Raw genomic sequence first — 57,671 nt, 5'->3', positions numbered from 1 at the left:
CGTGGGCACACGTGTAGATCGCCCCGTACTCGGCCGGGATGTGCCAGGGCCACACCCGCTGCACCACCCCCACCAGCGCCCCCAACGGCAGCATCGCCCGCGCCGGCAGGTGCACCGCGGGCAGCGCCCGCCCGGTCACCTCCCGCAGCACCCCCACGAACCGCCGCATGCTCAAGTACTCCCCCGGCCCGAAGTGCCGGTCCCCCACCAACCCCCCACCCAGCAATCGCGCGTGCAACGCCGCGGTGTCCCGGACATCGCCCACCGGCAGCCCTCCGGTCGGCCAGATCGGCATCAACCCCCGCAACGCGTTGCGCACCCGCGTCACCTGGTCCCCCAGCTTGGGGTCGTGCGGCCCCAGCAGCGCGGGCGGGTACGAGATGGTCACCGGCGCGCCCGCCGCCTGGTGCTCCCGCGCCACCGACTCCGCCGCGGCCTTGGCCGCCAGGTAGGTCTCCCGCGGCCGACCGACCGGGGAGTCCACGCCGAGCGCCCGCCCCCGGGACGGCAGCAGGGCGCCGAACGTGGACACGTACACGGTCCGCCCCACCCCGGCGCGACGGGCGGCGTCCAGCACCAGCTCGGTGCCCTCCACCGCGGTCCGGGCCATCCCGCGGTGGTTCCGGCTGTCGAACGAGAAGACGGCGGCGGCGTGCACGACCGCGTCCGCGCCGCGCACCAGACCCTCCACGCCGGCGCGGTCCAGCACGTCCCCCCGCACCACCTCCACCGCGCCCACGTCCACGCCCAGCGGCCGCAACGCGCGCTCCACGGTGGACTCATCCCTAACCAGCAGTCGGACGCGGTGCCCGGCCCGCAGCACCGCGTCGACGGTGTGCGAGCCGACGTAACCGGTGCCGCCGGTGATGCTGACCAGCAAGGCAACCTCCCAGTACGGGAAGGGGCCGTTGCCGGCGGCAACGGCCCCTTCGGGTCCACGAAGAATTTCGGCTCAGGCCGCGTCGGCGTCCGTGAGGTAGCGCGGCGAGTTCTGGTAGGCGGCCAGCTTCCACTCGCCGTCGCGGCGGACGGCGAGCCACGAGGCGCGGATGGCGTTCGCCTCGGTCACCTCGGTCTCACCGGGGTGCAGGACGCCGCCCAGGCTCAGCAGCAGGATCACGTCCGGGCCCAGCGGCCGGATGCTGATCGGCTTGCCGGTCACCTGCGTGCCCTTCCACCGGCCCGCCCACTCCTTGGCCATCTGCTCGCGGATCTCGTCCCGGCCGGTGGCCAGCGACCCGGGCAGGATCATCGTGCCGTCCTCCACGAACACGCTCGCGAACGTGTCCGCGTCGTGGTACGCCCACGCCGCGAGGACCTTCTGGGTCAGGGCGGCGATCGCGGCCTGGTCCGCTTGGTTGCTCATACCGGGGATTCCTCCTGGTCTCGGCGTGACCGTGCTAGATGTAGAGCGTGTTGGGCTCCAGGCCGCACAGGATGCGGCCGTAGAGCTCCAGGTTGGTGTTCGGGTGCATCAGCGCGTGCAGGTTGACCGCCTGGATGTCGCGGTTGATGCGCTGGATCGGGATGCCGCTGTAGATCGAGGACCCGCCGCTCGCGGTGTTGAGCACGTCGATGGCGTCCTTCGCCAGGCGGATCACGCTGCCCACGTCGGCGCGGGTCTTCGCGCGCTCCTCCAGCTTCCACTCGGTGCCCTCGGCGCACTTGCCGTCCACCAGGTTCGCGGTGCGCCACGCGTGGAACTCGGCCTCGTCGATCTTCAGCGCCGCCTCGGCCACCTGGAAGTGGGTGATCGGCGCTTCGCGCTGGCTGTCGTAACCGGTGTAGGTGATCTTGCGGTCGGGCAGGCGCTCCAGGAAGACGTCCATCGCGCCCTTCGCCATGCCGACGATCGCGCCCGTGGAGGAGGCCGCCGCGACCGGCATCAGCGGCGCGCGGTAGATCGGCGTGTCGCCGTTGCGCTGGGAGGCGGTCTGGCCGGACAGCAGCACCGGCAGCGGGAGCACCCGCGCCGCCGGGACGAACAGGTCCTTGGCCACGGTGCTGACGCTGCCCGTGCCGCGCAGGCCGGAGGTGTCCCAGTCGTCCACGACCAGCAGGTCCGACATGGGCACCAGCGCCATCACCGGGTACGGCTCGCCGCCGGGCGGCACCAGGATCGCGATGATCTCCTGCCACTGGGCGTGGTGGGCGCCGCTGATGAAGCCCCACTTGCCGTTGACGACGATGCCGCCCTCGACCGGCGCGGCCATCGCGGAGGGGCTCAGCGTGCCGCACACCCGCGCGTCGGGGGTGGCGAACACCTCCTCCTGCACCTCGTCCGGGAACTGGCACGCCATCCAGGTCGGGATCCAGTACACCGAGGTCACCCACGCGGTGGAGCTGCACCCCCGGCCGAGCGCGGTGGCGACCTCGGTGAGCGTGCGGGTGTCGGCCTCGTAGCCGCCGAAGTGCTTGGGGCGGCGCAGCTTGAACACGCCGGCGTCGGTGAGCGCCTCGATCACCTCGTCGTGCAGCCTGCGGTTCTTCTCCGCCCACGGGGCGTGCTTGCGCAGCAGCGGGATCAGGTCCGTCGCCTTGCGCACGAGTTCGTCGCGCGTTGGGACCGTGGTGGCCAAGATGTCCTCCAAGCGAAGAAGCGGGCGCACCGGGCCCGCGAACGGCTCGTGCTCAGGCTCGACTCTCCACCGCGGCGGGGTCGGGCCGCATCTCCACTCGTGCCGTTCCCGCCGGACCGCCGCCGGGAGCGGGTTCGAGCGTGATCACCTTGCCGGGGTTGAGGATGCCCGCCGGGTCGAGCGCGGCCTTGACCGCGCGGTGCACGCGCAGGCCCACCGGGCCCAGCTCGCGGGCCAGCCAGTCGCGCTTGAGCACCCCCACGCCGTGCTCGCCGGTGCAGGTGCCGCCCAACGCCAGCCCCAGGGCCATGATCGCGTCGAACACGGCCCGGCCGCGCGCCACGTCGGCCGGGTCGGCCTGGTCCACGACGATCACCGGGTGCAGGTTCCCGTCCCCGGCGTGCCCGACCACGCCCACCAGCACGTCGTGGCGCGCCGCGATCTCCTCGACGCCGACGACCAGGTCCACGATGCGCGACCGCGGCACGGCCACGTCGTCCACGACCAGACCACCGCGCCCGTTCGGGTACCGCGTGACGGCCAGGTGCTCCATCGCGGGGTGGGCCAGTCGGCGGGCGGCGGTCAGCGCCTCGGCCTCGGCGGCGTCGGTGGCCACGTACAGCTCGCTCGCGCCCGGCCGGCAGCACTCGGCGATGGCGGCCAGTTCCTCCCCGGCGTGGTCGCCGGTGTCGGTCGCGACCAGCAGCATGGCCGCCGCCCCGGTGTCCAGGCCCATCGGCCGGTACGCCTCGATCGCCCGCAGGTGGGTGCGGTCGAGCAATTCGAGCATGCTCGGCACGTGCCCCGCCGCGGTCACCGCCGCCACCGCCGCGCCGGCCGCGGCGACCGTCGGGTAGACCGCCACCAGGGTCCGGGCCTCCCGCGCCTCGGGCCGCAGCCGCACGGTGATCTCGGTGATGATCCCCAGCGTGCCCTCGGACCCGACGAACAGGCTGGTCAGGTCGTACCCGGCGACGCCCTTGACGGTGCGCCGCCCGCACCGCAGCACCTCGCCGTCGGCGAGCACGACCTCCAGCCCCAGCACGTACTCGCCGGTGACGCCGTACTTGACGCAGCACATCCCGCCGGCGTCGGTGGCGACGTTCCCGCCGATCGTGGCCGACTCCCAGGACCCCGGGTCCGGTGGGTAGGACAGGCCCTCCTTGGCCGCCGCCCGGCGCAGGTCCGCGTTGACCACCCCGGGCTGCACCACGGCGATCCGCTCGGCCGGGTCGATCGCCACGATCCGGTCGAGCCCGGCCATCGACACGACCACCGCGCCGTCCACGGCGTTCGCCGCGCCCGCCAACCCCGTCCGCGCGCCCTGCGGCACCACCGGAACCCCGTGCGCCGCGGCGACTTTCACCGCGGCGGACACCTCGGCGGCGCTGCGCGGGCGCACCACCACCAACGGCACCCCGGCGTCGCACAGGTCGGCCTTGTCGCGCCGGTGGTACTCCAGCAGGGCAGGGTCGGTCAGCACCCGGTCCGACGGCAGCACCGCGCGCAGGTCCTCGACGACGGAACCCATCCGCTCAGGCCGTTTCGGTGATCAGCCGGGAGAGCCGGCGCACGCCCTCGCGGATCCGGTCCGGTTCGAGGTAGCTGCACGACAGCCGCAACGCGTGGTGGCCGCCGTCCTGGTAGAAGAAGCTCATCGGGGTCCACAACACCCCGTGGCGTTCCGCGGAGACCTGGAGCAGCTTCTCGTCCGCCGGGAACGGCACCTCGACCACCACGAAGAACCCGCCGCTGGGCACGTTCCAGCGCACGCCGTGCCGTTCGCGCTCGGCCGGCGGGAAGTGCTCCTCCAGCGCGGTGAGCAGGGTGCGCAGGTTGTGGCGGTAGAACTCGATCTTGTCCCGGTTCGCCGCCCGCAGGCTGCACCCCGACTCGACCAGCACGCCGCCGATCACGGCCTGCGCGATCGGCGAGGTGTTCACCGTGAGCATGCTTTTGATCGCCGACATCTCCTCGGCCAGCAGCGTCCGCCGGCCGGCGTCGTCCACGACGACCTGGTCCGCCACCAGGAAGCCGACCCGGGCCCCTGGGAAGCACGACTTGGCGAACGAGCCGAGGTAGACCACGGACCCGTTGACGTCCAGGGATTTCAGCGTCGGGTGTGGCTCGTCGTCCAGGCCGAACAGCCCGTACGGGTCGTCCTCGAACACCAGGAGGTCCTGCTCGGCGGCGACCTCCAGCAACCGGCGGCGCGTGGGCACCGGCATCGACACGCCCGACGGGTTGGCGAAGTTCGGCACGACGTAGAGCGCTCGCGGGCGCTTCCCGGCGGCACGCACCCGCCGCGCCACCGCGGTCACGGTCGCCGGGTCGAGCCCGTCCGCGCCCTCGGGCACCGGGACGACCTCGACGCCGAGGATGCGGGCCGCGCCGGTCATCCCGACGTAGCACGGCTCGACCGCCAGCAGGACGTCGTCGGGCCCGGCGCACAGCGCGCGCAACGCGATGACCATCGCCTCCTGGCAGCCCGCGGTGACCATCACCGACTCGGCGGGCACCTGGACGCCGTGGTCGACGTCGAGCATGCGGGCGATCAGCGCGCCGAGCTGGCCGTTGGTGCGCCCGTACTGCAACAGCATCCCGCGCACCTGCTCTTCAGTGCGGCCTTCCGCGCGCAGGTGGTCGAGGTAGATCCGCAGGTACCGCTCGACGTCGTCCACGGAGTAGAACCCGTCGTAGGGCCGGCCCGCGGCCAGGGAGATCGCGTCCGGGTACCGGCCGGCGACCTCGTTGAGGAAGTTCATCGACGTGGCGACCGGGTCCCACACGGAGACGTGCAGGTCGGCGCGGGACAGCTCAACCACGGCCCACCGGTCCCGCGGTCGTGGCCAGCGCCTGCTCGGTCAGCTCGACCAGCCGGGTGCCGACGTCGATGACGGGCAGCGCGGACACGGCGGTCACGAACGGCAGGACGGCGGTGAAGTGGGTGCAGGCCAACGCGACGGCCTCCAGCCCGAGCCGGTCGGCCAGGCGCAGCGTGGTCGGCAGGTGGGAGGCGTGGAACGCCGCTTCCGGGTCGCCCGCCTCGATCCCCCGCACCAGCGCCGGGTCCGACACGCCCAGCAGGCGGTGGTCCGGGTTGGCCGCCCGGACGGCGCGCTCGACACCGACGAGCGCGTGCGCGTTCCCGGTGACGGCCAACGAGGAGCGCAGCGAAGTCAGTTCACTGTAGACGGTCACGGGCGAGATCACCGGCAGCGCGCCGCCGGAGCCGTCCACGACCGCCGACAGCGAGTTGCAGAACAGCATCGCCAACCGGGTCCCCGACTCGCGCAGCGCGTCGAGCTTGGCGTGGAAGGCGGCCGCGAGCCCGGCGGGGTCCTCGTACTGCAACGCGTCCTGCTCGTCCGGGGTGCTCGCCATGGCGTGCGCGGAGGCGCTGATCCCCCTGGCGCGCAACAGTTCCGCGCCGAGGCCGGAATCGTAGGGGGTACCCGCTATGACGGCCACCAACGGTGTCTCGTCGTCCGCCACCATCACGTCTCCATCCGCGGGGAAGAGGCTCGGCCACCAGCTTCCCACCACCGCCCGGAACGCCTTTTATCCCATCGTGCGGAGTTCGTTTCTCCCGGGTTGCCGAATGCGCCGGGACGTTTCCACGACGCCTTCCTCGCAGTTCCGCGCCGGGTTACCTTGTGGCCGTGTCGTGAATTCCTCCGACTCTGACGGGTTTTTCCGGGAGACAGCTATGAGCGAAGGCCGTCCATTCACCTTGGACCCCACGGGTCGGGACATCCACGCCGAAGCGGACCACCTGCGGGCCCAGGGCCCCGCCACCCGGGTGGAACTGCCCGGCGGGGTCGTGGCGTGGTCCGTCACCAGCTACGAGGTCAGCAAGAAGCTGCTCGGCGACCCGAACGTCAGCAAGAGCGCCCGCCTGCACTGGCCGGCCTTCGTCAACGGCGAGGTCCCGCCCGACTGGGAGATGATCAGCTGGGTGGCGATGGACAACATCTCCACCACCTACGGCAAGGACCACCGCAGGCTGCGCCGGCTGACCACCAAGGCGTTCATGGCGCGCAAGCCCGAAGAGGTCCGCCCCAAGGCGCAGGCCATGATCGACGCGCTGCTCGACCGCCTGGCCGACGCCGCCGCCGCGGGCGAGGTCGTCGACCTGAAGTCGCAGTTCGCCTACCCGCTGCCGGGCATGCTGGTGGCCGAGCTGATCGGCATGTCCGACGAGGCGCGGGTCGCGGCGGCGAAGATGATCGACCTGATGGTCGCCACGGACGTGACCCCCGAGCAGGCCCAGGACACCCTGCTGGGCTGGCGCACCGCCATCGCCGACCTCATCGCGCAGAAGCGCCGCGAGCCCGGACCCGACATCACCAGCGACCTCATCGCCGCCCGTGACGAGGACGGCTCGCAGATGTCCGAGCAGGAGATGACCGACACGGTCTTCGCGATCCTCGGCGCGGGCTCCGAGACCACGATCAACTTCATCGACAACGCGGTCACCGCGCTGGTCACCCACCCCGAGCAGCTGGAACTGGTCAAGACCGGCCAGGTGTCGTGGGACGAGGTCATCGAGGAGGTCCTGCGGCTGCACGCGCCGCTGGCGAGCCTGCCGCTGCGCTTCGCGGTCGAGGACGTGGAGCTGGACGGCGTGACCATCCCCAAGGGCGACCCGATCCTGATCAACTACGCGGCGCTGGGCCGGGACCCCGCGCTGCACGGCGAGTCCGCGGCCACGTTCGACATCACCCGCGCGGACAAGGAGCACCTGTCCTTCGGCCACGGCCCGCACTACTGCCTGGGCGCGGGCATCGCCCGCATGCTGGCCAAGGCCGCGCTGTCCGCGCTGTTCGAGCGCTTCCCGGACCTGGCGCTGGCCGTGGACGTCAAGGACCTGGTCCCCTACCCGACCTTCATCATGAACGGCCACCGCTCGCTCCCCGTGCGCCTGACGAAGGCGGCCACCGCGGCGGCGTGACACCCCGCTCGTCCCCTGCCGCCCCGGGCACTCACCGCCCGGGGCGGCATTTCGCGTGCTTGGCACGGTGGGCCCGGCACGGTGGGCCCGGCACGGTGGGCCCGGCGCACGAAAATGGCCCGCGACGGTGGTCGCGGGCCGGTCTTCGGGTTGTGGCGTCAGGACTTCAGGACTTCCGCCAGGACTTCGTCGATGGCGGCGGCGTCGGTCGGCATCAGGCCGAACATGGCGAAGTGGCCCATCGGGCTGTCGATCACGCGCAGCTCGGCGCCGGGGATCAGCGCCACGTCGGCGGCCACGTCCGCGACCGGCATGAAGAAGTCGTCGCTGAACGCCACCGCGACGACCTTCCCGGTGATCCGGCCCAGCGCCGCGGCCAGGTCCCCGCCGGCGTTGCGGCCCACGTCCCCGGCGCGCCACTTCGCCAGCTGGCGGAGGAGGTTGTTCGGGTCCAGCGCCTGGTAGTAGCCGCGGGTGAAGCCGTGGCCGTAGTCGTCGGCCGAGGCGAAGCCCATCGCGCGCCACACCTCGTCGCGGAAGAACCGCGTGCTGGTGCTGGTCAGGGTGAACGCCATCGCGTGCCGCTTGAGGCCCACGTGGACGTCGGCGGCGTCGGCGTAGAACCCGTCGGCGAACGCGGGGTCCGAGCGCAGCAGTTCGCCGGCCATGTCGATGAACAGCTTGTTGTGCGCGGGGGTCCGGGCGGTCGCGGCGAAGATCGCCGCCCGGGGCACCACCTCCGGGTGGCGCACGGCCCACTCGTAGGCCTGCTGGCCGCCCATCGACCAGCCGACCACCGCGTGCAGGGCGGTGATGCCGAAGTGCTCGGTGACCAGCCGGTGCTGGGCGCGCACGTCGTCGGCGATCGACACCACCGGGAACTGGCCGCGGTCGAACGGCGGCGGGGTGTTGCTCGGCGAGGACGACAGGCCGTTGCCGAACTGGTCGGGCAGGATGATGAAGTAGCGGGACGGGTCCAGCGCGCGGCCCTCGCCGATCAGGGCCTCCAGCGAGGAGGAGTTGCCCGAGTACATGTGCGGGAAGAGCACGGCGTTGTCCCTGGCCGCGTTCAGCTCGCCGAACGTCCGGTACGCCAGTCGCGCGCCCGGCAGCGTGTAGCCGCTGTCGAACGCGAAGGGGCCGAGTTCGAAGTGCTGCGGCGCGGCGGTGTCGTCGCCACTCATCGTGACCTCCCAGGGGACAATGCCGCATCGGTTTTCCGCGGTGCGATCCGCCGATCATCGTCGGCGCGCGGCGCCCGGCGGCTCAACTCCCGCGTTGCCTTTCTCCACTCGTGCGCTGTTCCGCACCGACCGCACAGGAAAAGAAGGAAGACGCTTCGGCGTGGTTAACCTCATGGGCATTGCCGCCTGTTCAAGCGGTCAACACGTACCCGACGGTGGGGAGGTTCATTCCCATGGACAGTGTGGCCGGGGAAATCGACGCAGTGGTGGTCGGAGCCGGCTTCGCCGGACTCTACGCGCTGCACAAGCTCCGCGCGCAGGGCCTGTCGGTCAAGGTCTTCGAGGCGGCCGACGACGTCGGCGGGACGTGGTACTGGAACAAGTACCCCGGCGCCCGGTGCGACGTGGAGAGCATGCACTACTCGTACTCGTTCGACCCCGCGCTGGAACAAGAGTGGGAGTGGACCGAGAAGTACGCCTCCCAGCCGGAGATCCTCGCCTACCTCCGGCACGTCGCCGACCGCTACGACCTGCGCCGCGACGTCGTGTTCGAGACCCGGGTGACCCGGGCGGCCTACGACGAGGCCGCCGGTCGGTGGCGCGTGAGCACCGACCGCGGCCACGAGCTGTCCGCGCGGTACTGCGTGATGGCCGTCGGCTGCCTGTCGGTGCCGAAGTTCCCGGAGGTGCCGGGCCTGGACGAGTTCACCGGCCCGTGGTACCACACCGCGCGGTGGCCGGAGGGCGGCGTGGACCTCACCGGGCAGCGGGTGGGCGTGATCGGCACCGGGTCGTCGGGCATCCAGGCCATCCCGTTGCTGGCCGAGCAGGCGCGCGAGCTGACGGTGTTCCAGCGCACGCCGAACTACAGCCTCGCGGCGTTCAACCGCCCCCTCGACCCGGCGCGGGTCGCCGAGATCAAGGCGGACTACCGGGCGGTGCGCGACGCCGACCGCAACTCCATCTTCGGCATCGCGGTCGAGTGGCCCACGCAGTCGGCGCTGGAGGTGAGCGACGACGAGCGGCGCGCCATGTACGAGGAGCGGTGGAACCGCGGGCACCTGAACGGGCTCGTGCAGTCCTACACCGACCTGATCTTCAACGAGGAAGCCAACGAGACGGCCGCCGAGTTCATCCGCGAGCAGGTGCGCAGCAAGGTCGCCGACCCGGAGACCGCGCGCAAGCTGGAGCCGCGCGGCTACCCGTTCTCGACCAAGCGGCCCTGCCTGGACACCGGTTACTACGAGACGTTCAACCACGAGCACGTGCACCTGGTGGACCTGCGCGAGGAGGACCTGGTCGAGATCACGGCGACCGGGGTGCGGACGACGGCGGGCGAGTACGAGTTCGACAGCCTGGTCCTCGCGACCGGGTTCGACGCGATGACCGGCGCCCTGCTGGCGGTGGACATCACGGGGCGGGACGGCGTGACGCTGCGGGACAAGTGGCGGGACGGCCCGCAGTCCTACCTGGGGATCGCGGTGTCGGGGTTCCCGAACCTGTTCACCATCACCGGTCCGGGGAGCCCGTCGGTGCTGAGCAACATGGTCGTGTCGATCGAGCAGCACGTGGACTGGATCAGCGACCTGGTCGCGCACATGGACCGCCACGGGAGCGCGGTCGTGGAGGCGACCGAGACCGCGGAGAAGGAGTGGACGGCGCACGTGCGGGAGGTCAGCGAGATGACGCTGTTCCCGAAGGCGGATTCGTACTACCTCGGTGCGAACGTGCCGGGGAAGGCGCGGGTGTTCATGCCGTACGTGGGCGGGGTGGCGCCTTACCGGCAGAAGTGCGACTCGGTGGCGGAGGCCGGGTACACCGGGTTCGACCTGCGCTGAGACCTGCGCTGAGACCTGCGCTGAGCCGACGCGTGCCGCGCTGGCCGGGCACCGGGCGACCCCACCGCCACGGACCCGGCCCACGCTCGGCGCGGCCTCCGGCCCCCGGCACCATTATCCCACGCACCACCGACAAATCCGGCCGCAGCGCCCCGCCGAGCCGCCCCGCCCGCCCCGCCGAGCCGCCCCGCCCGCCCCGCCGAGCCGCGCCGCCCCACCGAGCCGCGCCGCCGAGCCGCCCCGCCTGCGCCGCCCTGACCGAGCCGCCCAGCCGCCAGCCGAACCACCCCACCCGCACCCGCCCGCGCCGGCCACAGCGCCCCGCCCGACACGCGCCCGGCGTGCCCACCCCCACAGCGAAAGGCCCATCCGGGGTCCCGGATGGGCCTGCCTCCCCCACTGCGGATGGGGTTACTCGAACCGGTCCAGGTGGCGTTGCAGTTCCACCGCCTCGTACAGCGCCTTGATGTTGCCGCTGCCGAACGACTTCGCGCCCAGCCGTTCGATCAGCTCGAAGAAGATCGTGTTGCGCGGGTGCACGGACATCGTGAAGATCTGGTACAGCTGCCCGCCGTGGTCCTCGTCCACCAGGATGTTGCGGCGGCGCAGGTCGTCGATGGCGTACCTGATCGGCTCCACCCGGCCGGCCAGCATCTGGTAGTAGCTGCCGGGCGCGTCGAGGAACGCGACTCCCCGCGACGCCAGTGAGTCCAAAGTGGACACGATGCTGCCGGTCGCGAACGCCATGTGCTGGACGCCGGCGCCGCCGTGGTCGCGCAGGAAGCTGTCGATGTGGCCCGGTTCGCAGGTCAGGTCCGGCTCGATCAGCGTCAGGGTCACCGCACCGGACGTGCTCTCCACCACCCGGGTCGTCATGGCCTGCCGCCCGACCGCGATCCGCTCCTCGAAGATCAGCTCGAAGTCCAGCACGTCGCGGTAGAACTCGATGTACCCGTCCAGCTCCCCCGACTCGACGCAGACGGCGAAGTGGTCCACCTCCCCCAGCTGCACCGTGGCGTCGCCGGTGGGCGTCGCGGTCGGGCGCATGCGGGGCAGGGCGCGCGGCGCGGTCCCGGTGTCGCGCTGGATGAACGTGTGCGCCACGTCGCCGAAGCCGATGATCGACGCCGTGGTCACGCCGTCCACCTTGGCCGGCTGGGACAGCGGTCGGGCGCCGCGCCGGACGGCCTCGTCGAACGCCGCCGTCGCGTCGGCGACGCCCAGGCCGATGTTGCCCACCCCGTCGCCGTGCTTCTTGACGTACTCGGCGGCGGGGTGGTCGGCGTCGTCGGCCTCGGTGAGCACGAGGTCCACCTGGCTGTGGCTGAGCACCATCGACCGGGCCGGTGCCTCGTCGTCGGAGGCCGCGCTGATGGCGAACCCGTAGCTGTTGAGCCACCAGGCCGCCTTCGACGCGAGGTCGGTGACGTAGAACTCGACGTGGTCGACGGTCATGTTGCTGAATGGGCCGGTCATCGTGGTGCTCTCTCCTTCTGTTCGTGGGACCGCGCCGACGTGGGACGGCCTACCGGGAGTGGTTCACACCACGTCGCCGTTCTCGGGAGATTTCGGCATCGTCCATCCTGGGGAATTTCCGGCGTGAATGGATGTCGTGCACGACCATCCCACCGGGCACCACCGCTGTCTTATCCGCGCGTGCGCACTCCGGCACGTTCCACACACCGGCTGCGCCGACCCTGTGCGCAGGCGGTTCGCCCTGGTCAAGCGCGGTTCGGCGGGAGCCGGTGAGAACGGTCCCGCAAGCGCGGAGATGCCGCGCGCGGACGCGGCGTGTGAAGGTTCCCGTAGCTCGTGCCCGTCGTGAGCGCCCATTCGGGAATTGCCACAAAGAATACAAGGAGGTGACCGCGGTGAGCGAGGATGCCGGTACGCGCGCGGTGGTGCTGGGCGGCAGCATTGCCGGGCTCTTTGCGGCCAGGGTGCTCGCGGACGCCTACGACCAGGTGCTGATCGTGGACCGCGACAAGCTCGTCGGCGTCAAGGGGGTGCGGCGGTTCTGCCCGCAGAGCCACCAGGCCAACGGGTTGCTCGCCCGCGGGGTGCAGGTCATGGAGGAACTGTTCCCGGGCCTCACCCAGGAGATGATCGACAACGGCGTCCCCACCGGCGACCTCTCCGGCACGTGCCGCTGGTACGCGCGGGGGTTCCGGCTCAAGCAGCAGCACGCCGGGCTGACCACCCTCGGTGTCGTCCGGCCGCTGTTCGAGTACTTCATCCGCGAGCGGGTGCAGAAGATCCCGAACGTGACCTTCCTGGAGGAGCACGACATCCTCGGCCTCACCACGACCGCGGACAAGAGCCGCGTCACCGGTGTGCGGGTGCAGGCCCGCAACGGCGACGTGGACCAGGTGATCGAGGGCGACCTGGTGGTCGACGCCACCGGCCGCGGCTCGCGCACGCCGGTGTGGCTGGAGCAGCTGGGCTACGAGAAGCCGGTCGAGGAGCGCAAGAAGATCGACCTCGGTTACGTCACGCAGCACTTCCGGCTGCGCCCCGGCGCCAACGGGTTCGGCAAGGACGTGGCCATCAACCAGATCGCGCACGCCGGCGCGCCGCGCGGCAACGTCTTCTTCCTGGTCGAGGACGGCAAGGTCGAGCTGACCACCTACGGCATCCTGGGCGACCACCCGCCGACCGACCGCGCGGGCCTGATGGAGTGGCTGAAGTCGTTGCCCGCCAAGGACGTCTACGAGACGCTGCGCTACGCGGACCCGGTGGACAAGGCGATGCCGTTCAAGTTCCCGACGACGCTGCGCCGCCACTACGAGGACCTGCGCCGCTTCCCGGACGGCCTGTTGGTCACCGGTGACGCGATCACCTGCTTCAACCCCGTGTACGCGCAGGGCATGAGCGTCGCCGCGCTGTGCGCGCTGGTCATGCGCCGGCACCTGCACAGCGGTGTGGCGCCGGTGCCGCTGGACTACTTCCGCGACATCGCCAAGGACGCGGTGGACGCCGCGTGGGAGATGACCAACACCATCGACCTGAGCCTGCCGGGCGTCGAGGGCGAGCGCACGTTCAAGGTGCGCATGGCCAACTGGTACCTCAGGCGGGTGCAGATCGCCGCGACCCGCGACGGCGCGATCACCGCCGCGTACTTCCGGACCGCGGGCCTGGTCGCGCCGCCGGAGTCGTTGATGCGGCCCGGTTTCGCCCTGCGCGTGCTGTGGAAGTCGATGTTCGGCCCGTCCAAGGAGAGCCGGCAGCCGTACGTGTACCAGGTGCCCTCGGACGTGGAGCCGGCGTTCCGCGAGACCGCCGAGCTGACCGCGTCGGCATGACCCGGCCACCCGCCCCACCGGCGACCGGTCCCGGCGCGACGCCCGGGGCCGGCGCCCGTGCCGCCGACCCCGCCACCGGAGGGCCGATGACCACCGCGCACCGGACGTGCCCCATCTGCGACTCCGTCTGCGGCTTGAAGATCGAGCTGAACGCCGCCGGTCGGGTCACCAGGGTGACCGGGGACGAGCGTGACCCGTTCACCGGCGGCTACATCTGCCCCAAGGGCGCGGGCCTCGGCCAGCTGGACGAGGACCCGGACCGCCTGCGCCACCCGCTGATCCGCGAGGGCGACGGGTTCCGCGAGGCCTCCTGGGAGGAGGCGTTCGAGGCCGTCGAGCGCGGCCTGGGCGAGGTGGTCGAGAAGCACGGCCGCGACGCCGTCGCCGTCTTCTTCGGCAACCCGACCTACCACACCATGGCGGGCTTCCTGTACCGCGTGCCGCTGATCCAGGCGTTGGCGTCCAAGAACGTCTACTCCTCCGGCACCATCGACCACATGCCCAAGCACGTCGCGTGCGGGCACCTCTACGGCGACCCGTTCGCGATCGCCGTGCCGGACGTCGACCGCACCGACTACCTGTTGGTCATCGGCGCGAACCCGATGGAGTCGCACGGTTCGCTGTTCTGCGCCCCCAACATGCCCGCCCGCCTGCGGGCGCTGCGCAAGCGCGGCGGCAAGCTGGTCGTGGTGGACCCGCGCCGCACCCGCACCGCCGACGCCGCCGACGAGCACTTCTTCGTCCGGCCCGGCACGGACCCGTTCCTGCTGCTGGGCATCGTCCACACGCTGTTCGCCGAGGGGCTCACCGCGGTCACCCACGAGGTGGCCGGGCTGGACGAGCTGCGCGAATTGGTGGCGGAGTTCCCGCCGGCGGTCGCCGAACGGGTGTGCGGCGTGCCCGCCGACGACGTCGTGCGGCTGGCTCGCGAGCTGGCCGCCGCGCCGACCGCCGCGGTGTACTCGCGGATGGGCGGGTCGGTGGTGGAGTTCGGCACGATCACCCAGTGGCTGGTGGACGTGGTCAACGTCCTGACCGGCAACCTGGACCGGCCGGGCGGGACGATGTTCACCAAGACCGCCGCGCTGGAGGTCTTCCGCACCGGGCAGCCCTTCGAGTGGGGCCGCTGGCGCAGCCGCGTCAAGGGCCTGCCCGAAGTGCTCGGCGAGCTGCCGACCGCCACCCTGGCCGACGAGATCGAGACCCCCGGCGACGGCCAGGTCCGCGCGCTGATCAACATCGGGGCCAACCAGGTCGTCGCCGCGCCCAACGGACCCCGGCTCGGCCGCGCGTTCGGCGGGCTGGACTTCATGGTCTGCGTCGACCCGTACCTCAACGAGACCACCAAGCACGCCAGCGTGATCCTGCCGCCGCCGCGCATCCTCCAGTCGCCGCACTACGACTTCCTGATGCAGATCGTCATGGTGCGCAACTACACCCGGTACTCGCCACCGGCCCTGCCGCTGGACGACGACCAGCGCTCCGAGGCGGAGATCCTCGCCCGGCTGACGCTGATCGCGGCGGGCGCGGGCGCGGCGGCCGACCCCTCCGGCGTGGACGAGATGTTCATCGGCCAACTGCTCACCGGGGCCACCCAGATGCCCGGCTCGCCGGTCGAGGGCGCGGACGTCGCCGCGCTGCGCGCCGGCATCGAGGGCGACGACGGCACCGAGCAGGTCCTGGACACGCTGCTCAAGTTCGGCCCCTACGGGCTGTCGCTGGCCCGGCTCAAGCAGGAGCCGCACGGCATCGACCTCGGCCCGCTCGAACCGCGGCTCAAGGAGCTGCTGCGCACGCCGTCCGGGAAGGTGGAGCTGGCCCCCGCGCCGATCGTCGCCGACTTCGACCGGCTGCGGGCCCGGCTCGCCGCCCCGACGCCGGACGTCGTGCTGATCGGCCGGCGGCAGCTGCGGTCCAACAACAGCTGGCTGCACAACGTCGCGTCGCTGGTCGGCGGCAGCAACCGGTGCACGCTGCACGTCAACCCGGTCGACGTCGCCCGGCTGGGGTTGGGCGAGCGGGCGGTGGTGCGGTCGGCGGCGGGCGAGGTCGTCGTCCCGGTCGAGCCGAACGACGCGATCATGCCCGGCGTGGTCAGCCTCCCCCACGGCTGGGGGCACGAGGGCAGCCCGCAGCGGGTCGCGGCCCGCAACCCGGGGGTGAACGCCAACGCGCTCACCGACGACCTGGTGATCGACGTGCCGTCCGGCAACGCGGTGTTCAACGGCGTGCCGGTCACGGTCGGCCCGCACGAGGACTAGCCAACCCGCACCCCGCACCGATGGGAGCACCCACTGCCATGGCCCTTTTCGACGGACCTCCCCAGTACCTCGGGACGGGCTTCCTCCGCGAGGAAGACCCCGCCTACCCGCGCACGACCCCCACGACCAACCTCGCGCCGGGGATCGTGTGGGCCGACGTCCTCGCCGCCATCGCCGCCGACGAGGAGGCCCGCCGGGCCGGGGAGCTGACCGAGGTCGCGTGAGGCGGAACCCAGGGGGCGCGTGCGGGAGAGCGGTTCGTCCCGCACGCGCTTCTTCGTTCTTGCTATTCGCCGTGACGGGCCCTACACCACGAACGCCGGTTTGTGGTGACGAATGTCGAGCACTCGCGGCGCACCCGGCGATCACCGCCGCGAAAAAGTCGCGGAAGTCGGTCGGGAACGCGCAACCGGACCAGGGCGCGGGCGGCGGGGCGCGCGGCCATCGGCTCGACGGGTCAAGCCGCCGTGGCCGATCAGCCGCGAGCCGCCGGGCATTCGCGGGATTGTGGCCGACAACACCGGAACGGCTCTTGCGGGACGCGCGGGAAAAGGTTCAATCACGCGATGTCACCCGGCGGCCCGGACCGGCGTCGAGGGCCTCGCGGAGCAGCGGCGACCGCCCCGGAGTGCCGGCGGGCGGACCCGTTCCGCCGCCCGCCGGCCATGGTTGAACCAGTCCATTCTTCGCGCCCCGGCCGCGGACCGGACCAGCGCGTCGAGCGGTTCGGTCCGGGTGGCGAGCGGGCGTTCCGGGTCCCTCCCGCGCTTGCGCCGGGCAACGGGTGACCGCTTCTCCACTCTTGCTGTTTTTCGCCGGGCCGATGGATGCGCCAACCGGGTGGCGGACGGCATTCAAGGCGCTTGTCGGACGAGTCGCGATCTTGATTTCGGGCCGGCGCGCGGACCGATGTGAACATCCGTGCGCGGCCACCCTTCGGACATTGTGTTGAGTCGACGGGGTTTTGTGGGCTAGCGTCGAACCGTCCGCACCATGCGCAAGGAGGCAGCTACTGCGAGTAACGACGCGCTACCGCGGGGACTGAAGGTGCGTTCTTCTCGCGCGTCAACGATTCCTGAGCCCCTGGGGGAACCACGTGCTGCGACTCCTCGGCCCCATCAGCCTGACCAGCGATGGGCGCGAACACGACCTCGGCGGGCCACGGCAGCGGGTCGTGCTGGCCATGCTCGCGCTCAACGCCAACCGGGTCGTCCCGGTCGAGCGGCTCATCGACGCCGTGTGGAACACCACGCCCCCGACGACGGCGCGAACACAGGTGCAGATCTGCGTCTCCGCCCTGCGCAAGATCTTCCTGGACGCGAAGGTGGCGCTGCGGATCAGGACCCGCCGACCCGGCTACCAGCTGGAGGTCGATCCCGACGACCTCGACACCGAGCGGTTCACCTCGCTGGTCGAGACCGCGCGCCGGCACGCCCGCGCCTCCCGCACCTCCGCGGCGGTGGCGACGCTGCGCATGGCGCTCAACCTGTGGCGCGGCAACCGGGCGCTGGCCGACCTGCACAGCGAGCTGCTGCGCCGCTTCGCCGACCAGCTCGAACACACCCGGCTGACCGCGGTCGTCGAACGCGTCCAGCTCGACCTCGCGCTGGGCCGGCACGAGGAGGTGGTCGGCGAGCTGACCGTCCTGGTCGAGGAACACCCCCTGTGGGAGCGGCTCTACGAATTCCTCATGCTCGCCCTGTACCGCTCCGGGCGGCAGGCCGAGGCGCTCAAGGTGTGCCGGCGCGCCCGAGCGATCCTGGTCGCCGAACTCGGCATCGAGCCGGGGATGCGCCTGCAACGGCTGGAAGCGTCCATCCTCAACCGCGAGCCGGAATTGGAGCTGCCCACCGCCGGGCTGGAGCGGTTTCCGGTGAGCGCGGGCGGGCCGGCGCCGCAGGAGTGGTGGGTTCCCGGCGTCGGTGCGGCGCCGGTGGTGGACTTGTTGCCGCGCGGCGCGTAGCGCGGAGGTCGACCGGGCCCCGGCGCGAGTCCGGTGTGGACGGTCACCCCTTCCCGAAGGGCCCGGCGAACGGCAACTGTGGAGATGTTCCGGGGACATCCGCCGGAGGAGACTGGTGAGCGGGCCGCCTGCCGTGGCGCGGGCGGCGGTGCGCGACTTGTCGCCGGCTGGATCGTCCCAAGTGGAATGAGGTTGCCGTGTCTAATCCGTTCGAGGACGCCGACGCCCTGTACCTGGTCCTGGTGAACGACGAGGGGCAGCACAGCCTGTGGCCCGCGGGCACCGCCGTCCCGGCCGGCTGGACCACGGCGCACGGCGCGGACTCCCGCTCGAACTGCCTGGACTACGTCGAAGCGCACTGGACGGACATGCGGCCCACCAGCCTTGTCCAGGCCGAACGGGCGTGACCGGCATGGAGGACCTCCAGCGGGAGCTGGTCGTCTCGGTGTGGAACGACACGGCGCGCGACGTCCCGGTGACGGTGCTGCCCGAGTTGTTCGCGGCGCAGGCGGCGCGCACGCCGGACGCGGTCGCGGTGGAATCCGGCGGCGTGTCCTGGTCCTACGCGGAGCTGGACGAGCGGTCCAACCGGCTGGCGCGGCACCTGGTCGGGCTGGGCATCGGCCCGGAGCGGCTGGTGGCGGTGGCGCTGCCGCGGTCGCTGCACATGGTGGCCGCGGTCCTGGCGGTGTCCAAGGCCGGCGCGGCGTACCTGCCGATCGACCCCGGGTACCCGGCGGACCGCATCCGGTTCATGCTCACCGACGCCACCCCCAGCCTGCTGATCACCGACCGGGCCACCTCGGCGCGACTGCCCGAGGCCGCGGGCACGACCGTGCTCGACCTGGACGACGACGCCGTGGGCGCGGCCGTGGCGGGCCGGTCCGGTGCGGCGGTCACCGATCGGGAACGCACCCGGCCGTTGCTGGCCGCGCACCCCGCTTACGTGATCTACACGTCCGGGTCCACCGGGCGGCCCAAGGGCGTGGTGGTCAGCCACCAGGGCCTGGCGAGCCTGTCGGCGTACCTCGTCGAGACCTTCGAGATCGGGCCCGCGTCCCGGGTCGCCCAGGTCGCCTCGCTGAGCTTCGACGCGGCCGTCATGGAACTGCTGATGTCGTTGCCGGCCGGCGCGGCGCTGGTGCTGCCCGAGTCGCGGCAGCTGGCCGGCGAGGTGCTGGCCGAGGCGCTGCACGGGCTGCGCGCCAGCCACGCCCTGGTGGGGCCGGCGTCCCTGGCCGGCGCGTCCCCGGCGCAACTGCCGCTGCTGGAGTGCCTGATGGTCGGCGGCGAGGCGTGTCCGGGCGAGGTGGCGGCCGAGTGGTCACCGGGTCGGCGGATGTTCAACGCCTACGGCCCCACCGAGGCGACGGTGGCCGTGACGATGAGCGGGCCGCTGTCCGGAGTGGACGCTCCGCCGATCGGCAAACCCATCCACAACGCCCGCGTCTACGTGCTGGACGAGCGCTTGGAAGCCGTGCCGCCGGGTGTGCCGGGTGAGCTGTACCTGGCCGGCCCCGGGCTGGCGCGCGGGTACCTCAACCAGCCCGGGTTGACCGCGCAGCGGTTCGTGGCCTGCCCCTTCGGCTCCGGCGAGCGGATGTACCGGACCGGCGACCTGGCGCGGTGGCGCGAGGACGGCGAACTGGAGTACCTGGGCCGGGTGGACCACCAGGTCCAGGTGCGCGGGTTCCGCATCGAGCCCGGCGAGATCGAGGCCGTGCTGGCCGCGCAGCCGGGCGTGGCGCAGGCCGTCGTGGTGGCCCGCGAGGACCGGCCGGGCGACCAGCGCCTGGCGGGCTACGTCGTGCCCGCGCCGGGCAGCCGGGTGGACCCGGCCGAGGTCCGCGCCGCCGCCGCCGAGGTGCTGCCGGTCTACATGGTGCCCGCCGCGATCGTCGTGCTGGACTCGTTGCCGCTGACGGTCAACGGGAAGCTCGACCGCGCGGCGCTGCCCGCGCCGACCTACGCCGCCGGCACCGGGCGGGGGCCGGCCACGCCGGCCGAGGAGATCCTGTGCGAGCTGTTCGCCGAGGTCCTGGGCGTGGACCGGGTCGGCGTGGACGACGGGTTCTTCGAGCTGGGCGGCCACTCGCTGCTGGTGGCCCGGCTGATCAGCCGGGTGCGGTCGGTGCTGGGCGTGGAGCTGGAGATCCGCACGGTGTTCGACCACCCGACGGTCGAGCTGCTGGCCAAGTCGCTGGACGCGGCCGGGAAGGCGTGGCCGGCGCTGGAGCCGGCCGACCGGCCCGAGCGGCTGCCGCTGTCGTTCGCCCAGCAGCGGTTGTGGTTCCTGGACCAGCTCGAAGGGCCGAGCACCACCTACAACGTGCCGTTCGCGTGGCGGCTGCACGGTTCCGTGAACGCCGACGCCCTCGCCGCGGCGCTGCGTGACGTGGTCGGGCGGCACGAGTCGCTGCGGACGGTGTTCCCCGTCGTGGACGGCCAGCCGTACCAGCGCGTGGTGCCGGCCGACGAGGCGACGCCCGAGTTCACGTTGGTGCGCACCGACGAAGCCGGCCTGCCCGAGCTGACCGAGCGGGCGGCGCGGCACGTGTTCGACCTGGCCGGCGAGCTGCCGGTGCGGGGGTGGCTGTTCGAGCTGGGCGCCGACGAGTCCGTGCTGGTGCTGCTGATGCACCACATCGCGAGCGACGGCTGGTCGCTCGGCGTGCTGCTGCGCGACCTGGGCCAGGCCTACGAGGCGCGGCTGGCGGGCCGCTCCCCCGGCTGGGCGGACCTGCCGGTGCAGTACGCGGACTACACGCTCTGGCAGCGCGGGCTGCTCGGCGGCGACCAGGACCACGACAGCGTGCTGGCCCGGCAGGTCGCGTACTGGGAGGCGGCGCTGGCCGACCTGCCCGAGCAGCTCGACCTGCCGTTCGACCGGTCCCGCCCGGCGCTGCCCACCTACCGGGGCGGGCACATCACCGTCGAGGTGGACGCCGAGCTGCACCGCGGGCTGGTGGAGCTGGCGCGCAAGCACCAGGTCACGATGTTCATGGTGCTCCAGGCCGGGCTCGCGGTCCTGCTGTCCCGCTCCGGGGCCGGCACCGACATCCCGATCGGCGTGCCGGTGGCCGGCCGCGGCGGCGACGAGGGGCTGCACCACCTGGTGGGGTTCTTCGTCAACACGCTCGTGCTGCGGGCGGACCTGTCGGGCGACCCGAGCTTCACCGAGCTGCTGCGCCGCGTCCGCGACACCGACCTGGCGGCCTACGCCCACCAGGACGTGCCGTTCGAGCGGCTGGTGGAGGTGCTCAACCCGGTCCGCTCGACCGCGCACCACCCGCTGTTCCAGGTGATGCTGGCCTCCGACGAGGACACCAGCCGCGAGTGGGCGGCCGAGGGGCTGCGGGCGCAGGGCCTGCCGCTGGCCGGGGACTCGGCGAAGTTCGACCTGTCGCTGACCTTCCGGTCGCGGCACGAGCCGGACGGCACGCCCGGCGGGATCGGCATCGCCCTGGAGTACGCGGCGGACCTGTTCGACCACGACACCGTCGAGGCGCTCATCGGGCGGCTGCTCGCGCTGCTGGGCCAGTTCACCGCCGACCCCGGGCTGCGGGTCGGCGACGTCGAGCTGCTGACGGCGGCCGAGCGGGACCTGGTCGTGTCGCGGTGGAACGACACCACGCGGGACGTCCCCATGACGGTGCTGCCGGAACTGGTCGCCGCGCAGGCGGCGCGCACGCCGGACGCGGTCGCGCTGGAGTCCGGCGGCGTGGCGTGGACCTACGCGGAGCTGGACGCGCGGTCCAACCGGTTGGCCCGGCACCTGATCGGACTCGGCGTCGGGCCGGAGCGGGTGGTGGCGGTGGCGCTGCCGCGCTCGCCGGACCTGATCGCCGCGATCCTCGCGGTGTCCAAGGCCGGCGCCGCCCACCTGCCGATCGACCCCGGCTACCCGGCGGACCGCATCGGGTACATGCTCACCGACGCGAACCCCGTGGCGGTGCTCACGAACCGCGCGGCCAGTGCCAACCTGCCCGAGGAAAGCCCGATCGTGCTGCTGGACGACCCGGCGGTGACCGCCGCCGTGGCGCAGCGGCCCGGCCACCCGGTCACCGACGACGACCGGACCGCGCCGCTGCTGGCCGCGCACCGGGCGTACGTGATCTACACGTCCGGGTCCACCGGGCGGCCCAAGGGCGTGGTGGTCAGCCACCAGGGCCTGGCCAACCTGGCGGCGTTCATGGTGCACACCCTGGCCATCACGCCGGAGTCCAGGATGGCCCAGCTGCTCTCGCTCAGCTTCGACATGTCCCTGCTGGAGGTGCTGTCGGCGCTGACCTCCGGGGCCACGCTGGTGCTGCCGCCGCCGGGTCAGCTGGCCGGCGAGGAACTGGCCGACACGTTGCGGGAGCTGCGGATCACCCACGCGGTGGTGGCCCCGGCCGCCCTCGCCGGCGCGGCGCCCGAACGCCTGCCCGGACTGGAGTGCCTGGTCGTGGGCGGCGAGGCGCTGCCGGCCGAGATGGTCGCCGAGTGGTCGACCGGCCGACGGATGTTCAACGCCTACGGCCCGACCGAGACGACCGTGTGCACGACGATCAGCGGGCCGCTGACCGCCGGCGGCGCGCCGCCCATCGGCCCGCCGAACTGGAACGTGCGCAGCTACGTGCTGGACAGCCGGTTGACGCCGGTGCCGCCGGGCGTGGCGGGCGAGCTGTACCTGGCCGGGCCGGGCCTGGCGCGCGGGTACCTCAACCAGCCGGGGCTGACCGCGCTGCGGTTCGTGGCCTGCCCCTTCGAACCCGGGCAGCGGATGTACCGGACCGGGGACCTGGTGCGCTGGCGCGACGACGGCGAGCTGGAGTACCTGGGCCGGGTGGACCAGCAGGTCAAGATCCGCGGGTTCCGCATCGAGCCCGGCGAGGTCGAGGCGGTGCTGGCCGCGCAGCCGGGCGTGGAGCACGCCGTGGTCGTGGTCCGCGAGGACCGGCCGGGCGACCGGCGCCTGGTGGGGTACGTGCAGCCGGAGGCGGGGGCCGTGCCGGACCCGGCGGGGCTGCGGGCCGCCGCCGCGCGGGTCCTGCCCGCGCACATGGTGCCCAACGCGGTGATGGTGCTGGACGCGCTCCCGTTGTCCATCAACGGCAAGCTCGACCGCAAGGCCCTGCCCGCGCCGACGTTCGCCACCGGGGCCGGGCGCGAACCCGCCACGCCCCTGGAGGAACAGCTGTGCGGGCTGTTCGCCGAGGTGCTCGGGGTCGAGCGGGTCGGCGTGGACGACAGCTTCTTCGAGCTGGGCGGGCACTCGCTGCTCTCGGCCGTGCTGGTCGCCCGGCTGGAGGAGCAGTTCGGCATCGCGATCAGCCTGCGGGACTTCCTGGGCGACCCGTCCGTCAGCGGCATCACCGGCAGGGAGGCGCAACGATGATGGACCTCGCCGCGAGCGGTGTCACCGTCTACACGACCTGCCGCTCCAGCATCGGGTACAACGAGCAGTCGCACCTGCGCCGGCTGCTGGAGATCGCCCGGTGGGCCGACGAGGCCGGCTACCGCGGCGGCCTGATCTACAGCGACAACACCTCGATCGACTCGTTGATGGCCGCCCAGGCGGCCATCGCCGGGACCGAGGCCTTCGTGCCGCTGGTGGCCATCCAGCCGGTCGACCGCAGCCCGTTCACGCTGGCGCGGGCGGTGTCGTCGCTGGCGCACCTGTACGGCCGGCGCGTGGACATCAACTTCGTCAGCGGCGGCTACAGCCGCGACCTGACCGTCCAGGGCGACACCGTGGCGCACGACGCCCGCTACGACCGGCTCACCGAGTACGCGACGATCGTCAAGGAGCTGCTCACCGGCGGCATGGTCAACTTCGCGGGCGAGTACTACAAGTTCCGCCGCGCGCGGCTCACCTCGCCGGTCCCGCCGGAGCTTTTCCCGCTGTCGTACGTGTCCGGCTCGTCGCCGGCGAGCCTGTCGGCGGGCGAGGCGCTGGGGTTGAGCCAGCTGTCGTTCCCGCTGGTGCCCGAGGATTTCGTCAGCCCCGACATCCGCAAGAACAGGTTCGGCTCGGGCATCAGCGTCGGGATCATCGCGCGCGAGGACTCCGCGGAGGCGTGGCGCATCGCGCACAAGCGGTTCCCGGCCACCCAGGAGGGCGCGGAGCGGATGAAGCTGCTGCTGTCCGCCGCCGTGTCGTCCTGGCAACCCCAGCTCGCCGCCGTGCCCATCCCCGACGAGGCGCCGGGCCAGACCTACTGGCTGGTCCCGTTCCGCTACCACCACACCTTCTGCCCCTACCTGGTCGGCAACTACGACGAGGTGGCCCAGGCGGTCAAGACCTACCTCGACGGGGGCATCCGCACGTTCGTGCTCGACATCCCGGAGGAGCCGGACGACCTGTGGCACGCGCGCACGGCGGTCGAACGCGCCGTCGCGGCCATGGACCGGTAGCAGTGCCAGTTCCGCTGAGCGAAGGATGATTGATGACAGAGACCATTGAGACCGACGTCGTGGTCGTCGGCGGCGGACCGTGCGGTTCGACTGTGGCGACGCTGGTGGCCGGGCAGGGGCACCGCGTCGTCCTGCTGGAGAAGGAGCGGTTCCCCCGCTACCAGATCGGCGAGTCGCTGCTGCCGTCCACCGTGCAGGGCATCTGCCGGCTGCTCGGCGTGTCCGACGAGCTGGAGGCGGCCGGGTTCCCGCTCAAGCGCGGCGGGACGTTCCGGTGGGGCGTCAACCCCGAGCCGTGGACGTTCGCCTTCGGAATCTCCCCCAAGTTCGCCGGGACGGCGTCCACCGCCTACCAGGTGGAGCGGATGAAGTTCGACCAGATCCTGCTGGACAACGCCCGGCGCAAGGGCGTGGACGTGCGCGAGGAGCACGCCGTCAACGACGTCCTGGAGGAGGACGGCCGGGTCTGCGGCGTCACGTGCACCGACGCCTCCGGCGTGCGCCGCGAGATCCGCGCCAAGTACGTGGTGGACGCCTCGGGCAACACCAGCCGCATCCACGTCAAGGTCGGCGGCAAGCGGCAGTACTCGGAGTTCTTCCGCAACATCGCCCTGTTCGGCTACTTCCTGGGCGGCAAGCGGATGCCGGAACCGGTCTCGGGCAACATCCTGGCGGTCGCGTTCGAGCACGGCTGGTTCTGGTACATCCCGCTGTCCGACGAGCTGACCAGCGTGGGCGTGGTGCTGCACCCGGACGCGCTGGAGCGCATCCGCGGCGACCGCGAGCGCGCGCTGATGGAACTGATCGCCGAGTGCCCGATGATCGCGGACTACCTGTCCGACGCGAAGCGGGTCACCGAGGGCCCGTACGGCGAGATCCGGGTGCGCAAGGACTACTCCTACATCCAGGAGAAGTTCTGGCGGCCGGGCCTGGTGCTCGCCGGTGACGCGGCCTGCTTCATCGACCCGGTGTTCTCCTCCGGCGTGCACCTGGCCACCTACAGCGCCCTGCTGGCCGCCCGCTCGATCAACACCGCGCTGCGCGGGGTGGGCACGGCGGAGGAGACCACGCTGTTCGAAGAGTTCGAGCTGCGCTACCGGCAGGAGTACTCGCGGTTCCACGACTTCCTGGTGGCGTTCTACGACAAGCACTCCGACGAGCAGTCGTACTTCTGGAAGGCCAAGAAGGTCACCGGCAGCGCGGCCTCGGAGGTCCAGTCGTTCGTGGACCTGGTCGGCGGCGGGTCGTCCGACGAGCGCGCCCTGGTCGACGCGGGCTCCTACCTCGACCGGCGCGACGGCGACATCGACGACATGATCTGGCAGGTCGCCGAGGCCGGCGCCCGCATCCAGGTGCAGGCGGCGACGGGCAGCACGGAGGACGAGCAGGTCCCGATCCGCTCCGGCGGCCTGGTGCCCTCGCCCGACGGGCTGCACTGGTCGGTGCCGACGCAGGTCTGAGTGGGGGGAGGGGCCGGTGCCGCCACACGGCGGCACCGGCCCCTTTCGCACGCTCGGGAGCGCAGCCGCGGCAAGGTCGGGCGGGGCTGGGGCAAGGTCGGGCGGGGCTGCGGCTGGGCGGGCGGGGCTGCGGCTCGGCCAGGCGGGACTGCGGTTCGGCCGGGCGGGGTGAGGCGGGGGCTATGGCTTGGTCGGGCGGCCCCGGCGGCGAGCACCACCCCACCGGCGGGGATCCCCGGGCATGCGACAACGCCCGTGACCGGTGTCGGTCACGGGCGCTTCGCGGTCGCGGCGCCTAGCCGCGGTTCCAGGTCTGGTTCGGGTCGTCGGTCATCGCCAGGACCAGGTCGAGCCACTCGGCGCCCCAGCGCTCGACCGTCTCGGCGTCGACCGCGCTGGGCTCGTACTCCACCACGCACCGGAAGTCCTCCCCCGCCACGAGGAAGGTCCAGATGAACGCGCCCCGCCGGAACGACGCGGGCTCCTCCTCCGGCGCGGTCACCGGTTCGACGCTGGTGGTGAAGCCGGTGTCCTCGTGCTCGGCCGGCGAGCTGATGTAGTTGAACCCCACCGGCAGGGCGCGCGGGTCGCCGGACGGGTGCATCAGCGTCGGGTACATCTCCAGGACCGACTCGGTGGGCAGCTGGTGCTGCTGCGCGTCGGCACTGGCCTTGCGCGCGCACCGCATCAGGTCGAGGTAGGACTTGCAGCCGTCGAACTGCAACCGCACCGGCACCAGGTTGGCGAAGAACCCGATGGTGTCGTAGAACTCCCGCGCCGGCCGGCCGCTGTTCACGGTCAGGATCGTGATGTCGGACTGCCCGGTGACCTTCTCCACCAGCACCATGTAGGCGGCCAGGAACACGTGCCACACGCTGCACCGCTGCTGCGCCGCGCCCGCGGTGATCCGGGCCATGGTGTCGGGGTCGATGGTGAAGTTGCGCACCGCGCTGCGCGGCGCCTGCTGCTCCGGGTCGAACGGCCGGTCGGTCGGCATCGAGTGCATCCGCGCGCCGGCCAGCTTGTCCTTCCAGTACCGGCGGGCCGCCGCCGCGCGCTCGCTGCTCAGGAACTCCTGCTCCCAGGACGCGAACTCGCTGTACGGGGCCGGGCGCGGCAGCGCGTGCGGCACGCCGGTCACCCTGGCCCGGTAGCAGGCGGCGATCTCGCGGCGCAGCACGCCGACCGACCAGCCGTCGTTGAACAGGTGGTGGCTGAGGATGGTGAGCACGGCGTCGTGGTCGTCGAACCGGTGCAGGGTGGCCCGCAGCGACGGCGTGTCCAGGTAGGACATGGACTCCTGGTTCAACGCGGCGAGCAGGTCCAGGGCGATCTCGTCGCGCGACCGGCCGGGCGTCTCGGGGACGTCGTGCACCGCCAGCGGGACCGGCAGCGGCGGCAGCACCTCCAGGAAGCCGCGGGTGCCGTCCGCCTCGTCGTAGTTGACCCGGGTGCGCAGCGCCTCCTGCCGTTCCACCACCTCGTCGAGCGCGCCCTTGAGCGCGTCGAGGCGCAGCTCACCCTTGATGCGCAGCGCGAGCGCGACGACGTGCCTGGGCGAGCGCGCCAGGCCGAACGGGTCTTTCTGCCGAGAACTCAGCGGGTACACGTCCACAGTGCAGCTCCATGATCTATCCGGCGAGGTCGGGTGCTAGCCATCCGTCCAGGTCGTACTCGGCGAGGCAGCGGTCGACGAACTCGCGGTACCCGTCGAGCTTCCCGTCGCCCACCTGGCCGCGCAGCAGCTCGGTCCTGGTGTTCTCGTGGTTCCCGGTGTAGTTGCGCTCGTACAGCTCGTGCCGGCCGCCGAACTCGGTGCCGACCGCGTCCCAGAGCAGCTTGAGCACCTTCACCCGCTCGACGGCGTCCACGCCGTGCGAGCCGCGCAGGTAGGTGTCCAGGTACGGCCGGGTGTCGTCGTTGTGGAAGTCCCGCGCGCTGGAGGGCAGGTAGATCAGCCCGCTCGCGACGTCCTGTAACACGATCTCCCGGACCCGGGCGTAGCCGACCTGGGAGAACCACCGGTAGGCCATCACGTAGTCCGGGTTGGGCAGCACCGCGCCGTCGCGCCAGGGCACCGGGTTGCGCGCGGCGGCGTCGGACAGCCCCCAGAACAGGTTGCGCCAGGCGAGCACCTCGCCCAGCCGGGCCTGCACCCCGCGGAACTCGGCGACGCCGGTGATGTCCAGGGCCTTGGCCAGCAGCCCGGCGAGGAACTCCAGCTTCACCGCGAGCCGGGTGCAGCCGTGGAACATGGCCCGCTCGACGAACCCGGACTGCCCGCTGAACATGCCCACCTTGGCGGCGTCGCCGTAGATGAACACGTTCTCCCACGGGATGAGCACCTTGTCCAGCACCAGGATCGCGTCGTTCTCGTCCATCCGGGACGACAGCGGGTAGTCGAACGGGCTGCCGGTCGCCTCCGCCGCCGCGGAGTAGGACTGGCGGCAGATCAGCTTCAGGCCGGGCGCGTTCATCGGCACGGTGGCCACGACGGCGAACCTGCGGTCCTTGATCGGCACGCCGGTGTGGGCGATGAAGTTGTAGTGCGTGAGCGCCGACCCGGTGGCCACGACCTTGGCCCCGCTGAGCACCAGGCCGCTGTCGGTCTCCCGCTCGACGTGCACGAACACGTCGCCCACCCGGTCGGGCGGCAGGTGCCGGTCCACCGGCGGGTTGACGATGGCGTGGTTCCAGTACAGGACCTTCTCCTGCGACTCCCGGTACCAGCGGCGGGCGTTGTCGGCGAACGGGTTGTAGAACTCGGCGTTCGCGCCGAGCGTGCCCAGCAGCGAGGCCTTGTAGTCCGGGCTGCGGCCCATCCAGCCGTAGGTCAGCCGGGACCACGCCGCGATGGCCTGCTGGTCGGCGACCAGGTCCTCGGCGCTGCGCGGCGTGGTGAAGAAGCGGTGGGTGTAGCCGCCGGGGCCGCCGGCGTCGGTGGCCGTGGTGAGCACGTCCCGGTGCGCGGGGTCGTGCAGCGCGTCGTAGAGCCGGGCGATCATCCGGGCCGGGTTGCGGAACGCCGGGTGCTCGGTGACGTCGTCCACCCGCTTGCCGTGCAGCTGGACCTCGCGGTCGTCGCGGATGCTCGCGAGGTACTCGGCGCCGGTCAGCGGCCGGGTCGGCCCGGTCATCAGGCCGTCCGGCTCTCGTACGCGGCGCGCTTGGCCTCGATGTGGGCGGCCAGCTCGGCCACGGTGGGGGTGTCGAACAGCGTGTTGACCGAGACGCCGACGCCGATGGTCGCCCCGATCCGGCTGCACAGCCGCATGGCCTGCAACGACTGGCCGCCCAGTTCGAAGAAGCTGTCGTCGATGCCCACCTCGGGCACCTCGAGCAGGGCGCTGAACAGCGCGCACAGCTCCTTCTGCAACGGGGTCTCCGGCGCGCGGGAGGCCAGGACCTGGTTGAAGTCCGGTTCCGGCATCGCGTCGCGGTCCAGCTTGCCGTTCGCGGTCAGCGGCAGCGCGTCGAGCCGGACGAACACCTCCGGGGCCATGTACCCGGGCAGCTTCGCCTTGGCGTGGGCGCGCACCGCGGCCAGGCTCAGCTCCTCGGACTCCGGCACGACGTAGCCGACGAGCTGCTTGTTGCCGTCCTCCCGCTCGCGGGCCAGGACGACGACCTGGGCCAGGCCCGGGTGGTCGGCCAGGGCGGCCTCCACCTCGGCCAGGTCGACCAGGAAGCCCAGGACCTTGACCTGGCTGTCCTCGCGGCCGACGAACTCGATGGCGCCGTCGGCGGTGCGGCGGGCCAGGTCGCCGGTGCGGTACATCCGCGACCCCGGCCGGCCGAACGGGTCGGCCACGAACCGCTCGGCGGTCAGGCCGGGCTGGCCGAGGTAACCGCGCGCGACGCCCTCGCCGGCGAGGTGGATCTCGCCGACGGCGTCGGCGGGCGCGGGCTGGAGGTTCTCGTCCAGGACGTGGACGGTGATCCCGGTGAACGGCTCGCCGATCGGGACGACCTTGCCCAGCCCCGAGTCGCGGGTCAGCACGTGGTGGGTGGAGAAGACGGTGCCCTCGGTGGCGCCGTACAGGGCGCGGATCACCAGGTCGGGGCAGGTGTCGAGGACCTTGCGCACCGCCGTGGGCGCGATGACGTCGCCGCCGGTGAGGACTTCGTCCACCCCTTGCAACGTCTCCGGCGCCTCCTCGGCGAGCACGCGGAACAGGCCCGCGGTCAGGTGCAGCCCGGTGATGCGGTGCGTCGTGATCAGCTCGCGCAGGGCCTTGGGCTCCAGCCGTCCGGGCGGCGCGACGACGACCTGGCCGCCGTGCAGCAGCGGCATCCAGATCTCGTACGCGGACACGTCGAAGGCGTACGGCGCGACCAGCAGGACCCGCGCGTGCCGTTCGACGGTCCACTGTGGATCGGTGAACAACCTGACGACCTCGCCCTGGGTCACCGCGACGCCCTTGGGCCGGCCGGTGGACCCGGACGTGTGGATCACGTACGCGAGCTGGTCGGGGTCGATCGGCACGCGCGGGTCGTCATCGGACTCCGCGGCGATGGCCGGGTCGGTCACGGCCACCACCGGCACGCCGGTCGGGATGCCCGCCGCGCGCATGGCGTCGTCCACGAGCAGCACGGCGGGCCGCGAACGGTCCACGATGGACTGCCGCCGGTCGGCCGGGTCGGCCTCGTGGACCGGCAGGTACGCCCCGCCCGCCTTGAGGATCCCGAGGAGCACCACCACCAGCTCGGCGGAGCGCTCCACGAGCACCGCGACCCGGTCCTCGCGGCCGATCCCGAGCCCGACCAGGTGGTGGGCCAGGCGGTTGGCGCGCCGGTCCAGCTCCCGGTAGGTCAACGACGTGCCGCTCGCGGCGTCTGACACGGCGGTCGCTTCCGGTGTCCGCGCGACTTGCTCAGCAAACCGGGCGGGAATGGAAAAGGCTGTCATGTCATTCTCCGTTTAGCTCGGCACGTGCGTGGTGACATCATGAAAAACCCGCCGGCCGCGGTCATCTCCAAGGTTGCTCGGGCGTGGTCGTCGCCGCGGAGGCCTCGCAACCCGGAAGACGCCTCCCGCCGCCCCCGCCGGTCATCATGGGTGGCAGCCACGTCGGCCGCGCGAGGAGGAACCGGTGCTCGTTCATCTGGTGCTGGACGATGAGATCCAGCGGTACGTGCAGGACGTGTCGCTGCGCGAGGACGAGATCGCCCGCGGGTTGCGCGAGGCGACCGCCGCGCAGGTGTTCGAGCACCGGATGGCGGTCTCGCCGGAGCAGGGGCAGCTGCTCGGCTTCCTGGTCGGGCTCATGGCGGCCAAGACCGTGGTCGAGGTCGGCGTGTTCACCGGGTACAGCACGCTGGCGATGGCGCGGGCGCTGCCGCCCGGCGGCCGGATCATCGCCTGCGACTTCAACGAGGAGTGGGCCGAGATCGGGCGGCCGTTCTGGGAGCGGGCCGGGGTCGCCGACCGCATCCAGCTCGAACTGCGCCCCGCGGTCCGGACCCTGGACCGGCTGCTGGCCGACGGCGCGGCCGGCACCGTCGACTTCGCGTTCATCGACGCCGACAAGGAGGGCTACCCCCTCTACTTCGAGCGGTGCCTCGAACTGCTCCGACCGGGCGGGCTGATGGCCATCGACAACGTCCTCCTGACCGGCAACGTCGCGCGACCGGGCGTCAGCGACCCGGAGACGGACTCGATGCGCGCGCTCAACGCCGCGCTGCGCGACGACGACCGGGTCGAGCTGAGCCTGCTCCCGGTGTTCGACGGCGTCACGCTGGCGTACAAGCGCGCCCGCGACTGACCACCCAAGCCGTTGCGCTCTCACGTCAGGAGTCACGCATGACCTACGACGACAACCGGACGGCGCCCGGCCGACTGTCCGTGGCGGTGCTCGGCGCGGGCCTGATCGGCATCGACCTGATGACCAAGGTGCTGCGCTCGGACCGCCTGGACCTGGGGCTCGTCGCGGGCCGGGACGAGGCCACCTCGGGCCTGCGGCAGGCGGCCCAGCTCGGCGTGCCGGTCGCCACCGGCGGCATCGGGTCCATCGTGGCCGCCGAGCGCCCGTTCGACGTCGTGTTCGACGCCACCAGCGCGTCCGCCCACGCCGAGCACGTGGCGAGGCTCGCGCCGCTGGGCACCATGCTCATCGACCTCACGCCCAGCAAGCAGGGGCGCATGATCTTCCCGACCGTCAACCGCGCCGACATCGCCACGCACCGCGACCTGAGCATGGTCAGCTGCGGCGGGCAGGCGGCGGTGCCGATCCTGCGGGCGATCACGCAGGTGCACCGGATCGACTACATCGAGGTCGTGACGACCGCCGCCACCCTGAGCATCGGCCACGGCACGCGGATGAACCTCGACGAGTACGTGGAGACCACGCAGGACGCGGTCCGCACGTTCACCGGGGTCTCCGACGTCAAGGCGATCCTCAACATCAGCCCCGCCCGGCCGCCCGCGACCTTCCGGGTCGCGATGTCGTTGCTGGGCGAGGACCTCACCACCGAGTCGTTGCGCTCGGTGGTGGCGGGCGCGGCGGCCGAGGTCCGCTCGTTCGCGCGGGGCTTCGAGGTCAAGGCGTGCAGCGCCGACGACGGCAAGGGGTTCGTCGCCGTCGAGGTCACCTCCTCCGGCGACCGCATCCCGCGCTACGCCGGGAACCTCGACATCATCAATTCCGCCGCGCTCCTGGTCGCGGAGAGCTACGCGGCGGACCGGCTCTCGACCGCAGGCGTGGTGAACTCATGACCGAGGCAGCGAACCCGGGCGTCGACGCGGGCAAGCCGATCCAGATCCACGACCCGAGCCTGCGCGACGGCCACCACGCCGTCCGGCACAGCCTCGGGGCGGACCAGCTGCGCGCCTACGCGCGGGCCGCCGACGCCGCCGGCGTGCCGGTGGTCGAGGTCGGCCACGGCAACGGGCTGGGCGCGTCCTCGTTGCAGGTCGGCCGGGCCCGCCTGAGCGACGACGAGATGCTCACCATCACCCGGGAAGCGTTGAGCACCAGCAAGCTCGCGGTGTTCATGCTGCCCGGCTGGGGCACGACCAGGGACCTGGAGAACGCCGTCGCGCGCGGCGCGGACCTGGTGCGCATCGGCACCCACTGCACCGAGTCCAGCCTGGCCGAACGGCACCTGGGCTTCCTGCGCGAGCGGGGCGTCGAGGCGCACGCCGTGCTGCTGATGAGCCACATGGCGACCCCCGAGCGGCTGGCCGAGCACTGCGCGCGCCTGGTCGAGTTCGGCGCGACCGGCGTCGGCATCATGGACTCGGCGGGCCACTACCTGCCGGCCGACGTCACCGAGCGCATCACGGCCATGTGCGCCGCGGTGGACGTGCCGGTGATGTTCCACGGGCACAACAACCTCGGCATGGCCGTGGCGAACTCCATCGCGGCGGCCGACGCGGGAGCGTCCATCCTGGACGCCTGCGCCCGCGGTTTCGGCGCGGGAGCGGGCAACACGCAGCTGGAAGTCCTGGTGCCGGTGCTCGAACGCGTCGGCTACCGCACCGGCATCGACCTGTACCGGCTGCTCGACGCCGCCGACCTCGCCGAGCGGGAGCTGATGCCCGCGCCGCCCAAGGTGGACTCGCTGTCCATCGTCAGCGGCCTCGCCGGGGTGTTCTCCGGGTTCAAGCCCCGCGTGCTGGACATCTCCGCCCGCGAGGGCGTGGACCCGCGCGACGTGTTCTTCGAGCTCGGCAGGCGGCAGGCGGTCGCGGGCCAGGAGGACCTCATCGTGGACGTCGCGCTGGCCCTGCGCGGCGGGGACCGGTCGTGACCGGTCGCGCGGTCCTCTGCGGTGTCGGGCACCGGCTGCCCGAGCGCGTGGTGACCAACGCGGAGCTGTGCGCGCGGCTGGGTGTGTCCGAGGACTGGATCGTCAGCCGCACCGGGATCTCCACCCGCCGCTGGGTCGGTCCGGGCGAGGCGACCTCCGACCTCGCGGTCGGGGCCGGCCGGGCGGCGCTGGAGTCGGCGGGCGGCGGGCCGGTCGACGCCGTCGTGCTGGCCACCTCGACCCCGGACCACCGCAGCCCGGCCACCGCGCCGGACGTGGCCGCGCGGCTGGGCCTGGGCGGGGTCGCCGCGCTCGACGTCTCGGCCGTGTGCACGGGTTTCCTCTACGGCCTCGCGACCGCGGCGGGCTTCATCGCGGCGGGCGTGGCCGAGCGGGTGCTGCTGGTCGCCGCCGAGGCGTTCTCCACCCTGCTCGACCCGGACGACCCGACGACCCTGCCGATCTTCGGCGACGGGGCGGGCGCGGTGGTGCTGCGACGCGGCGACGCCGACGAGCCCGGCGCCGTCGGCCCGCTGGTGCTGGGCAGCGACGGCGAACGCGCCGACCTGATCACCGTGCTGGCCGGCGGCGCGCGCATCCCCCTGCGGGACAAGGCTCCCGACGACGGGTCGCAGTACTTCCGGATGCGGGGCCGCGAGGTGTTCCGGCACTCCGTCGAGCGGATGAGCGCCGCCGCGACCGAGGCCCTCCGGGGCGCGGGCTGGGAGTTGGGCGACGTGGACCGCGTGGTCACCCACCAGGCGAACGCGCGGGTCAGCGCCGCGCTGGCCACCCGGCTCGGCCTGCGCCGGGACGCGGTGACGCAGAACATCGCCGAGGTCGGCAACACCGCCGCCGCCTCGATCCCGGTCCTGCTCGCCCAGGCCGCGTCGGACGGGACCCTCAAGCCCGGCCACCGGGTGCTGCTCGCCGCGTTCGGCGGCGGCCTCACCTGGGGCGCCACCACGTTGACCTGGCCCGAAATCGAGACCCGCGGCGCCTAGGGCACGCCGGCCAACGCCACACCGGAGGACGCGATGTACGAGCTGCTGAAGTCACTGATGACCGAGGTCCTGCTGCTGGACGTCGACGGCGTGCGCCCGGACGCGAGCCGCGAGGACGCGGGCCTGGACTCCCTCGCCGTCGTGGAGCTGTCCATGGTGCTCAGCCAGCGCCACGGCATCGAGATCACCGACGACGAGCTGCTCGAACTCGACACCGTGGCCGAGATCGTCGCCCTGATGGAACAGCGGACCGCCGGCGTCTGAACGCGGACCCCGCCGGCGGTCGGCTCGCGCGGGCGGACCGCCGGCGGTCGGGTTCTCGCGTGCCGGCCGCCGGCGGTCTCGCGTGCCCACCGCCGGCGGTTCCCGTGTCACGACCGCAGGTACGAAGCGCCGTTCAGGTCGAGGATCGTGCCGCTGGCCCACTCCGCCTGCGCGGAGGCCAGGTAGAACACGCCCGCCGCGATCTCCTCGGGCTGGGCGACCCGGCCGAACGGGCTCTGCGCCCGGATCGCGTCACCGCCCGGCGGCTTGAGCCAGTCCGTGGTCATGTCCGTCTCCACGAACCCCGGCGCCACGGCGGACACCGCGATCCGGTACGGCGCGAGCGCGATGGCCAGCGACTGGGTCAGCGAGTTCAGCCCCGCCTTGCTCGCCCCGTACGCCGGCACCTCCGGCTCGCCGCGGAACGCCCCGCGCGAGGACACGTTGACGATCCGCCCGCCGCGCTCCTTCAGGTGCCGGACCGCGCACCACGTCACGTTGGCCGCGCCGACCAGGTTGATCCCCAGCGTCGTGCGCCAGAGTTCCTGCCAGGTCGCGTAATCCACCTCGGTGACGGGATGCGCGGTGAAGATGCCGGCGTTGTTGACCACGACGTCCAGCCCGCCCAACCGCGCGACCGCCGAGTCCACCGCGGCCAGCACGGCGTCGCCGTCCATCAGGTCGGCCTCGACGGCGACGTGCCCGTCGCCGTCCAGTCCGGCCACCACGTCCGCGCCCGCCACCCGGTCGAGGACCGCGACCCGGTCGCCCGCCGCCGCGAACCGCTGCGCGACGGCCCGCCCGATGCCCCGCGCCGCGCCGGTGACCAGCACCGCGCGCCCACCCACGTCCTCACCCACGGACCAGTCCTCCGATCGCCAGCCTGTCGACAGCTTCCGCCAGCACGTCGTCCGGCAGGGAGAAGCACGCGCGGACGTACGGCCGGTCCGGCGCGTCGAGGTGGAAGGCCTCCCCGGGCACCGTTCCGACGAGGTTGTGCTCCAGCAGCACCTCGGCCGCCTCCGCGCCGGTCGCCACGCCCATCCGCGAGCAGTCCACGAACAGGTAGTACGCGCCGTCCGGTTCGTTGGGCGACAACCCGGCGGCGGTGAACCCCTCCGCCAGGAACCGGCGCTTGCGGTCGTACATCGCGCGCAGCTCGCGGTAGTAGTCCTCGCCCAGGTTCAACGCCCGCGCGCCGAACTCCTGCAAGGGAGCCGGCGCGCAGACCACCAGCGAGTCGGCCGCGACCCGGATCGCGCCGACCAGGTGCTCCGGGCCGCACGCGTACCCCAGCCGCCACCCCGGGACGCTGAACGACTTCCCCAGCGACCCCAACGTCACCGTGCGCTCGGCGAGGTTCGCGACCGTCGCCGCGGCCAGGTGCGGGGACGCGTCGAAGTAGATCTCGTCGTAGACCTCGTCGGTGATGACGAGCAGGTCGTGCTCCTGCGCGACCGCCGCGACGACCTCCAGTTCGGCGGCGGTGAGCCGGCGCCCGGTCGGGTTGTTCGGCGTGCAGATGATCATCGCGCGGGTCCGGTCGGTGACCGCCGCCCGCAGCGGTTCCGCGGTGATCGCGAAGTCCGGTCCGGTCAGCCGCACCGGTTGGGGGCGCAGTCCGACGACCTGGAGCGAGGAGAGGTAGTAGCTGTAGAAGGGTTCGAAGAGGACGACGCCGTCGCCCTCGTCGAGCAGGGCGGTGAGCGTCGCCATGAGCGCGCCCGTCGCGCCGACCGTGGCCAGGACCTGGGTCGCGGGATCGACGCTGAGCCCGCTCGACCGCTTGAGCTTGTCGGCGACGGCTTCGCGGAACACCGGCAGGCCCTCGGGCTGGGTGTAGGAGTGGCCGACGTCCGCGAAGTCCCGCGCGCCGCCGGCCAGCACCGAGGCGGGCGGCGGGACCTGGCTCAGCCCCTGCGCGAGGTTGACGGCACCGACCTGCCGGCAGCGCACGGTCATCGCGCCCAGGACGGACTGCTGAAGACCGCGCATCCGGTTGGCGACCCCGACCACCGTCAGGCCCCGGTGCCGCTCAGCTCGTCCAGGAGCTTGTCCAGCTCCGCGACGGTGGGCGCGTCGAACAGCTCGTTCATCGAGATCTCCAGGCCGACCGCCGGGCCGACCCGGCTCGCGATCAGCATGGCGTCGATCGACTCGCCGCCCATGATGAAGAAGTTGTCGTCCAGGCCGCACCGGGTCCGGCCGAGCACGTCGGCGAAGATGGCGCACAGCAGTTCCTGGCGCGGGGTGTCCGGGGCCCGGTAGGGCGCGTGGCCGCGCAGGTCGGGCGCGGGCAGCGCCCCGGTGTCCGCGGGGATGGCGTCCACGACCACGACGGCGGCCGGCACCGCGCTGCCCGGCAACGACTCGCGGGCGTACTTGTGCAGCGCCGACAGGTCCAGGGCGGGGCCCTTGGGCACGACGTAGGCCACCCGGACCTCGCCCGCCGGGTCCTGGGAGTGGGTCAGGACGGCGACGTCGGCGAGTTCGGGGTAGGCGGCCAGCACGTTGCGCACGTCCTGGATCGCAGTAGCAGCCATCAGCCGCTCACCTTCCATTCGGGCTCCGGGAGTCTCCCGGACCACCTTCGCAGTCCCCGGCGCGCCCGCGATCTCCCGCGTTGCTCAGATCCGGACCGCATTCGCCGAGAAGTGGCGCGGGAAGTCCTCATGCGACCGTGGTCCGCGAGGTGCGGCGGCACCCGTCGCTCACGCACGCGCTGACGAGGGAGCTGGGATGATCCTGTCCGCAGAGCCGATCGCCCCGATGGGCGGTCACCAGGTGCTGGTGTTCACGACCCTGCTCGGCCTGTTGCTGGGCAGCGCGCTGCTGCTGGGCAGGCTCGCGCGGCGCCTGGGACTGCCGTCGGTCATCGGGGAGCTGTGCGCGGGTGTCCTCATCGGACCGTCGGTGCTCGGGGCGGTGGCGCCGGGCGTGTTCGGGTGGTTGCGGCTGGACCAGGTGGGGCAGCTGCACCTGGTGGACGCGGTGGGGCACATCGGGGTGCTGCTGCTGGTCGGCATCACCGGGATCGGCATCGACCTGAAGTTGATGCACCGCAACGCCCGCACCACCGCGTGGGTGAGCACGACCGCGCTCGTCCTCCCGCTGGTGGCCGGGGTCGCGCTGGGGCTGGTGCTGCCGGCCGACCTGCTGGGGCCGGGCGGTGACCGCGTCCCGTTCGCCGGGTTCGTCGGCGTGGCGCTGTGCGTGAGCGCGGTGCCGGTGCTGGCGAAGACGTTGCTGGACATGCGTTTGCTGCACCGCGACTTCGGTCAGCTCACCATGAACAGCGCCACGGTCATCGATCTGGTCGGCTGGTTGCTGCTGTCGGTGGTGGCGGCGATGGCGACGGTCGGCGTCCGCGCGGCGAACGTGCTGCTGCCGCTGGGGTTCATCGCCCTGGTCGTGGTGGTGTGCCTGACCGTCGCCCGACCCGTCGTCGGGCAGGCGCTGCGGCTGGCGGGGCGCAGCGACGACCCGGGCGTCCTGACCGCCACCGTCGTGCTGCTGGTGTTCGCGTTCGCGGCGGGGACCCAGGCGCTGCACCTGGAAGCCGTCCTCGGCGCGATGCTCGGCGGCATGGTGATCGGCTCGTCGAAGTGGCTGGACCGCGAGCGGTTGACGCCGCTGCGCACGTTCGTCATGGCGGTCCCCGCGCCGCTGTTCTTCGCCACCGCCGGGCTGCGCATGGACCTGACCGCGTTGGCCCGCCCGGAGATCCTGGCCGCGACCGGGCTCGTGCTGGCGGTCGCGGTGGTCGGCAAGTTCGCGGGCGCCTACCTCGGCGCGCGGACCGCGCGGCTGGGCCGGTGGGAGGCGCTCGCCCTGGGCGCCGGCCTGAACGCCCGCGGAGCCATCGAGGTGATCATCGCGATGGTCGGCCTGCAACTGGGCATCTTGTCCACGGCCATGTACACGATCATCGTCCTGGTCGCGATCGTCACGTCGCTGACCGCACCGCCGATGCTGCGCCTGGCGGCCCGCAACATCGAGGAGACCAACGAGGAACGGGCCCGCGACCGCTGGCTCAACGGCCGGTCGGCGGAGAACGACGACGACGGTCAGACGCTGCGCGCCGCGTGAGCGACGGCCGGTGCGCCCCGGAGGTCCGGGGCGCACCGGCCGCGTCGTCAGAGCGCGAGCATCGCTTCGGCCACCTCGTCGGCGGCCGAGTCGGGGAGCGCGGTCGAAGCCTTGTCCAGCACCAGCAGCTTCGCGCCCGGGATCTCCCGCGCCAGCGACTCGCCGCAGCCCAGCGGGAAGAACGGGTCCTGCCGGCCGTGCACCACCAGCGTCGGCAGCGCCAGCTCGGGCAGGCGCTCCCGCCACCGCGGCCCGCAGTCGATCCGGGCGAACACCATGCCCAGGTGGTTGGCCAGCATGTGCCCGGGGTCCTTGCGCGGCGTGCGGTCCCAGATGCGTTCGGCGGTCACGCGCGCGGCGGCCGGGTCGTTGCCGAAGACCTCCGCGGCGGCGGCGGCCCACTCGCCCACCGAGGCGCGGTCGGTCCAGTCCGGCTTCGGGAGGGCGAAGCGGCGGCCCATCGCGGCCTGGTCGTGGTCGGGCAGGTCGTCGTCGACCGGGCCGGGCGCGACCGACCGCGTGCCGACGAGGGTGAGCGCGGAGAACGCGTCGGGGTGGTCGAGCGCGGCGACCTGGGCGACCATGCCGCCCACGCCGATGCCCGCCAGGTGCGCCGGCCGGTCGTCCAGGCCGCGGGCCAGCGCGGCGGCGTCGGCGGCGAGGTCGCGCAGCGTGTAGTCCGGCGCCTCGGGGTCGACGGTGGTCGACGCGCCGCAGTCGCGCAGGTCGTAGCGCACGACGTGGCGTCCGCCCCGGGCGAGGGCCTCGCACAGCGCGTCGGGCCACGAGAGCATCGTCGTACCGCCCACCAGCAGCACGAGGGGCGCCGCCGCGTCACCGAAGTGCTCGACCCCGAGCGTGACGCCTTCGGGTAAGCGGAACGAGTCGACCGTCGAGTGCATTCGTCAACCTCCAGGGCAGTCGCTGTGACCGCCGCTACGCTACCGGCGCGACGGCGCGCTGTCCTGGCCGGGTTCGCCGACGGCCGCAACGGGGAAGATGCCGCCGCCACCGGTGCTCGCGAAGCTTTCCGCAGGGCCGCGCCGCGGCTGCCCCGTCGTTCGCGGGACGTGCCGGGCGGCGGGAAGTGCCGAGCGGGAGGACACGCCGATGCAGGCCGTCGTGGGCACCCAACCCCTGTGCAGCAGGCTTTCCACCGGTGACGGCGCGGCCGTCCTGGTCGCCGACTTCCAGCCGCTGACCGCGTCGCCCCGGTTGAGCCGGCTGGTCAGCGACACCGCCGCCGGCCACTCGGTGTACCAGGTCGATCCGCGCGGCGCGGTGTCCGGCGACCGGCTCTACGCCGCCCTGCCGGACCTGGCCGAGGAGACCGCCGCGACCTTCCTCGCCACCGAACCCCCCGGCCGGCCGGTGTTCGTGGTGGGCCACTGCAGCGCCGCCGCGCTGTCGCTGCGGATCGCCGACCTGCTGGCCGGCGAGCGGGAGGTCACGGCGGTCCTGGTGCAGCCGTCCTGGCCCGGCGACGACCACGTCACCGAGCGGTTCGCCGAGTTCCAGGGGAAGTTGGGCGTGGGCGGCGAACCCTGCCCCGACCTGGACGGCGACCCGTGGGCCACCATCACCGGGATGGAGCAGCTCATGACCGACGGGCTGGCGGCGGTGGCGAAGCGGCTCGGCCTGGGCAAGCCCCCACTGGCGTTCGCCGAACTCCAGGTGTCCTACCGGACCTGGCTCGCGTTCCTGCTGGCCTGCCGCAACGACCGGCCGGTGAAACTGCCCTCGGACGCCGTCGCAATCGAGGTGCTCAGCGACGACCCCGGCTTCGTGCTGCCCGGCGGCGCGGCGAACCGGTGCCGGGTGACGCCGCCGCCGCCCGCCGACCGACCCGACGCCGTGACGCCGGAGCTGGCCAAGCACGTGCTCGACCTGGTCGACAGCCGGTGAACCGGCACGCACGACGAGAAGAACGCGAGGAACGCTCGGCCGGCGGCCAGCGCGGCGGACGCTCGGCCGCAGGCCGGCCTGGTGAGCGCTCGGCCGCGGGCCGGCGTTTGGTCACGGGCCGGCGTGGTGAGCGCTCGGTAACGATCCGGCCGACGGGCTGACCCCGCCCGCCGACTCGGCGATCCTCGGCCAGGCCGTGTGGTTGTTCCCCGGAGGCCGGCCGGTGCCCGCAGTACTACGCTGCACCGAGCACCGGACCGCTTCACCACATGTCCTGACACCAGAGGAGACGTTTCGGATGCAGTACCTGCTTTCCGTGATCCACGACCAGGCCAGCGTCGACGACCCGGACGAACAGGCTGCGATCGACGTGTTCAACGACCGGCTGCGCGCCGGTGGCCACTGGGTCTTCGCCGGTGGGCTGGCCGGGCCCGACAACGCCACCGTGATCGACCACCGGGGCGGCGAAGCGGTGTTCACCGACGGCCCGTTCCTGGAGTCCAAGGAGTACCTGGCCGGGTTCTGGATCATCGAGGCGCCCGACCTCGACGTCGCGCTCAAGCTCGCGACCGAAGGGGCGAAGGCCTGCAACCGCAAGATCGAGGTGCGGCCGTTCGTGGCCGTGTGACCGGGTTCGACGTCCGGGACGCGATCACCCGGGCCCACCACGAGGGGTGGGCCCGGGTCGTCGCCGCACTCACCAGGCGCTTCGGCGACCTGGACATCGCCGAGGAGGCCACCGCCGAGGCGTTCGCGACCGCCGTCGAGCGGTGGCCGGTGGACGGCGTGCCGCCCAACACCGCCGCCTGGCTGACCACCACCGCGAGCCGCAAGGCCATCGACCGCATCCGGCGGGAGAACAAGCGCGACGAGAAGCAGAAGGAAGCGCGGTGGGTGCTGGCCGACAGCCCGCCCGAGCCGCCCGGCGCGATCGACGACGACCGGCTGCGGCTGATCTTCACCTGCTGCCACCCGGCGCTGGCCGTGGAGGCCCGCCTGGCGCTGACGTTGCGCATGGTCGGCGGGCTGACCGTGCCCGAGATCGCCCGCGCGTTCCTGGTGGCCGAGAGCGCGATGGGCCAGCGGATCACCCGCGCCAAGGCCAAGATCAAGGCCGCGCGCATCCCCTACCGCGTGCCGGCCACCGAGGACCTCCCGGCCCGGGTCACCGGCGTGCTCGCCGTGCTGTTCCTGGTGTTCAACGAGGGTTACCTGGCCACCGGCCCGGACACCGACCCGGTGCGCCACGACCTGACCGCCGAGGCGATCCGGTTGACCCGGCTGATCCGCGGCCTGCTGCCCGACGACGGCGAGGTGGCCGGGCTGCTGGCGCTGATGCTGCTCATCGAGGCGCGCCGCCCGGCCCGCGTGTCGGCCACCGGTGAGCTGGTGCCGCTGGCCGAGCAGGACCGCGGGGCGTGGGACGCGACGCTGATCGAGGAGGGGCACCGGTTGGTGCGCGAGCGCCTGGCCGCCGCCGCGGCCGGGGTCGCCCCGGGCCGGTACCAGATCCTCGCGGCGATCAACGCGGTGCACACCTCCGCCCGCGACATCCGCGACACCGACTGGTCGCAGGTCGTCGCGCTCTACGACCAGCTCGTGCGGGTGGACCCGTCACCGATGGTCCGGCTCAACCGGGCGATCGCGGTCGCCGAGATCGACGGCCCGGCGGTGGCGCTGGCGGCGGTGGACCGGCTGGAGCAGGCGTTGGCCGGCTACCACGCCTACCACGCCACCCGCGCCGAGCTGCTGCGCCGGTTGGGCCACACCGGGCCGGCGCGCGCGGCCTACGACCGGGCCATCGCCCTGGCGGGCAACACCGCCGAGACGGCGTACCTGACCCGCCGCCGCGACGAGATCGCCTGACCGGGTCCCGCGTCCCACGAACCGGGCGGTAATCCCCCGGACGGGCGTCGTCCACCACCGCCCCGCAAGGCCCTTCACCAGCGCAAACACGCCTGCGGGGCACTCCGCCGCGACCCGGTCGCAAAAAATCTTGGACGTGCTGTCGGATCGGGCGTGGGGCGTTCGTAGTAAGGGGTGAGAGGTCGCCCAAGAGGGGTGCCCCCGACGCGAACCGAGAAGGACGTTCCTCATGACTAGCACGACCGAGCCGGGCGCGGTCACGACCCGCCGGATGTGGTCGATCCTGGGGCTGGTGCTGCTCGCCGACGCCATCGACGTGATCGACGGGACCGTCACCAACATCGCCGCCCCCACCATCGCCCGTGAGCTCAACGGCGGTGAGAGCCTGATCAAGTGGGTGGGACCGGCGTACTTGCTCGCCATGGGCGTCCTCCTCCTGATCGGCGGGCGGCTGGGCGACAAGTACGGTCAGCGCAAGCTGTTCCTCATCGGCATGGCCGGGTTCACCCTGGCCTCGGCGGTCATCGGCTTCTCCCCCGACCCGGCGCTGCTCATCACCGCCCGCGTCGCCCAGGGCGCGTTCGGCGCGCTGCTCATCCCGCAGGGCATGGCGATCATGACCAAGGCGTTCACGCCCGACATGCTGGCCAAGGCGTTCGGCCTGTTCGGCCCGGTGCTGGGCATCTCCGCGGTCGGCGGCCCGGTCCTGGCCGGTTTCATCATCAACGCCGACCTGTTCGGCCTGTCCTGGCGCCCGATCTTCCTCGCCAACATCATCCTGGGCGTCATCGGCATCATCGTGGCCATCCGGATCCTGCCGCGCGACGGCGACGGCGACCGGGACACCGTGGTCGACGGCTGGGGTTCCGGCCTGCTCGCGGTGGCCATGCTCGGCGTGCTGTACGGCCTGATCGAGGGCTCCTCCAACGGCTGGTCCGCCGTCCCGGTGGCCGCGCTCGTCGTCGGCCTGCTGTTCTTCGTCCTGTTCGGCTACCGCCAGCGCACGGCGGCCAACCCGCTGATCGTGCCCTCGCTGCTGAAGAACCGGGGCTTCACCTCCGGCATGGTCGTCGGCCTGATCGCCTTCGCCGCCAGCACCGGTCTGTTCTTCGTGCTGTCGCTGTTCCTGCAGGAGGGCCTGGACGCCAACCCGCGCGACGCGTCGCTGGGCCTGGTGCCGCTGACCCTGGGCCTGATCGCCGCGAGCTTCGCCGCCATGGGCGGCCTGGTGACCAAGCTCGGCCGCAAGCTCGTGTTCATCGGCCTGGGCGTCTCGCTGGTCGGCTGCGCCGGGGTCCTGGCCCTGGTCTACGCCTACGGGACGGACTTGAGCATCTGGGCGCTGGTCCCGGCGTTCATCATCGTCGGTATCGGCACCGGTCTGTGCTTCACCACGATCCCCACGGTCGCCCTGGGCGACGCGAAGCCCGAGGAGGCCGGCAGCGCCAGCGGCTCGCTGACCTCGATCCAGCAGCTGTCGTCGGCGATCGGTTCGGCCGCGGTCACCTCGGTGTTCTTCATGGCCGCCGACTCCGGTTTCGCGGAGGCGATGAAGGTGACCCTCATCGTCGTGCTCGCCGCGACCGCCCTGAGCCTGCCGTTCGTCACCCTGATGCCCCGCAAGGCGCCCGCCGAGCAGCCCCCCGGTGAGTGATCGACCCCGACCGGCGACGGCCGGTCGACGAGGTGTCCCGCACCCCGTCGACCGGCCGTCGTCGCGTCCGGCGGGCAACCACGGAGATGCTCGCCGACCGGCCGCCCGGAAAGGTGGAGGTGAAGCCAAGGACGAGCCCGAAGACCAGGAGTTGTCGCGATGACACTGCCCGAAGTCGTGTCCCGAGAAGAGTGGTGGGCGGCGCGTACTCCCCTCCTCGCCAAGGAGAAGGAGCACAGCAAGGCGCGCGACGCGCTGCACGCCCAGCGCCGCGCACTGCCGATGTTCCCCGTCGAGAACTACGTCTTCGACACGGCCGACGGCAAACGCAGCCTGGTCGAGCTGTTCGAGGGCCGGCGGCAGCTCATCGTGTACCACTTCATGAAGCCGTCGGACTCCGGCAACCAGTTCTGCGTGGGCTGCTCGTTCTGGATCGACAACATGCCGTACCACATGGAGCACCTGCACGCGCGGGACACGACGCTGATGGTCGACTGCCCGGTCCCGCTGGCCGACTTCCTCGCGCACCGGGAGCGGATGGGCTGGAAGGTCAAGGCGGTCTCCTCCGCGGGCACCAGCTTCTACGACGACTTCAACTTCGACCTGGTCCCCGGGGCGACCACGATCCCCGGCATCACGGTGTTCATCCGCGACGACGACGACAACGTGTACTGCTCGTACTCGACCGCCTTCCGCGGCACCGACCTGGTCAACAACACCTACAACTACCTCGACCTGACCGCGTTGGGCCGGCAGGAAGAGGGGCTGCCCTTCAAGTGGGCCTGGTTGAAGTACCACGACGAGTACGACAACTGACCCCGGTCCCGGGGCGGGTCGTTCGTCCGGCGCGTGACCCCTCGGCGTGGCCGATTGTCCTTCCAGGGCAACGGCCACGCCGTTTCGCGTGTCCGGGGACCGGACGGGGGGAGCACTTCGGGAGATGTGCCCCGCCACGGCGGTGGGGAACGATTCCCCGCAGCGCACACCTCGCCGAGAAAGCGGGTCCCCACCATGACTTCCAGCCTTGTCGCGCCCGGAACGGACGGCCGCCGATGACCATCGAACACCAGCTCCCGAGGACCGGCGACACCGGAGCCACCCGCCCGCTGTCGGCCAACGAGGAATTCCTGTGCGCCTTCGACCGGGGCGACGAACTCGGCGTGTTCGGCCCGCGCGGGATCGTCCTGGCCGGCTGGCGCGTGCGGGGCCGGTTGGACCTGCCGACCGTGCAGCTCGCGCTGGACGACGTCGTCGCGCGGCACGAGGTCCTGCGCACCTCCCTGGTGCGGGACAAGGACGCGCCCTACGCGCGCGTCTTCCCGCCGAGCCCGGTCGACCTCGCGGTGGTGGACCTCCCGCCCGCCGACGCGGCCGACCGCGAGCAGCAGGCGCACGAGTTCCTCAACGACGTCGACCAGGCGGGCCGGCTCGCCGCCAAGGAGATGCCGTTGCTCCAGGCCACCCTCGGGCGCTTCGACGACGAGGACGCCGTGCTCGTGCTGGTCACCAACCACCTGGTCAGCGACGGCTGGTCGATGCACGTGATCATGCGCGACTTCGCCGTCCGCTACGCCAAGCGGCGCGGCGCGCCCGCGCCCGAACTGCCGGAGACGCGCCAGTTCGGCGAGTTCGTCCAGTGGCAGCGGGAGGCCCGCACCAGCGAGTCCGCCGCGATCGCCCGCGAGTACTGGCGGGAGAAGCTGGCCGGCGGGACCATGGTCACCACCCCCACCGACCGGCCCCGGCGGTTCGACGTGCCGCCGGTGTACGCGGTGCACCGGTTCCTGTTCGACCGGGAGCTGGTCAGCGCGACCACCGCGCTGGCCGAGTCGCTCAACAGCTCGTCGTTCATGGTCTTCTTCGCGTGCTGGAACCTGTTCCTGCACCGCCGCACCGGTGTCAGCGACATCGCCACGCCGATCATCACCGCCGGCCGCACCGAACCCGCGTTCGAGGACACGGTGGGCCCGCTGTTCAACTTCCTGCCGATCCGGACCGATCTGTCCGGGTGCGCGAGCTTCGCCGACCTGGTGCACCGGACGCGGTCGGTGCTGCTGGAGGCGTACTCGCACTACCTGCCGTTCAACGACATCATCGCCCAGTCCGCGCCGGAGCTGATGCGCAGCACGACCATCAACGTCAACAGCGTGGTCACCGCGTTCCAGATCTCGCAGTTCCCGCCGGACGCGGAGGCCGAGGGCATCGGCGACATCCGGTACACGGCGCTGCGCCGGCGGTTGATCTCGTCGGTGGACACCTCGGAGATCCCGGACGGCAACCTGTGGGACTTCGACCTGGACCCGTCCGGCGACCTGGTCGGCGTGGTGAAGTTCAACAGCCTCGACTTCGACGAGTCCACGATCGTGGAGATGGTCGACGAGTACCGCGAGTTGCTGCGCGCGTCGCTGAAGGCCCCGGACGCGCCGCTGCCCGGGTAGCAGGCGCGGACGAGAACCCCGCCGGCGACCGCGGGGTTCTCGTCGGCGGCCCTCAGCGCCGGGCCCCGCCCACGAACGCGACCGAGCCCAGCACGACCGCGCAGCCCACCAGTTGCAGCGCGCCGGGCCGTTCGGACAGCAGCACGACGCCCAGCAGGATCGCCGCCACCGGCTGGACCAGCATCAGCGTCGCCCCCTTGGAGCTGGACATCCGGGGCAGCGCGGTGGAGATCAGCATCCAGCCCACGACTTGGCCGACCACCGCCAGCGCCACCAGCCAGCCCAGCGCGGGCCAGCCGGGGGTGAGGTCCAGCCGGCCGGTGGGCAGGCCCATCCCGGCGGCCACCACGCCCGCCGACACGGTGGCCAGCAGCAACGTGTGCTCCCGGGCCCCCGGGCCGGTGCTGTGCCGGATCAGCACCAGGTAGGCGGCGTAACCCACGCCGGCGCCCAGGGCCAGCACCGCGCCCAGGACCGGGTCCGGCCCGAACGCCGGGGTGCCCGCCAGGCCGCCCGCCAGCACGATCCCGCCCAGCAGCACCGGCACCGCGACCAGGAACCGGCCCGACGGCCGCTCCCCGTAGGCCAGGAACGCCACCGCGGGCACGATTACCACCTGCACGGACAGGATGACCGTCGCCACGCCCGCGCCGACCAGCGCGATCGCGTCGCCCCACAGCACGAAGTCCACGCCCAGCCCGACGCCCGCGAGCAGCGGCAGGACGATCCGCCGCCGGGCCGTGCCGCGCCTGCGTTCGAACCACACCAGCGCCACCAGCACCGGCAGGGAGATCAGGCAGCGCCAGAACGCGCTGGTGCTGCCGGTGGTCCCGGACACCTTGATGAACACCGACGACAGTGCGATGCAGACGCTGCCCAGGGCCGCGAGCAGGGCCGGGTGCACCCGCGCCGGCGTGGCGCGCGCGCCGGTGGGGCGGGCTTCGGTGGTGGTCACGGCCCCCAGCCTCGCCCGCGCGACTGTCAAGGACAAGCGACTGTTCTTCAGCGGAACCCGGTAGCATCGCTACCGTGTTGAGTTTGGAGCGGATGCGTGCGCTGCACGCCGTGGCCACGCACGGCACGGTCGCGGCGGCGGCCGTGGCGCTGCACGTCACGCCGTCCGGGGTGTCGCAGCAACTGGCGAAGCTGGAGCGCGAGGCCGGGCAGCGGCTGCTCGAACCGCACGGCCGCACGGTCCGGCTCACCACCGCCGGGCACGTGCTGGCCCGGCACGCCGAGCGCATCCTGGCCCAGGTCGAGCAGGCGCGCACGGAGCTGGAGCTGCTGCGCGACGACGTCACCGGCACGGTCCGGGTCGGCGCGATCCCCACCACCGTGCACGCCCTCCTGCCGCCCGCGCTGGCGGCGCTGCGCGACCGGCACCCCGGCCTGGCGGTGACGCTGGAGGAGGGCGAGGCCGAGGAGACGCTGCCGCGCGTGGTCGAGGGCGCGTTGGACGTGGCCGTGCTGGAGAGCTGGGAGCACCGGCCGGTGGCGCTGCCCGCGACCATGACGAGCACCACCCTGCTGCACGACGTGGCGGACCTGGTGCTGCCCGCGTCGCACCGCTTGGCGCACCGCAAGAGCGTGGACCTGGCCGAGGTGGACGACATCCCGTGGATCGGCTGGAGCGCCGGGTCGGGCTGCTACGACTGGTTGGCGCACGTGCTGCGCCGGCACGGCGTGACATCCCGGATCAGCTGCACCATCGGCAACTACCCCACCCAGCTCGCGCTGGTCGCGGGCAACGTGGGCGCGGCCGTCGTGCCGCGGCTGGGCCGGGACTCGGTGCCCGACGGCGTGCGCGTCCTGGCCACCCGCCCGGCGCTCAACCGGACGATCTACGCGGTGACCCGGTCCGAGGACGACGAGCGCGGCGCGATCCGCGCGTGCGTGGACGCGTTGACCGTCGCGTCGGAACGGTTCCAGCACCTGACCTGAGGGGCGGATGTCGTTGCGCCGTACGGGTCAACGGGCGTGCGACCGGCGGAAACTTCCGGTAGGTTCCGCGTCCGGCCGGCCGGTGCGATCAATACGATGAGCGCGTGAGCGACTCCCCCCAGCCGCCGGGAAGACCCGCCGTCGTCGTCCTGTTCTCCGTCGCCGCCGCCGCGCTGCTGGGCGCGTCCGCGTTGACGGCCGTGGCCATCGCCGACAGCGGACCCGCCGGTGGCGACCCGGTCGTGGTGGGCGACCGCCCGTCCCCCACGCCGCGCACGCCCACCTCCCGCGCCGCCGGCCTGCCGATGTGCATCGTCGGCACGTGGCGGACGGTCGAGGACAGCCTGATGCTCAAGTTCTACACCGACGCCGACCGCATCCCGTTCAGCGGAGCGGGCCGCCGCTACGAGTTCCGGCCCGACGGCACCGCGACGGAGTTCCAGGAGAACTGGACCCTGACCGGCAGCTACCAGGGCAACGAGCTGCGGCTGGTCGGCAACGGCAGCACCGAGTTCACCTGGACGGCCACCGACAAGCAGGTCACCTACCTGGCCCGCACGAAGACGTCGGTGGTGTACGAGTCCTACGACCAGCGCGGCCACATCGGGACGACGCCGCAGGAGGTCAAGGCGGACCTGAACGAGGTGGACGAGTACACCTGCCAGGGCAACCAGTTCGTCGAGCAGAACGCCGCCAACGGCTACCGCTCGGTGTGGGTGCGCGTCGAGGGAACGGGGCTGTACGGGTGATCCGCCGAACGACGATCCTGCCGGCAGTTGCTCTCGCCCTCGCCGCTCTCGCCGCACCTCCCGCCCTCGCAGCGGCTCCCTCCAGCCCCGAGGAGCGGGCGGCGGCGCTCGCCCGGCCCGGCGTCGTGTTCATCTCCGTCACCTGGCACGGCTGGGTGCGGGACAAGCGCACCGGCGAGGTCTTCGGCGGCACCGGGGGCTTCGAGGTCAAGACCTCCTGCAGCGGCGCGATCGTCACGCCCGACGGGCACGTCGCCACCGCCAGCCACTGCGTCCACACCGGACCGCACGGCGGCGGCGGGGCGCTGTTCGCGGCGGCGGTCGCGGAGTTGGCCAAGGTCGGCCGGGTGCGGGACGAGGCCAAGGCGCGCCGCGACTTCGCCGAGCACGGCCAAGCCGAGGGGGCGACCCCGGACAGCCCGGTCGACCGCTCCATCCAGGTGGAACGCATGGAGGCCAAGGGTTCCGAGCAGGTCCGCGACATCGCGCCGGCCACCGTCGTGGACCTGGTCGCGCCCGAGGACGGTGACGTCGCCGTGCTCAAGATCCCGCGCGAACACCTGCCCGCCATGGAGGTCCGCGACGAGCAGACCGCCGTCGGCACGCCGATCCTGGCGATCGGCTACCCCGGTTCGGCGAGCGCGGCCGTGGACCCGAGCCTGGAACCCAGCAGCAAGAACGGCCAGATCTCCGCGCGGCGCACCCAGCAGGGCCGGCCGTTCTACGAGTTCAGCGCCGCCGCCACGCACGGCATGAGCGGCGGGCCGGTGGTGGACATGGACGGCGGGATCGTCGGCCTGGTCAGCCAGGGTTCGCCGGGCGAGACGCAGTCGTTCAACCTCGCCGCGTCCTCGCAGACGTTGACCGACGTGTTGAAGGGCAAGGAGATCAAGGCCGCGGTCGGCGACCACGACCGCGACTACCGGACCGGGCTGGACAGGTACTTCGAGGGCGACTACGACGCGGCGGTCGAGTACTTCGACGCCGTGCTCGCCGGGTCGCCGGGGCACCAGCAGGCGAGCGAGTACCGGAAGCTGGCGGCGGACAAGGGCGGCAAGCCGGGCGGCGCGCCGACGTTGCTGATCGTGTTCGCGGTGCTGTGCGCGGGCATCGCGATCGCGACGGCGACCGCCGGCACGGCAGTCCTGATGACCCGCCGCAAGCGCCTCGCGGCGGCAAGCGCACCGGTCCTCGCGACACCGGGCGCCGGCTTCCCCGTTCCCAGCACTGCCACCCCGGCCGGCGGCTTCGCGCCCACCCCGCCGACCCCGGCCGGTGGGTTCGCGCCCTACCCGCCGACCCCGAGCGGTGGTTTCGCCTCCGGGCCGGGGCTGTCCGCGCCCGTGCACCCCGCCACGCCCGGCGGCGGCTTCGCGCCCGCCCCCACGCCCGGCGACGGCCTGCCGGCTCAGCCCGGCACGCCGGGAGGCGGGTTCGCGGCTCAGCCAGTGCCGAGCGGCGTCCCCGCCTCCGAAGCCACCACGGACAAGGTGACCGCCCGCGACCTACCAGTTGTTCTCGGCGGTCAGCCACAGCACCACGGCCAGCCCGATGCCCAGGAAGCTGAACGGCGACACGGCCCCCTCCGCCAGGACCAGCCCGACCAGCAGGCCGATCCCGGCGGCGGCCAGGTACAGCCGGGGACCCCACTTGCGGCTCAGCCAGGCGCCGACCAGCCCCACGACGGCGACCAGGCTCGTCAGCGAGGCGAACACCAGGGCCCGTAACGAGCCGTCGTCCCAGTCCGCGCCGTGGTCGGCCTCGTCCACCCAGCCCACGAGGCCGACCACGAGCACGAACAGGTTCGACAGCGTCAACAGCACCAGCAGCGCCACGGTGGCGCCGGACTTCCGCGCCCGTACCGGTTGCGACATGACAGTCCCCTCTCGACAGTGGAACCCTCGGTTCCCCGGTCAGAGCAGGACTGTCAGCCGGTCGTTCCCGGTGCCGGGGGTGGAAGTTTCCGGTTCCGGGCTGCGCGTTCGACCTCCGCCAGGTCCGCCGCGGTCACCAGGCGGGTCTCCGCCGCGCGCCGCGCCACCGCGAAGCGGATGTTCTGCAACCGGCCCACGTGCGGCGCCAGGTACGGGTCGTCGGCCACCCCGAACGCGACCGCCGAGATGGCCCGGATGGCGTCGTCCACGCGCTGCGGCCGGTGCAGGTTCCACGCGTAGCCGTGCCAGTGCAGGACCCGCTCGTAGATCTCCTTGTTCGACGGCGGGCGCGGGTAGTCGTCCTTGCCCGCGAGCCACGGCTCGCACAGCGCCAGCGCCACGTACCAGTCCCGGCCGCCACGCGGCAGGCTCGGGCCCTTGCCGGTCGCCTCGCCCTCCGGCGGGGCCACCGGTGGCGCGCCCTCCGACGCCGAGACGTCGATGTTCACGACCAGGTCGGTGAAGCCGAGCGGGCCCTGGCGGCCCAGCAGCAGCACGAGCTGGTTCTCGCCGCGGTCCAGCAGCGCCGACATCGACCGCGCGAGGATCACCCGCCGCGCGCCGCCGGGCGCGTCGAACAGGCTCGACAGCTGGGCCTCGCCCGCGCCGAGCCAGTGCAGCGCCACCGTGTCGGTCCCGACGACCAGCTCCCCGACCAGCCGGGACACGTGCGGCGCGCAGTCGGGCAGGGTCAGCGCGACCCGGCCGGGCACCCGCTCGCCGACGTGCGGCGCGCGGCCGAACACCAGCGACTCGCCGGGCCGCAGCACGACCGCGCCCACCCCGGAGGCGCGCACCACGACCGTCGGCATGGCGACCCCCTCCACCCCCACCGGCACTCCGGTCATTCCGGGCACGTCGGCGCACTCCCCCGGTCCGGGCCGAGCGCGTTCCACTCCTCGGCCAGCGTGTCGCGGTCCAGCAGCCCGCACAACACCCGGGTGGCGTGCGCGGTGTCGAGGTGCCACAGCCGCGCGACGCCGTCGGCGCCGACGCTGAGCACGCGTTCCCCCTTGCTGTCGAACTCCAGGTCGTTCAACTGGTCCTCGTGCCGGTCCAGCCGCACCAGGAACCGCCGGTCCTCCACGTTCCACAGCCGCACCACGGTGTCCTGGCTCGCGGTGGCCAGCGACCTGCCGTCGGGGCTGAACGCGACCCGCCGGATGGTCGAGTCGCTGCCGGTCAGCTCGCCGACGAGCTGCCCGTCGCGCACCCGCCACAGCTTGACGATCCGGTCCGACCCGCCGGTGGCGAGCAGGGCGCCGTCGGGGCTGAAGTCGGCGTCGATGGCGATGCCGTCGTGGCCGGGCAGGATGGTCAGCTCCGCGCCGGGGTCCACCAGGTTCCACAGGCCGACCTTGCCCGCGGACAGCGGCACGGCCAGCGTCCGGCCGTCCGGGCTGAACGCGATGCCGGTGGGGTGGTTGCCGACCGGGGACTTCGGGTCGTCGTTGCGCGGCTCGGCGCGGGTCGGGCGGCGCAGCGGCGACAGGGACAGGTCGCCCGCGCGCAGCAGGAGGATCTCGTCGCGGTCCACGTCGGTGACGGTGGCCGGGGCGCGGCCGGCGATGGCGATCTGCTTGCCGTCGGGGCTGTAGCGCATGCTGGCCATGACGGTGCCGGGCCGGCTGAACCGCCGCTGCTCGGCGACGTCGGACACCCGCCACACGACCACCGCGCCGTCCTCGCCGGAGGTCGCCAGCTCCTTGCCGTCGGGGGCGAAGTCCACGTCGTAGGCCGCGCCCTCGTGCGCCTTGACCCGCTTGACCAGGTCGCCGGTGGTGGTGTCCCACACCTCCAGGAACCCGGCCCCGTCCACGGTGGCCATCAGCTTGTCGTCGGGGTGGAACGCCACGGCGATGGCCGACCCGTGCCGGTCGCCCATCACGGTCTGCCCGAGCTGCCACACGGTGATCTCGCCGGACGAGTCGCCGCCGATCATGGTGTGCCCGTCGGCGGTCACGGTGATGCCGAACGTGGTCACCGACCGGGTCGCCAGGCGCGCCACCAGGACCAGGCTGGTCGGGTCCCACGAGTAGACGCTGGTGCCGTTGCCGCTGGCGACGATCGCGTTGCCCTTGGCGCTGAACCCGACCGAGGTCAGGCTGCCCTCGGGCGACTCCAGGGTGGCGCGGGTGGCCCAGGTGCCGGTGTCCCACAGCCGCACGGTGCCGTCGGTGGACGCGGTGGCCACGGTGGGGCCTGCCGGGTCGAACGCGATCGACTGGACCGCGGCGGTGTGGCCGACCAGGCTCGCCACCGTCGCACCGTCGGCGATGCGCCGGACCTGCACGTTGTTGCCGTCGGTGACGGCCAGGAGGTTCTTGTCCGGGCTCATCGCCATGAAGATCGACGGCGTGGTCACCGGCACCACGGCGCGTTCGGCGAAGGTCTTGGTGTTCCAGACGACCAGGCCGCGTTCGGTGAACGACACGACCTCGGTGCCGTCGCGGGACAGGACGGTGTCGATGCCGGCGCCGGGCAGGTCCCGGATCTTCTCCCGCTTCTCCACGTCCCACAGCGCCACGGTCTTCTTGTCGGGGTTGGCGGTGGCGAGCAGCTTGCCGTCCTGGCTGATCGACACCGTGCGGTACCAGCCGTCGCCGTCGTCCAGCACGGTGATCAGCTTGCGGGTGGGGACGTCCCACAGCCGCAGCGAGCCGTCGTTGCCGCCGCTGGCCAGCACCTTGCCGTCGCCCGACACCGCGACCGAGGAGATCACGCCGTCGTGGCGGTCGGTCATCCGGCCCCGGTAGCCGTCCACCGCGTTGGCCAGCAGCGCGCTGCGGCTCTCCACGGTCTGGCCCGCCTGCCACGCGCCCAGGGCGTTGAGCACGCTGCGCCGCGGGTCCACGCCGCGCGCGAGGGAGGACTCGGCGGCCAGTTGGCGGGACAGGTTCAGGAACCCGGAGGCCTCGGCCCGGTCGCGCTGGTTCTTGGCGTCCTGCTGGAGGTTGGTGGCCACGACGATCGCGCCGGCGGCGACCAGCAGCAGCACGCTCAGCGCGGCGACCAGGGTCCGCAGCCGCCGGGTGCGGCGGCGCTGCGCGAGCTGCCCGGCCTGTTCGGCGGCGGTGGAGCGGGCCAGGAACTCCTGCTCGGCCGGTTGCAGCCGGACGCGGTCGCGGGCGGAGTCCAGCCAGGCGGTCAGCGACGCCAGCCGCACGCCCCGGTACAGGTCGTCGGCGTGCTGCCCGGACTCCAGCCACACCCGCACGGCGTCGGTGAACCGGCGGTGCTGGATCAGGCCGGCGCGGTCCTCGTCGATCCAGCCGCGCAGCCGGGGCCACGCGGACAGCAGCGCCTCGTGACTCAGGCGGGCGCCGGTGCCGTCCACGGTGACCAGGCGGGCGCTGATGAGCTGGTCGAGGATGACCGGGGCGGGCAGTTCGCGCGGGTCCACGCGGCGGCGCACGGCGGTGCCGTCGTCGAACACCGTCACCATGCGCAGCAACGTGGTGCGCAGCAGGTTCCGGCCCAGCGGGTCGAGCCGGTCGTGGATCTCGTCGGCGGTGCGCGCGACCGCGCCGTCGATGCCGCCCGCGCGGCGGTAGGCGGCGAGGGTGAGCATGTTGCCCTCGCGGTGGTTCCACGTCTCGCGCAGGGCGTGCGCGAGCCGGGGCAGCGCGCCGGGGTCGTAGCCGATCTCGCCGCGCACGCCCAGGTCGGCGATGAGCCGTTCGGGCAGGCCGGTCTCGACCTCCAGGCCCGCGTCCCGGGCCGGCACGACGATGGCCTGGCGCAGCTCGGTGGCGTCCATCGGGCCGAGCACGACCGGAGCCTGCAAGGCGGGTCTCAAGGGTGCCAACTCGATGCACCGGTCGACCAGGTCGGCGCGCACGGCGAGCACGACGATGGCCGGGCTCGCCGAGGTCAGCGCGGTGGCGTAGGCGATCCGGTCGGCCTCGGGCGCGCCGTAGGTGAACAGCTCCTCGAACTGGTCGACCAGGATCACCGGCCGGGTCGCGGTCTCGCCGACCGACCGGGCGCACGTCTCGCCGAACTTCGCGGGCGTCTGCCGGATGACCCGCGCCCACTCGTCCGCGTCCAGCGCGGAGTGGGCGGCCATGGCGGTGGCCAGGCCGCGGACCGGGTCCGGGCCGGGGGTGAGCACGATCTGCGGCCAGTCCGCGAGGTCGGGCCCGTCGCCGCCGGCCAGCGCGGGCAGCAGGCCCGCGCGCAGCACCGACGACTTGCCCGAGCCGGACGCGCCGACCACCACCACGGGCTCGCCGCCGTCGAGCTGCTCGGCCAGGCGCACCAACAGGTCGGTGACGACGTGGTCGCGCCCGTGGAACAGCGCCGCGTCCGAGCGGTCGAACCCGGACAGGCCGGGGTAGGGGCAGACGGGCTTGCTGCTGTAGGGCATCCGGCGGGTGCCGGGCTTGCGCTCCTGGGCCCGCATGATCGCCCGGACCAGGCGGCCCTGGTCGCGTTCCTTGGAGGGTCCGGGCAGGGTCGGCTGGGCCGAGCGGACGGTGCCGCCGGAGTAGGAGGCCGCCTCGGCGGCGGTGATCAGGGCGGTGGCCGACTCGAACCGCCGGGCGGGGTCCTTGGCGAGGCCGCGCAGGACGACCCGGTCGAGCGCGGGGGTGATGGTCGGGATGAACACCGACGGCGCGGGCGGCGGCTGGAGCAGGTGGCCCGCGACCTTGGCGGCCATGTCGGCGGCCGGGTAGGGCAGGCGGCCGGTCAGGCACTCGAACAGCACGCAGGCCAGCGAGTACTGGTCGGAGCGGCCGTCGACGTCGCTGCGGGAGAGCCGTTCGGGGGCCATGTAGTCCCACGAGCCGATCAGGTCGCCGGACTGGGTCAGCACGGTGGCGTCGGGCGAGGTCTCGCGGGCGATGCCGAAGTCGGCGAGGTAGGCGCGCCCGGCCCCGTCGACCAGGATGTTGGAGGGCTTGACGTCCCGGTGCACCAGGCCGGCCTCGTGGGCGGCGTCCAGCGCGCGGGCGACCTGGCGCAGCACGGCCAAGGCCCGGTCCTGGTCCACCTGGCCCTGTCCCATCATGCGCCGCAGGTCGGTGCCGTCGACCAGTTGCATGTCGAGGAACAGCTGGCCGTCGATCTCGCCGAAGTCGTGCACCGGCACGATGTTCGGGTGGCTCAGCGAGGCCGCCAGCCGGGCCTCGCGCTGGAACCGGGCCCGGAACTCGGGGTCGGCCACCGAGGCGGGCAGCTTCTTCAGCGCCACGACCCGGTCGTGCACCGTGTCGTGCGCCCGGTACACCACGCCCATACCGCCCTGGCCGAGCATGCCGAGGATCCGGTACGGCCCGAAATCGGCCTCGTCGGTCACCGCCACTCCCCCATCTCGCGATCGGTCCACCCTACTGAGATCCCCCGACACCCCCGCGGGTTCCTACGCCATCCGGCCGCCGCGACCCGCGTGTGCGGAGCGATCTTCCCCCGCGCGGTCGCCGGGCGAAGATCCGCCCCGGGTTCTCCGGCGACTTCGAGGTGCGCCCGACCGGTGACGCGCCGGCCGGCCACCGCTTTCCGGTCCTCTGTGGACTGACCGCGCCAGGCACGCACGTCCACAAGTGCGACCGGCGGACGTGGTGCGGTGAGCGGGGAACGGGCTCGTCGCGCAAACCGGGCGGCACCGCGCCGGACGAGCGCGCGGTGCGAGACGCCGTCGCCCAAGCCCTCGACGCTGTCGAATAGTTTCGAAACGTTTCGAATGCGCTGACCTCCCCACACCTCAGGTCAGCGCACCGAAGCGCGTCTCAGTACGGCCTTGCCGGCACTATCTGTTTCGGTCAATACTGCTAAAAGTTTCAGGCCTGGAACACGACGACGTCCCCAGTGCTCCCCAGAAGGTGCCAAACATGAAGCTGACATCGAGGTCAGTGTCGCGCGCCGCGCTCGTGTCATCGGTGCTCGCCGCCGTGACCATGAGCGCCGGCCTGCTCGTGGCGACCTCCGCGAACGCCGCGACCACGCTCGGCGCGTCCGCGGCCCAGTCGGGCCGCTACTTCGGCACGGCCGTGGCCGCGAACAAGTTGAGCGACTCGACGTACGTGGGCATCCTGAACCGCGAGTTCGACATGGTCACCGCCGAGAACGAGATGAAGATCGACGCGACCGAGCCGAACCAGAACCAGTTCACCTACGGCAACGCCGACCGCA

General features: G+C 72.6%; 44 protein-coding genes (1 of these 44 running past the window's edge). 26 read left to right on the top strand and 18 right to left on the bottom strand.

Annotation, left to right across the window (positions count from 1 at the left end; all coding sequences use genetic code 11):
• The 6 genes from ABD126_RS25865 to ABD126_RS25840 all read right to left on the bottom strand — a co-directional run.
• Positions 1-880: the 5' portion of an NAD-dependent epimerase/dehydratase family protein gene (locus ABD126_RS25865; protein WP_343936517.1), read on the bottom strand. 146 nt of this gene lie to the left of the window's left edge; the window shows 880 of its 1,026 coding nt (coding positions 1-880); it begins with the start codon at positions 878-880; its stop codon lies beyond the left edge, outside the window.
• A 72-nt stretch (positions 881-952) separates the two neighbouring features.
• Positions 953-1,366, bottom strand: coding sequence for an SgcJ/EcaC family oxidoreductase (locus ABD126_RS25860; protein ID WP_343936516.1), 414 nt, complete (start codon positions 1,364-1,366; stop codon positions 953-955).
• Between the two features lie 34 nt (positions 1,367-1,400).
• Positions 1,401-2,582 carry an acyl-CoA dehydrogenase family protein gene (locus ABD126_RS25855; RefSeq protein WP_343936641.1) on the bottom strand — a complete coding sequence of 394 codons (1,182 nt, stop codon included), beginning with the start codon at positions 2,580-2,582 and terminating at the stop codon, positions 1,401-1,403.
• A 49-nt stretch (positions 2,583-2,631) separates the two neighbouring features.
• The gene (locus ABD126_RS25850) at positions 2,632-4,110 is read right to left on the bottom strand and encodes an FAD-binding oxidoreductase (protein WP_343936515.1); all 1,479 of its coding nucleotides are present in this window, start codon (positions 4,108-4,110) and stop codon (positions 2,632-2,634) included.
• A 4-nt stretch (positions 4,111-4,114) separates the two neighbouring features.
• On the bottom strand, positions 4,115-5,404 hold the full coding sequence (locus ABD126_RS25845) for an aminotransferase-like domain-containing protein (protein WP_343936514.1): 1,290 nt from the start codon (positions 5,402-5,404) through the stop codon (positions 4,115-4,117).
• On the bottom strand, positions 5,397-6,077 hold the full coding sequence (locus tag ABD126_RS25840) for a glutamate racemase (protein WP_343936513.1): 681 nt from the start codon (positions 6,075-6,077) through the stop codon (positions 5,397-5,399). The genes ABD126_RS25845 and ABD126_RS25840 overlap by 8 nt, the downstream gene beginning before the upstream one ends.
• Before the next feature lie 211 nt (positions 6,078-6,288).
• Between ABD126_RS25840 and ABD126_RS25835 the strand changes: the two genes are divergently transcribed.
• On the top strand, positions 6,289-7,533 hold the full coding sequence (locus tag ABD126_RS25835; protein ID WP_343936512.1) for a cytochrome P450 family protein: 1,245 nt from the start codon (positions 6,289-6,291) through the stop codon (positions 7,531-7,533).
• A gap of 158 nt (positions 7,534-7,691) precedes the next feature.
• Here the strand turns inward: ABD126_RS25835 and ABD126_RS25830 are convergent, their stop codons facing one another.
• Positions 7,692-8,717 (bottom strand): alpha/beta fold hydrolase, encoded by a 1,026-nt coding sequence (locus tag ABD126_RS25830; protein ID WP_343936511.1) that lies wholly within the window; start codon positions 8,715-8,717, stop codon positions 7,692-7,694.
• Positions 8,718-8,950: 233 nt separating this feature from the next.
• Between ABD126_RS25830 and ABD126_RS25825 the strand changes: the two genes are divergently transcribed.
• Entirely contained in the window at positions 8,951-10,555 is a 1,605-nt protein-coding gene (locus ABD126_RS25825) for a flavin-containing monooxygenase (protein ID WP_343936510.1), read from the top strand.
• Between the two features lie 411 nt (positions 10,556-10,966).
• Here the strand turns inward: ABD126_RS25825 and hppD are convergent, their stop codons facing one another.
• Positions 10,967-12,031, bottom strand: coding sequence for a 4-hydroxyphenylpyruvate dioxygenase (hppD, locus tag ABD126_RS25820; protein WP_343936509.1), 1,065 nt, complete (start codon positions 12,029-12,031; stop codon positions 10,967-10,969).
• Between the two features lie 395 nt (positions 12,032-12,426).
• Between hppD and ABD126_RS25815 the strand changes: the two genes are divergently transcribed.
• The 8 genes from ABD126_RS25815 to ABD126_RS25780 all read left to right on the top strand — a co-directional run bounded on the left by ABD126_RS25815 (position 12,427) and on the right by ABD126_RS25780 (position 25,940).
• The gene (locus ABD126_RS25815; RefSeq protein ID WP_343936508.1) at positions 12,427-13,857 is read left to right on the top strand and encodes an FAD-dependent oxidoreductase; all 1,431 of its coding nucleotides are present in this window, start codon (positions 12,427-12,429) and stop codon (positions 13,855-13,857) included.
• Between the two features lie 86 nt (positions 13,858-13,943).
• On the top strand, positions 13,944-16,118 hold the full coding sequence (locus ABD126_RS25810; RefSeq protein WP_343936507.1) for a molybdopterin-dependent oxidoreductase: 2,175 nt from the start codon (positions 13,944-13,946) through the stop codon (positions 16,116-16,118).
• 38 nt (positions 16,119-16,156) lie between these two features.
• Entirely contained in the window at positions 16,157-16,342 is a 186-nt protein-coding gene (locus ABD126_RS25805; RefSeq protein WP_343936506.1) for a DUF6222 family protein, read from the top strand.
• Between the two features lie 872 nt (positions 16,343-17,214).
• Positions 17,215-18,081, top strand: a complete 867-nt coding sequence (locus tag ABD126_RS25800; protein WP_343936505.1) for an AfsR/SARP family transcriptional regulator — start codon at positions 17,215-17,217, stop codon at positions 18,079-18,081.
• A gap of 197 nt (positions 18,082-18,278) precedes the next feature.
• Positions 18,279-18,488, top strand: coding sequence for an MbtH family protein (locus ABD126_RS25795; protein ID WP_343936504.1), 210 nt, complete (start codon positions 18,279-18,281; stop codon positions 18,486-18,488).
• The gene (locus tag ABD126_RS25790; RefSeq protein WP_425542883.1) at positions 18,485-23,461 is read left to right on the top strand and encodes an amino acid adenylation domain-containing protein; all 4,977 of its coding nucleotides are present in this window, start codon (positions 18,485-18,487) and stop codon (positions 23,459-23,461) included. Before ABD126_RS25795 ends, ABD126_RS25790 begins: the two co-directional genes overlap by 4 nt.
• The gene (locus tag ABD126_RS25785; RefSeq protein ID WP_343936503.1) at positions 23,458-24,480 is read left to right on the top strand and encodes an LLM class flavin-dependent oxidoreductase; all 1,023 of its coding nucleotides are present in this window, start codon (positions 23,458-23,460) and stop codon (positions 24,478-24,480) included. The genes ABD126_RS25790 and ABD126_RS25785 overlap by 4 nt, the downstream gene beginning before the upstream one ends.
• Before the next feature lie 32 nt (positions 24,481-24,512).
• Positions 24,513-25,940: a tryptophan 7-halogenase gene (locus tag ABD126_RS25780; protein WP_343936502.1), complete on the top strand. Its 1,428-nt coding sequence runs from the start codon at positions 24,513-24,515 to the stop codon at positions 25,938-25,940.
• Between the two features lie 295 nt (positions 25,941-26,235).
• On the opposite strand, the gene ABD126_RS25775 is transcribed toward ABD126_RS25780, so the two are convergent.
• The 3 genes from ABD126_RS25775 to ABD126_RS25765 are packed head-to-tail and all read right to left on the bottom strand — an operon-like array spanning position 26,236 to position 30,849.
• Complete coding sequence (locus ABD126_RS25775) at positions 26,236-27,555, bottom strand: condensation domain-containing protein (RefSeq protein WP_343936501.1); 1,320 nt, start codon at positions 27,553-27,555, stop codon at positions 26,236-26,238.
• Between the two features lie 16 nt (positions 27,556-27,571).
• A complete protein-coding gene (locus ABD126_RS25770) occupies positions 27,572-29,077 on the bottom strand; it encodes a 4-hydroxyphenylacetate 3-hydroxylase family protein (protein WP_343936500.1) in 1,506 nt (501 codons plus the stop codon).
• Positions 29,077-30,849, bottom strand: a complete 1,773-nt coding sequence (locus ABD126_RS25765) for a non-ribosomal peptide synthetase (RefSeq protein ID WP_343936499.1) — start codon at positions 30,847-30,849, stop codon at positions 29,077-29,079. The genes ABD126_RS25770 and ABD126_RS25765 overlap by 1 nt, the downstream gene beginning before the upstream one ends.
• 184 nt (positions 30,850-31,033) lie before the next feature.
• Here ABD126_RS25765 and ABD126_RS25760 point away from each other — a divergent pair, with 184 nt between their 5' ends.
• From ABD126_RS25760 to ABD126_RS25740, 5 genes are read left to right on the top strand one after another with little or no spacing between them, the layout of a single operon-like run.
• Positions 31,034-31,705 (top strand): class I SAM-dependent methyltransferase, encoded by a 672-nt coding sequence (locus ABD126_RS25760; RefSeq protein ID WP_343936498.1) that lies wholly within the window; start codon positions 31,034-31,036, stop codon positions 31,703-31,705.
• Positions 31,706-31,743: 38 nt separating this feature from the next.
• The gene (locus tag ABD126_RS25755) at positions 31,744-32,655 is read left to right on the top strand and encodes an acetylating acetaldehyde dehydrogenase (protein WP_343936497.1); all 912 of its coding nucleotides are present in this window, start codon (positions 31,744-31,746) and stop codon (positions 32,653-32,655) included.
• Positions 32,652-33,692 (top strand): 4-hydroxy-2-oxovalerate aldolase, encoded by a 1,041-nt coding sequence (gene dmpG, locus ABD126_RS25750; protein WP_343936496.1) that lies wholly within the window; start codon positions 32,652-32,654, stop codon positions 33,690-33,692. The genes ABD126_RS25755 and dmpG overlap by 4 nt, the downstream gene beginning before the upstream one ends.
• Positions 33,689-34,696, top strand: coding sequence for a beta-ketoacyl-ACP synthase III (locus tag ABD126_RS25745; protein WP_343936495.1), 1,008 nt, complete (start codon positions 33,689-33,691; stop codon positions 34,694-34,696). The genes dmpG and ABD126_RS25745 overlap by 4 nt, the downstream gene beginning before the upstream one ends.
• Positions 34,697-34,729: 33 nt before the next feature.
• On the top strand, positions 34,730-34,960 hold the full coding sequence (locus ABD126_RS25740) for an acyl carrier protein (protein ID WP_343936494.1): 231 nt from the start codon (positions 34,730-34,732) through the stop codon (positions 34,958-34,960).
• 107 nt (positions 34,961-35,067) lie between these two features.
• Here the strand turns inward: ABD126_RS25740 and ABD126_RS25735 are convergent, their stop codons facing one another.
• Genes ABD126_RS25735 through ABD126_RS25725 form a run of 3 tightly spaced genes read right to left on the bottom strand, consistent with a single transcriptional unit; the run spans position 35,068 to position 37,503 of the window.
• On the bottom strand, positions 35,068-35,820 hold the full coding sequence (locus ABD126_RS25735; RefSeq protein WP_343936493.1) for an SDR family NAD(P)-dependent oxidoreductase: 753 nt from the start codon (positions 35,818-35,820) through the stop codon (positions 35,068-35,070).
• Positions 35,813-36,955 carry a pyridoxal phosphate-dependent aminotransferase gene (locus ABD126_RS25730; RefSeq protein ID WP_343936492.1) on the bottom strand — a complete coding sequence of 381 codons (1,143 nt, stop codon included), beginning with the start codon at positions 36,953-36,955 and terminating at the stop codon, positions 35,813-35,815. Before ABD126_RS25730 ends, ABD126_RS25735 begins: the two co-directional genes overlap by 8 nt.
• A 23-nt stretch (positions 36,956-36,978) precedes the next feature.
• Positions 36,979-37,503, bottom strand: a complete 525-nt coding sequence (locus ABD126_RS25725; protein WP_343936491.1) for a phosphopantetheine-binding protein — start codon at positions 37,501-37,503, stop codon at positions 36,979-36,981.
• A 196-nt stretch (positions 37,504-37,699) separates the two neighbouring features.
• Between ABD126_RS25725 and ABD126_RS25720 the strand changes: the two genes are divergently transcribed.
• Complete coding sequence (locus ABD126_RS25720; RefSeq protein WP_343936490.1) at positions 37,700-39,049, top strand: cation:proton antiporter; 1,350 nt, start codon at positions 37,700-37,702, stop codon at positions 39,047-39,049.
• A gap of 47 nt (positions 39,050-39,096) precedes the next feature.
• Here the strand turns inward: ABD126_RS25720 and ABD126_RS25715 are convergent, their stop codons facing one another.
• Positions 39,097-39,951: an alpha/beta fold hydrolase gene (locus tag ABD126_RS25715; protein WP_343936489.1), complete on the bottom strand. Its 855-nt coding sequence runs from the start codon at positions 39,949-39,951 to the stop codon at positions 39,097-39,099.
• Positions 39,952-40,159: 208 nt separating this feature from the next.
• Between ABD126_RS25715 and ABD126_RS25710 the strand changes: the two genes are divergently transcribed.
• The 6 genes from ABD126_RS25710 to ABD126_RS25685 all read left to right on the top strand — a co-directional run bounded on the left by ABD126_RS25710 (position 40,160) and on the right by ABD126_RS25685 (position 46,912).
• Positions 40,160-40,954 (top strand): alpha/beta fold hydrolase, encoded by a 795-nt coding sequence (locus ABD126_RS25710; protein ID WP_343936488.1) that lies wholly within the window; start codon positions 40,160-40,162, stop codon positions 40,952-40,954.
• 298 nt (positions 40,955-41,252) lie between these two features.
• Positions 41,253-41,582 (top strand): YciI family protein, encoded by a 330-nt coding sequence (locus ABD126_RS25705; protein ID WP_343936487.1) that lies wholly within the window; start codon positions 41,253-41,255, stop codon positions 41,580-41,582.
• Complete coding sequence (locus tag ABD126_RS25700; protein ID WP_343936486.1) at positions 41,579-42,820, top strand: RNA polymerase sigma factor; 1,242 nt, start codon at positions 41,579-41,581, stop codon at positions 42,818-42,820. Before ABD126_RS25705 ends, ABD126_RS25700 begins: the two co-directional genes overlap by 4 nt.
• Positions 42,821-43,049: 229 nt before the next feature.
• Complete coding sequence (locus tag ABD126_RS25695) at positions 43,050-44,474, top strand: MFS transporter (RefSeq protein ID WP_343936485.1); 1,425 nt, start codon at positions 43,050-43,052, stop codon at positions 44,472-44,474.
• 159 nt (positions 44,475-44,633) lie between these two features.
• The gene (locus ABD126_RS25690) at positions 44,634-45,290 is read left to right on the top strand and encodes a DUF899 domain-containing protein (protein ID WP_343936484.1); all 657 of its coding nucleotides are present in this window, start codon (positions 44,634-44,636) and stop codon (positions 45,288-45,290) included.
• 236 nt (positions 45,291-45,526) lie between these two features.
• On the top strand, positions 45,527-46,912 hold the full coding sequence (locus tag ABD126_RS25685; RefSeq protein ID WP_343936483.1) for a condensation domain-containing protein: 1,386 nt from the start codon (positions 45,527-45,529) through the stop codon (positions 46,910-46,912).
• 52 nt (positions 46,913-46,964) lie between these two features.
• On the opposite strand, the gene ABD126_RS25680 is transcribed toward ABD126_RS25685, so the two are convergent.
• The gene (locus ABD126_RS25680; protein WP_343936482.1) at positions 46,965-47,867 is read right to left on the bottom strand and encodes a DMT family transporter; all 903 of its coding nucleotides are present in this window, start codon (positions 47,865-47,867) and stop codon (positions 46,965-46,967) included.
• A gap of 74 nt (positions 47,868-47,941) precedes the next feature.
• Here ABD126_RS25680 and ABD126_RS25675 point away from each other — a divergent pair, with 74 nt between their 5' ends.
• From ABD126_RS25675 to ABD126_RS25665, 3 genes are all read left to right on the top strand, one after another.
• Positions 47,942-48,853, top strand: a complete 912-nt coding sequence (locus ABD126_RS25675; RefSeq protein ID WP_343936481.1) for a LysR family transcriptional regulator — start codon at positions 47,942-47,944, stop codon at positions 48,851-48,853.
• A 104-nt stretch (positions 48,854-48,957) separates the two neighbouring features.
• A complete protein-coding gene (locus ABD126_RS25670) occupies positions 48,958-49,602 on the top strand; it encodes a hypothetical protein (protein WP_343936480.1) in 645 nt (214 codons plus the stop codon).
• On the top strand, positions 49,599-51,329 hold the full coding sequence (locus tag ABD126_RS25665) for a trypsin-like peptidase domain-containing protein (protein ID WP_343936479.1): 1,731 nt from the start codon (positions 49,599-49,601) through the stop codon (positions 51,327-51,329). The genes ABD126_RS25670 and ABD126_RS25665 overlap by 4 nt, the downstream gene beginning before the upstream one ends.
• A gap of 200 nt (positions 51,330-51,529) precedes the next feature.
• On the opposite strand, the gene ABD126_RS25660 is transcribed toward ABD126_RS25665, so the two are convergent.
• Together ABD126_RS25660 and ABD126_RS25655 are read right to left on the bottom strand one after the other, a co-directional pair.
• Positions 51,530-52,384 carry a hypothetical protein gene (locus tag ABD126_RS25660; RefSeq protein WP_343936478.1) on the bottom strand — a complete coding sequence of 285 codons (855 nt, stop codon included), beginning with the start codon at positions 52,382-52,384 and terminating at the stop codon, positions 51,530-51,532.
• Positions 52,381-56,838 carry an nSTAND1 domain-containing NTPase gene (locus ABD126_RS25655; RefSeq protein WP_343936477.1) on the bottom strand — a complete coding sequence of 1,486 codons (4,458 nt, stop codon included), beginning with the start codon at positions 56,836-56,838 and terminating at the stop codon, positions 52,381-52,383. Before ABD126_RS25655 ends, ABD126_RS25660 begins: the two co-directional genes overlap by 4 nt.
• A 532-nt stretch (positions 56,839-57,370) precedes the next feature.
• Here ABD126_RS25655 and ABD126_RS25650 point away from each other — a divergent pair.
• Positions 57,371-57,671, top strand: a 301-nt coding sequence (locus ABD126_RS25650; RefSeq protein ID WP_343936476.1) for an endo-1,4-beta-xylanase, incomplete at its 3' end; no start/stop codon positions are given.

This window comes from Saccharothrix mutabilis subsp. mutabilis, assembly GCF_039521145.1.
Lineage (GTDB): Bacteria > Actinomycetota > Actinomycetes > Mycobacteriales > Pseudonocardiaceae > Actinosynnema > Actinosynnema mutabilis.
The sequence above is the reverse complement of the archived record's forward strand: the minus strand, read 5'-3'. Positions and strand labels throughout refer to the sequence as shown.

Excerpts from the sequence above, each read along its gene's own strand:
- ABD126_RS25740 (WP_343936494.1), top strand. The coding sequence starts at position 34,730 with ATGTACGAGCTGCTGAAGTCACTGATGACCGAGGTCCTGCTGCTGGAC.
- ABD126_RS25860 (WP_343936516.1), bottom strand. The coding sequence starts at position 1,366 with ATGAGCAACCAAGCGGACCAGGCCGCGATCGCCGCCCTGACCCAGAAG.
- ABD126_RS25785 (WP_343936503.1), top strand. The coding sequence starts at position 23,458 with ATGATGGACCTCGCCGCGAGCGGTGTCACCGTCTACACGACCTGCCGC.
- ABD126_RS25755 (WP_343936497.1), top strand. The coding sequence starts at position 31,744 with ATGACCTACGACGACAACCGGACGGCGCCCGGCCGACTGTCCGTGGCG.
- ABD126_RS25805 (WP_343936506.1), top strand. The coding sequence starts at position 16,157 with ATGGCCCTTTTCGACGGACCTCCCCAGTACCTCGGGACGGGCTTCCTC.
- ABD126_RS25840 (WP_343936513.1), bottom strand. The coding sequence starts at position 6,077 with ATGGTGGCGGACGACGAGACACCGTTGGTGGCCGTCATAGCGGGTACC.
- dmpG (WP_343936496.1), top strand. The coding sequence starts at position 32,652 with ATGACCGAGGCAGCGAACCCGGGCGTCGACGCGGGCAAGCCGATCCAG.
- ABD126_RS25705 (WP_343936487.1), top strand. The coding sequence starts at position 41,253 with ATGCAGTACCTGCTTTCCGTGATCCACGACCAGGCCAGCGTCGACGAC.
- ABD126_RS25850 (WP_343936515.1), bottom strand. The coding sequence starts at position 4,110 with ATGGGTTCCGTCGTCGAGGACCTGCGCGCGGTGCTGCCGTCGGACCGG.
- ABD126_RS25780 (WP_343936502.1), top strand. The coding sequence starts at position 24,513 with ATGACAGAGACCATTGAGACCGACGTCGTGGTCGTCGGCGGCGGACCG.
- ABD126_RS25830 (WP_343936511.1), bottom strand. The coding sequence starts at position 8,717 with ATGAGTGGCGACGACACCGCCGCGCCGCAGCACTTCGAACTCGGCCCC.
- ABD126_RS25725 (WP_343936491.1), bottom strand. The coding sequence starts at position 37,503 with ATGGCTGCTACTGCGATCCAGGACGTGCGCAACGTGCTGGCCGCCTAC.
- ABD126_RS25770 (WP_343936500.1), bottom strand. The coding sequence starts at position 29,077 with ATGACCGGGCCGACCCGGCCGCTGACCGGCGCCGAGTACCTCGCGAGC.
- ABD126_RS25765 (WP_343936499.1), bottom strand. The coding sequence starts at position 30,849 with ATGACAGCCTTTTCCATTCCCGCCCGGTTTGCTGAGCAAGTCGCGCGG.
- ABD126_RS25835 (WP_343936512.1), top strand. The coding sequence starts at position 6,289 with ATGAGCGAAGGCCGTCCATTCACCTTGGACCCCACGGGTCGGGACATC.
- ABD126_RS25720 (WP_343936490.1), top strand. The coding sequence starts at position 37,700 with ATGATCCTGTCCGCAGAGCCGATCGCCCCGATGGGCGGTCACCAGGTG.
- ABD126_RS25715 (WP_343936489.1), bottom strand. The coding sequence starts at position 39,951 with ATGCACTCGACGGTCGACTCGTTCCGCTTACCCGAAGGCGTCACGCTC.
- ABD126_RS25685 (WP_343936483.1), top strand. The coding sequence starts at position 45,527 with ATGACCATCGAACACCAGCTCCCGAGGACCGGCGACACCGGAGCCACC.
- ABD126_RS25695 (WP_343936485.1), top strand. The coding sequence starts at position 43,050 with ATGACTAGCACGACCGAGCCGGGCGCGGTCACGACCCGCCGGATGTGG.
- ABD126_RS25710 (WP_343936488.1), top strand. The coding sequence starts at position 40,160 with ATGCAGGCCGTCGTGGGCACCCAACCCCTGTGCAGCAGGCTTTCCACC.
- ABD126_RS25660 (WP_343936478.1), bottom strand. The coding sequence starts at position 52,384 with ATGACCGGAGTGCCGGTGGGGGTGGAGGGGGTCGCCATGCCGACGGTC.
- ABD126_RS25690 (WP_343936484.1), top strand. The coding sequence starts at position 44,634 with ATGACACTGCCCGAAGTCGTGTCCCGAGAAGAGTGGTGGGCGGCGCGT.
- ABD126_RS25730 (WP_343936492.1), bottom strand. The coding sequence starts at position 36,955 with ATGCGCGGTCTTCAGCAGTCCGTCCTGGGCGCGATGACCGTGCGCTGC.
- hppD (WP_343936509.1), bottom strand. The coding sequence starts at position 12,031 with ATGACCGGCCCATTCAGCAACATGACCGTCGACCACGTCGAGTTCTAC.
- ABD126_RS25825 (WP_343936510.1), top strand. The coding sequence starts at position 8,951 with ATGGACAGTGTGGCCGGGGAAATCGACGCAGTGGTGGTCGGAGCCGGC.
- ABD126_RS25810 (WP_343936507.1), top strand. The coding sequence starts at position 13,944 with ATGACCACCGCGCACCGGACGTGCCCCATCTGCGACTCCGTCTGCGGC.